The 56,806-nt window shown below is 67.5% G+C and carries 54 protein-coding genes (2 of these 54 running past the window's edge); 37 read left to right on the forward strand and 17 right to left on the reverse strand.

Annotated elements, in window-relative coordinates; all coding sequences use genetic code 11:
- The 3 genes in view from IEX50_RS15690 to IEX50_RS15700 are tightly spaced (at most 40 nt apart) and all read left to right on the forward strand, a layout consistent with a single transcriptional unit that may run on beyond the window.
- Window positions 1-1,115 carry the 3' portion of a Gfo/Idh/MocA family protein gene (locus tag IEX50_RS15690; RefSeq protein ID WP_157177741.1) on the forward strand. 25 nt of this gene lie to the left of the window's left edge, so the window shows 1,115 of its 1,140 coding nt (coding positions 26-1,140); the start codon falls outside the window, past its left edge; the stop codon is at window positions 1,113-1,115.
- 40 nt (window positions 1,116-1,155) lie between these two features.
- Window positions 1,156-1,485, forward strand: a complete 330-nt coding sequence (locus IEX50_RS15695; RefSeq protein WP_157177740.1) for a hypothetical protein — start codon at window positions 1,156-1,158, stop codon at window positions 1,483-1,485.
- Window positions 1,485-1,721: a hypothetical protein gene (locus IEX50_RS15700; RefSeq protein WP_157177739.1), complete on the forward strand. Its 237-nt coding sequence runs from the start codon at window positions 1,485-1,487 to the stop codon at window positions 1,719-1,721. Before IEX50_RS15695 ends, IEX50_RS15700 begins: the two co-directional genes overlap by 1 nt.
- Window positions 1,722-2,141: 420 nt before the next feature.
- Here the strand turns inward: IEX50_RS15700 and IEX50_RS15705 are convergent, their stop codons facing one another.
- Window positions 2,142-2,684: a hypothetical protein gene (locus IEX50_RS15705; RefSeq protein WP_157177738.1), complete on the reverse strand. Its 543-nt coding sequence runs from the start codon at window positions 2,682-2,684 to the stop codon at window positions 2,142-2,144.
- Window positions 2,685-2,753: 69 nt separating this feature from the next.
- Entirely contained in the window at window positions 2,754-3,995 is a 1,242-nt protein-coding gene (locus IEX50_RS15710; RefSeq protein ID WP_157177737.1) for a threonine synthase, read from the reverse strand.
- 299 nt (window positions 3,996-4,294) lie between these two features.
- Here IEX50_RS15710 and IEX50_RS15715 point away from each other — a divergent pair, with 299 nt between their 5' ends.
- The 3 genes from IEX50_RS15715 (at window position 4,295) to IEX50_RS15725 (ending at window position 9,020) form a co-directional block, all read left to right on the forward strand.
- Window positions 4,295-5,638 carry an APC family permease gene (locus tag IEX50_RS15715; RefSeq protein WP_157177736.1) on the forward strand — a complete coding sequence of 448 codons (1,344 nt, stop codon included), beginning with the start codon at window positions 4,295-4,297 and terminating at the stop codon, window positions 5,636-5,638.
- Window positions 5,639-5,647: 9 nt separating this feature from the next.
- Window positions 5,648-6,433, forward strand: coding sequence for a hypothetical protein (locus IEX50_RS15720; protein WP_157177735.1), 786 nt, complete (start codon window positions 5,648-5,650; stop codon window positions 6,431-6,433).
- A gap of 100 nt (window positions 6,434-6,533) precedes the next feature.
- Window positions 6,534-9,020 (forward strand): PhoX family protein, encoded by a 2,487-nt coding sequence (locus IEX50_RS15725; protein ID WP_157177734.1) that lies wholly within the window; start codon window positions 6,534-6,536, stop codon window positions 9,018-9,020.
- 270 nt (window positions 9,021-9,290) lie between these two features.
- On the opposite strand, the gene IEX50_RS15730 is transcribed toward IEX50_RS15725, so the two are convergent.
- Window positions 9,291-10,289, reverse strand: coding sequence for an SDR family oxidoreductase (locus IEX50_RS15730; protein ID WP_157177733.1), 999 nt, complete (start codon window positions 10,287-10,289; stop codon window positions 9,291-9,293).
- A 203-nt stretch (window positions 10,290-10,492) separates the two neighbouring features.
- On the opposite strand from IEX50_RS15730, the gene purB reads away from it, so the two are divergent.
- Window positions 10,493-11,797, forward strand: a complete 1,305-nt coding sequence (purB, locus tag IEX50_RS15735; RefSeq protein WP_157177732.1) for an adenylosuccinate lyase — start codon at window positions 10,493-10,495, stop codon at window positions 11,795-11,797.
- Between the two features lie 778 nt (window positions 11,798-12,575).
- On the opposite strand, the gene dnaJ is transcribed toward purB, so the two are convergent.
- Window positions 12,576-13,700, reverse strand: coding sequence for a molecular chaperone DnaJ (dnaJ, locus tag IEX50_RS15740; protein ID WP_157177731.1), 1,125 nt, complete (start codon window positions 13,698-13,700; stop codon window positions 12,576-12,578).
- Between the two features lie 133 nt (window positions 13,701-13,833).
- Window positions 13,834-15,747 (reverse strand): molecular chaperone DnaK, encoded by a 1,914-nt coding sequence (gene dnaK / locus IEX50_RS15745; protein WP_157177730.1) that lies wholly within the window; start codon window positions 15,745-15,747, stop codon window positions 13,834-13,836.
- A gap of 269 nt (window positions 15,748-16,016) precedes the next feature.
- Here dnaK and IEX50_RS15750 point away from each other — a divergent pair, with 269 nt between their 5' ends.
- The 4 genes from IEX50_RS15750 (at window position 16,017) to IEX50_RS15765 (ending at window position 18,503) form a co-directional block, all read left to right on the forward strand.
- Complete coding sequence (locus IEX50_RS15750) at window positions 16,017-16,457, forward strand: copper chaperone PCu(A)C (RefSeq protein ID WP_157177729.1); 441 nt, start codon at window positions 16,017-16,019, stop codon at window positions 16,455-16,457.
- A 171-nt stretch (window positions 16,458-16,628) separates the two neighbouring features.
- The gene (locus tag IEX50_RS15755) at window positions 16,629-17,081 is read left to right on the forward strand and encodes a vgr related protein (protein ID WP_157177728.1); all 453 of its coding nucleotides are present in this window, start codon (window positions 16,629-16,631) and stop codon (window positions 17,079-17,081) included.
- 160 nt (window positions 17,082-17,241) lie between these two features.
- On the forward strand, window positions 17,242-17,433 hold the full coding sequence (locus IEX50_RS15760) for a hypothetical protein (RefSeq protein WP_184075332.1): 192 nt from the start codon (window positions 17,242-17,244) through the stop codon (window positions 17,431-17,433).
- Window positions 17,434-18,095: 662 nt separating this feature from the next.
- Window positions 18,096-18,503 (forward strand): hypothetical protein, encoded by a 408-nt coding sequence (locus IEX50_RS15765; protein ID WP_157177727.1) that lies wholly within the window; start codon window positions 18,096-18,098, stop codon window positions 18,501-18,503.
- A gap of 264 nt (window positions 18,504-18,767) precedes the next feature.
- Here IEX50_RS15765 and grpE read toward each other — a convergent pair whose 3' ends face one another.
- Window positions 18,768-19,319, reverse strand: a complete 552-nt coding sequence (grpE, locus tag IEX50_RS15770; protein ID WP_157177795.1) for a nucleotide exchange factor GrpE — start codon at window positions 19,317-19,319, stop codon at window positions 18,768-18,770.
- A gap of 5 nt (window positions 19,320-19,324) precedes the next feature.
- Entirely contained in the window at window positions 19,325-20,368 is a 1,044-nt protein-coding gene (hrcA, locus tag IEX50_RS15775) for a heat-inducible transcriptional repressor HrcA (protein WP_157177726.1), read from the reverse strand.
- A gap of 294 nt (window positions 20,369-20,662) precedes the next feature.
- Here hrcA and IEX50_RS15780 point away from each other — a divergent pair, with 294 nt between their 5' ends.
- Complete coding sequence (locus IEX50_RS15780; protein WP_157177725.1) at window positions 20,663-21,757, forward strand: glycosyltransferase family 2 protein; 1,095 nt, start codon at window positions 20,663-20,665, stop codon at window positions 21,755-21,757.
- An 11-nt stretch (window positions 21,758-21,768) separates the two neighbouring features.
- Here the strand turns inward: IEX50_RS15780 and IEX50_RS15785 are convergent, their stop codons facing one another.
- Window positions 21,769-21,963, reverse strand: a complete 195-nt coding sequence (locus tag IEX50_RS15785) for a hypothetical protein (RefSeq protein WP_157177724.1) — start codon at window positions 21,961-21,963, stop codon at window positions 21,769-21,771.
- 94 nt (window positions 21,964-22,057) lie between these two features.
- On the opposite strand from IEX50_RS15785, the gene rph reads away from it, so the two are divergent.
- The 3 genes from rph (at window position 22,058) to hemW (ending at window position 24,674) form a co-directional block, all read left to right on the forward strand.
- On the forward strand, window positions 22,058-22,774 hold the full coding sequence (rph, locus tag IEX50_RS15790; protein WP_157177723.1) for a ribonuclease PH: 717 nt from the start codon (window positions 22,058-22,060) through the stop codon (window positions 22,772-22,774).
- Window positions 22,771-23,409, forward strand: coding sequence for an RdgB/HAM1 family non-canonical purine NTP pyrophosphatase (gene rdgB / locus IEX50_RS15795; RefSeq protein WP_157177722.1), 639 nt, complete (start codon window positions 22,771-22,773; stop codon window positions 23,407-23,409). The genes rph and rdgB overlap by 4 nt, the downstream gene beginning before the upstream one ends.
- Before the next feature lie 137 nt (window positions 23,410-23,546).
- The gene (gene hemW / locus IEX50_RS15800) at window positions 23,547-24,674 is read left to right on the forward strand and encodes a radical SAM family heme chaperone HemW (protein ID WP_221237659.1); all 1,128 of its coding nucleotides are present in this window, start codon (window positions 23,547-23,549) and stop codon (window positions 24,672-24,674) included.
- Between the two features lie 92 nt (window positions 24,675-24,766).
- On the opposite strand, the gene IEX50_RS15805 is transcribed toward hemW, so the two are convergent.
- Entirely contained in the window at window positions 24,767-25,978 is a 1,212-nt protein-coding gene (locus tag IEX50_RS15805) for a penicillin-binding protein activator (protein WP_157177721.1), read from the reverse strand.
- 10 nt (window positions 25,979-25,988) lie between these two features.
- Here IEX50_RS15805 and rsmI point away from each other — a divergent pair, with 10 nt between their 5' ends.
- From rsmI to IEX50_RS15830, 5 genes are all read left to right on the forward strand, one after another.
- The gene (rsmI, locus tag IEX50_RS15810) at window positions 25,989-26,834 is read left to right on the forward strand and encodes a 16S rRNA (cytidine(1402)-2'-O)-methyltransferase (protein WP_157177720.1); all 846 of its coding nucleotides are present in this window, start codon (window positions 25,989-25,991) and stop codon (window positions 26,832-26,834) included.
- Complete coding sequence (locus IEX50_RS15815) at window positions 26,831-27,451, forward strand: hypothetical protein (RefSeq protein ID WP_157177719.1); 621 nt, start codon at window positions 26,831-26,833, stop codon at window positions 27,449-27,451. The genes rsmI and IEX50_RS15815 overlap by 4 nt, the downstream gene beginning before the upstream one ends.
- Before the next feature lie 89 nt (window positions 27,452-27,540).
- The gene (locus IEX50_RS15820) at window positions 27,541-27,921 is read left to right on the forward strand and encodes a YraN family protein (protein WP_157177718.1); all 381 of its coding nucleotides are present in this window, start codon (window positions 27,541-27,543) and stop codon (window positions 27,919-27,921) included.
- A gap of 193 nt (window positions 27,922-28,114) precedes the next feature.
- Window positions 28,115-29,068, forward strand: coding sequence for a glutathione synthase (gene gshB / locus IEX50_RS15825; RefSeq protein WP_157177717.1), 954 nt, complete (start codon window positions 28,115-28,117; stop codon window positions 29,066-29,068).
- Complete coding sequence (locus tag IEX50_RS15830) at window positions 29,061-29,663, forward strand: DedA family protein (protein ID WP_198350720.1); 603 nt, start codon at window positions 29,061-29,063, stop codon at window positions 29,661-29,663. The genes gshB and IEX50_RS15830 overlap by 8 nt, the downstream gene beginning before the upstream one ends.
- A 137-nt stretch (window positions 29,664-29,800) precedes the next feature.
- Here the strand turns inward: IEX50_RS15830 and IEX50_RS15835 are convergent, their stop codons facing one another.
- The 4 genes from IEX50_RS15835 to IEX50_RS15850 all read right to left on the reverse strand — a co-directional run bounded on the left by IEX50_RS15835 (window position 29,801) and on the right by IEX50_RS15850 (window position 33,189).
- A complete protein-coding gene (locus IEX50_RS15835) occupies window positions 29,801-30,667 on the reverse strand; it encodes a tyrosine-type recombinase/integrase (protein WP_260161361.1) in 867 nt (288 codons plus the stop codon).
- Window positions 30,668-31,010: 343 nt separating this feature from the next.
- A complete protein-coding gene (locus IEX50_RS15840) occupies window positions 31,011-31,490 on the reverse strand; it encodes a nuclear transport factor 2 family protein (protein ID WP_157177715.1) in 480 nt (159 codons plus the stop codon).
- 103 nt (window positions 31,491-31,593) lie between these two features.
- Window positions 31,594-32,247: a fructose-6-phosphate aldolase gene (fsa, locus tag IEX50_RS15845; RefSeq protein ID WP_157177714.1), complete on the reverse strand. Its 654-nt coding sequence runs from the start codon at window positions 32,245-32,247 to the stop codon at window positions 31,594-31,596.
- A gap of 264 nt (window positions 32,248-32,511) precedes the next feature.
- Entirely contained in the window at window positions 32,512-33,189 is a 678-nt protein-coding gene (locus IEX50_RS15850; protein ID WP_157177713.1) for a DUF4197 domain-containing protein, read from the reverse strand.
- A 54-nt stretch (window positions 33,190-33,243) separates the two neighbouring features.
- On the opposite strand from IEX50_RS15850, the gene IEX50_RS15855 reads away from it, so the two are divergent.
- The 8 genes from IEX50_RS15855 (at window position 33,244) to IEX50_RS15890 (ending at window position 44,237) form a co-directional block, all read left to right on the forward strand.
- Window positions 33,244-35,415, forward strand: a complete 2,172-nt coding sequence (locus IEX50_RS15855; RefSeq protein WP_157177712.1) for a primosomal protein N' — start codon at window positions 33,244-33,246, stop codon at window positions 35,413-35,415.
- 406 nt (window positions 35,416-35,821) lie between these two features.
- Window positions 35,822-37,375 carry a cryptochrome/photolyase family protein gene (locus tag IEX50_RS15860; RefSeq protein ID WP_157177711.1) on the forward strand — a complete coding sequence of 518 codons (1,554 nt, stop codon included), beginning with the start codon at window positions 35,822-35,824 and terminating at the stop codon, window positions 37,373-37,375.
- A gap of 88 nt (window positions 37,376-37,463) precedes the next feature.
- Window positions 37,464-39,035, forward strand: coding sequence for a hypothetical protein (locus IEX50_RS15865; RefSeq protein ID WP_157177710.1), 1,572 nt, complete (start codon window positions 37,464-37,466; stop codon window positions 39,033-39,035).
- Window positions 39,036-39,228: 193 nt separating this feature from the next.
- Complete coding sequence (locus IEX50_RS15870; RefSeq protein WP_157177709.1) at window positions 39,229-39,783, forward strand: F0F1 ATP synthase subunit delta; 555 nt, start codon at window positions 39,229-39,231, stop codon at window positions 39,781-39,783.
- A gap of 2 nt (window positions 39,784-39,785) precedes the next feature.
- On the forward strand, window positions 39,786-41,315 hold the full coding sequence (gene atpA, locus IEX50_RS15875) for a F0F1 ATP synthase subunit alpha (protein WP_076068614.1): 1,530 nt from the start codon (window positions 39,786-39,788) through the stop codon (window positions 41,313-41,315).
- Between the two features lie 89 nt (window positions 41,316-41,404).
- Window positions 41,405-42,286, forward strand: a complete 882-nt coding sequence (locus tag IEX50_RS15880; RefSeq protein WP_157177708.1) for a F0F1 ATP synthase subunit gamma — start codon at window positions 41,405-41,407, stop codon at window positions 42,284-42,286.
- A gap of 85 nt (window positions 42,287-42,371) precedes the next feature.
- Window positions 42,372-43,844, forward strand: coding sequence for a F0F1 ATP synthase subunit beta (gene atpD / locus IEX50_RS15885; protein WP_076068616.1), 1,473 nt, complete (start codon window positions 42,372-42,374; stop codon window positions 43,842-43,844).
- A 126-nt stretch (window positions 43,845-43,970) separates the two neighbouring features.
- Window positions 43,971-44,237, forward strand: coding sequence for an ATP synthase F1 subunit epsilon (locus IEX50_RS15890; protein WP_157177707.1), 267 nt, complete (start codon window positions 43,971-43,973; stop codon window positions 44,235-44,237).
- A gap of 294 nt (window positions 44,238-44,531) precedes the next feature.
- Here the strand turns inward: IEX50_RS15890 and IEX50_RS15895 are convergent, their stop codons facing one another.
- On the reverse strand, window positions 44,532-45,044 hold the full coding sequence (locus tag IEX50_RS15895; protein ID WP_229674111.1) for a GNAT family N-acetyltransferase: 513 nt from the start codon (window positions 45,042-45,044) through the stop codon (window positions 44,532-44,534).
- A 113-nt stretch (window positions 45,045-45,157) separates the two neighbouring features.
- Between IEX50_RS15895 and IEX50_RS15900 the strand changes: the two genes are divergently transcribed.
- Window positions 45,158-46,657 (forward strand): TadA family conjugal transfer-associated ATPase, encoded by a 1,500-nt coding sequence (locus IEX50_RS15900; protein WP_157177705.1) that lies wholly within the window; start codon window positions 45,158-45,160, stop codon window positions 46,655-46,657.
- Window positions 46,658-46,770: 113 nt separating this feature from the next.
- Here IEX50_RS15900 and IEX50_RS15905 read toward each other — a convergent pair whose 3' ends face one another.
- On the reverse strand, window positions 46,771-46,956 hold the full coding sequence (locus IEX50_RS15905; protein ID WP_157177704.1) for a hypothetical protein: 186 nt from the start codon (window positions 46,954-46,956) through the stop codon (window positions 46,771-46,773).
- A 58-nt stretch (window positions 46,957-47,014) separates the two neighbouring features.
- Here IEX50_RS15905 and IEX50_RS15910 point away from each other — a divergent pair, with 58 nt between their 5' ends.
- The 5 genes from IEX50_RS15910 (at window position 47,015) to IEX50_RS15930 (ending at window position 51,434) form a co-directional block, all read left to right on the forward strand.
- On the forward strand, window positions 47,015-47,818 hold the full coding sequence (locus tag IEX50_RS15910; RefSeq protein ID WP_157177703.1) for a class I SAM-dependent methyltransferase: 804 nt from the start codon (window positions 47,015-47,017) through the stop codon (window positions 47,816-47,818).
- Window positions 47,819-47,945: 127 nt separating this feature from the next.
- Window positions 47,946-48,452 (forward strand): protein-export chaperone SecB, encoded by a 507-nt coding sequence (gene secB / locus IEX50_RS15915; RefSeq protein ID WP_157177702.1) that lies wholly within the window; start codon window positions 47,946-47,948, stop codon window positions 48,450-48,452.
- 409 nt (window positions 48,453-48,861) lie between these two features.
- Complete coding sequence (gene murJ / locus IEX50_RS15920; RefSeq protein WP_157177701.1) at window positions 48,862-50,460, forward strand: murein biosynthesis integral membrane protein MurJ; 1,599 nt, start codon at window positions 48,862-48,864, stop codon at window positions 50,458-50,460.
- 174 nt (window positions 50,461-50,634) lie between these two features.
- On the forward strand, window positions 50,635-51,054 hold the full coding sequence (locus tag IEX50_RS15925; protein ID WP_157177700.1) for a hypothetical protein: 420 nt from the start codon (window positions 50,635-50,637) through the stop codon (window positions 51,052-51,054).
- Window positions 51,055-51,257: 203 nt separating this feature from the next.
- Window positions 51,258-51,434, forward strand: a complete 177-nt coding sequence (locus tag IEX50_RS15930; RefSeq protein WP_157177699.1) for a hypothetical protein — start codon at window positions 51,258-51,260, stop codon at window positions 51,432-51,434.
- A gap of 36 nt (window positions 51,435-51,470) precedes the next feature.
- On the opposite strand, the gene IEX50_RS15935 is transcribed toward IEX50_RS15930, so the two are convergent.
- Window positions 51,471-52,622, reverse strand: a complete 1,152-nt coding sequence (locus tag IEX50_RS15935; RefSeq protein ID WP_157177698.1) for a tetratricopeptide repeat protein — start codon at window positions 52,620-52,622, stop codon at window positions 51,471-51,473.
- Window positions 52,623-52,946: 324 nt separating this feature from the next.
- On the opposite strand from IEX50_RS15935, the gene trpS reads away from it, so the two are divergent.
- The 3 genes from trpS (at window position 52,947) to IEX50_RS15950 (ending at window position 55,865) form a co-directional block, all read left to right on the forward strand.
- Window positions 52,947-53,945, forward strand: coding sequence for a tryptophan--tRNA ligase (gene trpS / locus IEX50_RS15940; RefSeq protein WP_157177792.1), 999 nt, complete (start codon window positions 52,947-52,949; stop codon window positions 53,943-53,945).
- A 350-nt stretch (window positions 53,946-54,295) separates the two neighbouring features.
- Window positions 54,296-55,009, forward strand: coding sequence for a DUF4136 domain-containing protein (locus tag IEX50_RS15945; protein ID WP_157177697.1), 714 nt, complete (start codon window positions 54,296-54,298; stop codon window positions 55,007-55,009).
- Between the two features lie 256 nt (window positions 55,010-55,265).
- Window positions 55,266-55,865 carry an energy transducer TonB gene (locus IEX50_RS15950; protein WP_229674112.1) on the forward strand — a complete coding sequence of 200 codons (600 nt, stop codon included), beginning with the start codon at window positions 55,266-55,268 and terminating at the stop codon, window positions 55,863-55,865.
- Window positions 55,866-56,090: 225 nt separating this feature from the next.
- Here the strand turns inward: IEX50_RS15950 and dnaA are convergent, their stop codons facing one another.
- A protein-coding gene (dnaA, locus tag IEX50_RS15955; protein WP_157177791.1) for a chromosomal replication initiator protein DnaA crosses the window boundary here: on the reverse strand, window positions 56,091-56,806 show its 3' portion. The gene runs 691 nt beyond the window's last position; the window shows 716 of its 1,407 coding nt (coding positions 692-1,407); its start codon lies beyond the right edge, outside the window; its stop codon occupies window positions 56,091-56,093.

The following is a 56,806-nucleotide window of genomic DNA, read 5'->3' on the forward strand; positions in this document are numbered from 1 at the left end:
TGACCGTCGACAAGGTCCGCTACGCCGTCGTCGGCGCGGGCGACATCAGCCAGGCGTCGCTGATGCCCGGCATCGCCCACACCGGCAATTCGGTCCTCGCCGCGATCGTCACCGACGATCCCGTGAAGGCGGAGGCGCTCGCCAAGTCCTACGGGCTCGACCAGGTCACCAACTACGCCGGCTACGCGGACCTGCTCGCCTCGGGCAAGATCGACGCGGTCTATATCGCCACCCCCAACTGGCGCCACGCCGAATTCGCGGTCCCCGCGCTCGCCGCCGGCATCCACGTGCTCTGCGAAAAACCGCTCGAAATCTCGGTCGACCGCGCGCACGAGATCGAGGACGCCGCGAACCGCTCCGCCGCGAAGCTCATGGTCGCCTACCGCCTCCACTTCGAACCGGCCACGCTCGACGCCATCGCCCGCATCCGCGCCGGCGAGCTTGGCGACCTGATCACCTTCACCTCCTGCTTCGCGCAGATGGTCGATCCGGCCAACCACCGCGCGCAGAACGGCCTGCTCGCCGGCCCGCTGTTCGACATGGGCCCCTACCCGATCAACGCGATCCGCTACCTGTTCGGCGCGGAACCCGTCGCGGTCGAATCCGCCGTCGGAACGCGCCAGCCGGGCAACGACTTGGGCGATCTCGACGATACCGTCGCGGTCGTGCTGCGCATGCCCGGCGACCGCCTGGCCAGCTTCACCGTCTCCTACTACGCCAACCGCACCGACAGCTTCACCATTGCGGGGACGAAGGGCAGCATCCACATGAGCCCCGCCTACGGTTTCGGCCAGGGCCTCGCGCAGACCCGTACGATCGGCGAGGACCAGTCGCACGAGACGTTCAAGGCCACCGACCAGTTCGGCGGCGAACTGCGCTACTTCTCCGACTGCATCCTGAACGACCGCGACCCCGAACCCGACGCGGAGGAAGGCATCGCCGACCTGCGCGTGGTCGAGGGAATCGTCGAGGCGCTCAAGACCGGCCGGCGTGTCGATCTACCGCCCTTCACCCGCACCCGCCGCATCGATCCGGACGCGCAGGTCCAGACGCTGTCCGCGGTGAAGACGCCCGAAACCGTCCACGCCTCCAACCCCGCCCGCGGCAAGGACTGACCTTGCCCGCCGCCCGCCCAGCCACCCTATGGAGAGCCCGATGACCGAACCCGAATGGACCAAGATGGACCTAGATCTGGCGCACAGCATGCTCGAAGGCGGCGCCACCCTGGAACAGATCGCCCGCCGCCTCGGCCGAACCGAAGACGACATCGCCGCCATCCTGCCGACCGCGCTCGCGCACGACAGCGCGGTGCCCGTCCAGGACGCGAACCACGGTGCCAACGCCTGGTTCGGCGCGGACGAGGAAGGCGACGTCCCGCCCCCCACCGGCCGCCCGCTCGACGACCCCGCCGCCTGGGTCCACACCGACGACGACGACGACGCGGCCCCGACGATGCCCGCCGACCCCACGCCAAAGGACCTCTGATGACCGACAAGACCCAGCCCACCGACCCCGCCGTCACCGCCCGCCGCCGCGAAATCGCGACCGAACATGTCGTCTTCAAACTGCTCCAACACGTCGAATCCGCCCACCCCGGCCTCCTCGACAGCATCGAAGCCAGCCTCGACCACCTCGGCGACAACGCCCACGACGACACCAAGGATGACGCCGCCGTCCGCCAGATCGCCCAACGCATGATCGACAGCGCAAGGTCGTCGTAGGGGGCGACGCCTCCGACGGCTTAGCCTACGTAAACCCCTACGCCACCCCCCACCTCCGTTCGGTTCGAGCCTGTCGAGAACGTCGCGCGACGTTCTCGACAGGCTCGCACCAAACCCGAATTGCGCAGAGCATGACGCGGATGCGTCCGCGACCTCCAGCAGCCCGCTCCCCAAACCCGCCCATCCCGAGCGAAGTCGAGAGACCCTTCGAGCGAAGCCGAGAAGCCAACAGATCCTCACACGCTCGGCAGGTCGGAAACCCTTCTAGACCTTCCCCAAAACTCCGTTCGGTTCGAGCCTGTCGAGAACCCAGCGCAACGTTCTCGACAAGCTCGAACCAAACGGGTTGAGGAATACCCGAACAACTGGGCAACCGCTCGACCGCCTCCGCCTATTACCCAGCGCCCAACCCGCGAACCCTCACTCCGAAGCCGCCGCGACCGCCTCCCTATACGCCGCATCCGCCGCCCGCCGCGCCTCTTCCAGCTCACCAACCCGCGCCGCCTGAACCTTCCGCAACGCGCGATACTCGGTCTCCAGCTTCCGGATCCGCGCCTGCAACGCATCCGCCTCCGCGGCATGTGCCACCTCCGCCGCCTCCAGCGCAGCCTCCGCTTTGTCCAGAGCTCCGCGATCCGGCTTCGGCACGACCTTCCGCACCACCCGCTTCGCCGCCCGCGGCGCAGGCTCGTCGTCCTCCTCAACCACCCGAGCCCGCTTCGCGGCAGCCTTCGGCAACGCCGCGATCTGCTCGTCCCGCGTCCCCCGCGACAACCGCACCACCTCACCCGGCGCAGCAAGCGGCGCGGCGGACAAAGCGGGATCCTCCACCAGTTCCGCCATCCCGCGCGCGAACAGGTCGGCCTTACTCCCCCACGCTGCCAGCGCCGCCTTCTTGCTCGGCGCCGCGACATAGGCGTCGTGAAACCCGATCGCGGTGCGATACACCTTCAGCTTCGCCACCCGCACACCCCCAAAGTTCCCCGACGCAGGCCGGGGCCTAGGCGAAACAGCTCCCCGCGACCGAAGACCTTACAGGGAAGCCCAATCCACCGGCTCATCCTTCGCGATCGTCCGCGAATGATCCGCCATCGGATACTTCAACCCCGTCGCGCAATTGAACAGCATCACCCGCTCGTCCGCACGCACCCGGCCGTCGGCCCGCGCCTTGGCATAGGCCGCGAACGTCGCGCCGCCCTCGGGGCACAGCAGCAGACCCTCCTCACGCCCAACGCGGTCGACAGCCGCCAGGATCTCCTCGTCCGACACGGTGATGCCGAACCCGTCGCTCGCCCGCACCGCGTCCAGGATCAGGAAATCGCCCACCGCCTGCGGCACGCGGATCCCCATCGCGATCGTGTGCGACCCTTCCCAGCGCGTCGCATGGCGCGCGCCTTCCTCCCACGCGCGCACGATCGGCGCGCAGCCCTCGGCCTGCACCGCCACCATCCGCGGCCGCTCCGGCCCGATGAAACCGATCGCCTCCAGCTCGTCGAACGCCTTCCACATGCCGATCAACCCGGTCCCGCCGCCGGTCGGGTAGAAGATGACGTCGGGCAGTTTCCAGTCGAGCTGTTCCGCCAGCTCCAGCCCCATCGTCTTCTTGCCCTCGATCCGGTACGGCTCCTTCAGCGTCGACAGGTCGAACCAGCCGCGCTCCTTCGCCCCCTGCCCGACCAGCTTGCCGCAATCGTCGATCAGCCCGTCGACGCGGTACACCCGCGCGCCCTGCGCCGCGATCTCGCGCACGTTGATCTCGGGCGTATCGGCGGGGCAGAAAATCACCGCCTCCATCCCGATCCGCGACGCATAGGCCGCCGCCGCCGCCCCCGCATTGCCGTTGGTCGGCATCGCGATCGTCTTGACGCCCAATGCCTTGGCCATGCTGATCGCCATCACCAGCCCGCGCGCCTTGAACGACCCGGTCGGCAACCGCCCCTCGTCCTTCACCAGCAGTTCCGTGGCACCCATCGCCGCCCCGATCCGCGGCAACGGCACGATCGGCGTCGCCGTCTCGCCCAGGCTCACGATATCGGCACAGTCCCGCACCGGCAGCAGCTCGCGGTACCGCCACAGATCCGCCGGCCGCCCCGCCAGCGCGTCCTTCGTCATCTCCCCCCGCACGCCGTCCAGATCGTATCGCACCAGCAACGGCCGCCCGACATTGGACAGTCCGTGCAGCCGGTCCGCCTCGAACCGCTCGCCCGTCATCGAACATTCCAGATGCGTCACGAACGTCGGCCGCTCGGTCGTCAGATTGTCGTCGTGCCGCATGGTGATATCCTCGTGCTGCCGTCGTTCGGGTGTTGCCGGCGACCCTAGGCCAGAAGCCAGTCCGCCACCAACACAACAGAATGAGTTCCGCGGCGCAGGCCGGCGCCTGGGTGAACCACCGGCACACACCAGCAACGCAATCGCACCAAGCACCTCTCGAACCCAGCAAAGCAGCCCCACCTAAGGCCCCGGCCGAAGCCGGGGCACAACCGAGCCCAATTCCAAGCCTGTCAACCGCCCCCCAAACCCTTCAGCAAACCCATCGACCCACCACCAAAACCGCCCTATCAACCCCCGCAATGCCCGCGCCCCAGTCCCCTCCCGGCCACGGCACCGGTCTCGGCCTCTGGACGCTCGTCGCGCTCGTCGTCGGGGACATGATCGGCGCGGGGGTCTACACCACCTCCGGCCTCTCGCTCGGCGCGCTCGGGTCGCGCGGCGTGGTCATGGCCGGCTGGGCGGTCGCCGGCCTGCTCGCGCTCACCGGCGCCGCAAGTTACGCGATGCTCGCCCGCCGCCTGACCCAATCGGGCGGCGAGTATCTGTATCTGCGGCAGGAGATTCACCCCGTCGCGGGCAGCATCGCGGGCTATGTCTCGCTGCTCGCCGGCTTCACCGGGGCGATCGCCTTCGCCGCCGCCACCTTCGGCCTCTACGCCCGCGCCGCGCTGCCGGGCCTCGCCGTCCTGCCGCCGCAGGCGATCGGCGCCGCGCTGATCCTGCTCGCCGGCCTCGTCCACCTCGCGCGCACCGGCGCGGGCGCGGCGCTCAACACCGCCATGGTGATCCTAAAGCTCGTCGGCCTCGTCGCCTTCTGCATCGCCGCCGCCGCCCTCATCGCCACCCGCGCCGTCCCGATCCCGTCCGCGCCCGCCGCGCAGCCGTTCCACCTACCCGCGTTCGGCGACGCGCTCGTCTGGATCTCGCTCAGCTATTCCGGGTTCAACGCCGCCATCTATGTCGCGGGCGAGGCGCGCGATCCCGCCCGCTCCGTGCCCCGCGCCATCCTGATCGGCACCGCGCTCACCCTGCTGCTCTACCTCGCGGTCAACTTCGCCTTCCTCTACGCCGCGCCCTACGCCAGCATCGTGGGCCAGCCCGACATTGCCGGCCTTGCCGCACAGGCGCTCGCCGGCACCCCCGCCCGCCACGCGATGGAGGCGCTGATCCTCGTCTCGCTCGCCACCGCGATCCTGTCGATGCTGCTCGCCGGCCCGCGCGTCTATGCCCGCATGGCGCGCGACGGCGTCCTGCCACGCTGGCTGGCCGGCGTCGATGCCGCCCCGCCGCGCGCCGCCATCTTGTTCCAGGTCGTGCTCGCGATCGTCGCGACCAGCATCGCCTCGCTGCGCGATCTGCTCTCCTATCTCGGCTTCGCGCTCTCGCTCAGCGCCGCCTTCGCCGTCTCGACCTTGTTCGTCCGCCACCTCCGCACGGGGCAGCGTCCGGCCAGCCGCGCCTATCCGCTTGCACCCGCCATCTTCGTCGCAGGCACGCTGCTCTGCGGTTTCCTCGCCGCGCTCAACGCGCCGCTACAATTCGCGGCCACGGCAGTCACCATCCTGATCGGCGTTACCGCGCATCTGTTGCGCCGCATGGCCGGCGCGCGTTCGACGGTTGCCGCCGGCGACGACACCCGCTAGGCGCGCGCCATGGCCTCGGCGCAATCCCCCTTCGCGTCGCTGCACCTCATCTCGCGGCGGCGACGTGCGGTGGCGCTGGTGCTGGCCTGCGCGATCCCCGCGCTCATCATCTTCATGTTCCTGCGGCTCGCGATCTTCTCAACCCCGCCGCCGCCCCCCGTCTCGCGCCCGCCGATGATGTTCGATCTCGCTCCGGATCCAGAACCCACGCGCACCCCGGTAAAGGCCGCGCCCGCCGGCGGCGGCGCACCCGATCGCCAGCCGACAGCGCCGGTCGTCCGCAAGACGCCGTCGGCCCCGCCGCTGATCGCCCCCACGACGATCCCCACGCCCGCCCCGCCACTCGACATCATCCCGCTTACCCGCGAGGACTTTGCCGCCGCCGACATCGCCGCCATGCCGCGCCAGGGCCCACCCGCGCCCGGCGGCGGGGGCAGCGGCATTGCCGGCTCGGGCACCGGCCGCGGGTCCAGCCAGGGTGCCGGCACCGGTCCCGGCGGCGAACCGCTCTACAAGGCCGAATGGGTGCGCGAACCCACGCATGCCGAATTGGCCTTCTACCTGCCGCGCGGCGCGCCGGAGGGGGCATGGGCCGAAATCGCCTGCCACACGCTGCCCGGCTTCCGCGTCGACCAATGCCAGGAACTGGGGCAGTCCCCCCCTGGCCTCGGCCTCGGCGGCGCGATCCGCCAGGCCGCGTGGCAATTCCGCGTCCGCCCGCCGCGCGTCGGCGGCAAGACGCTCGTCGGCTCCTGGGTCCGGATCCGCATTTCGTTCAACGGCGGCGAAGGCTGACGGATCGTTACGATTGTAACGAAACGGTAAACAGAATCGCACGGCACCGCCGCATATGAACTTTAGGCAACGTCGGAACAAATCTCCGGGGGCCTGAAACATGCATGATCTTCTGTCGTTCGACGACGCCTACACCGATGGCGATATCGACACGAACCGCTCCGATGGCCCCACGCTCGGCGCCATCGTCGACCAGCGTTATTCGCGGCGCCAGACCATGGTCGGCGGCGTCTCCGCCATGACGCTCGCGGCGTTCGGAACCACGTTGCTCAGCGGCTGTGGTTCGGATGCGGAGGATAACACGCCCCCGACGGTCACCGCTGGCCAGAACGCGGCCACCACGTCGGGCAAGCTGGTCAGCATGACCGCCACCGCCACCGACGCCGGCGGCAGCATCGCCGGCACCGTCTGGACGCAGGTTTCGGGGCCCACGGTCACGCTCACCAACGCCGGCACGCTCAACGCCAGCTTCATCGCGCCGGCCGTCGCCACCGCGACGCCTCTGGTGTTCCGCATGACCGCGACCGACAATTTCGGCGCGACCGCCACCGCGGACAGCACGATCACCGTCGCGCCTGCCACGCTCGATTTCACTGCCGTCCCGAAATCGCTCGCCGATGTCGTCGCCGTCCCGGCCGGTTACACCGTCACCGTGCTTTATCGTCTCGGCGATCCGATCAACGCGGCGACCGGCGCCTATGCCAATGACGGCACGGACAGCACCTTCTCCGCCCGCGCCGGCGATCATCATGACGGCATGTCCTATTTCGGCCTGCTGACCGGCGCCAGCACGCCCGACGCCGCGAACAGCGCGCGCGGCCTGCTGGTCATGAACCACGAGAACATCAGCGCCGCCTATCTGCACCCGACCGGCCAGACTCTGGTCAACAACGCCCGTCCTGAAGCCGAAGCGCTGAAGGAAATCGAATGCCACGGCGTCAGCGTGATCGAGGTCACGCGCGGTGCCACCGGCGGCTGGAGCTATGTCCAGAACTCCACGCTCAACCGTCGCATCACGCCGAACACGCCGATGCAGTTCAACGGTCCGCTGCGCGGCTCCGCGCTGATCCGCACGCGCTATTCGACCGACGGCACGATGGGTCGCGGCACGATCAACAACTGCGCCAACGGCCTGATGCCGTGGAACACCTACACGACGTGCGAAGAGAATTGGGCCGGCTATTTCCGCCGCGACACCACCGACAACGCGGCCCGCACGGCCAAGGACGTCACCTCGCTGAACCGCTACGGCATCACCGTCACCACCAACCGCACCGGTAACAACCGCTGGAGCACCGTGACCCCGTCGGACAGCAGCAGCACGCTCTATTCGCGCTGGAACATCAACGTCCAGGCCGGCACCGCCGCCGACGGCACGGGCGATTTCCGCAACGAAGCCAATCAGTTCGGCTGGGTCGTCGAAATCGATCCCTACCTGCCGACCTCCGTGCCGCGGAAGCGCACCGCGCTCGGCCGCATGAACCATGAGGGTTGCTGGCCGTCGGTTCCGGTCGCCGGCCGCAAGCTCGCCTTCTACATGGGCGACGATGCGCAGAACGAATATCTCTACAAGTTCGTGTCGAACACCCCCTGGGCGGCCGCCGATGCGACCGCGACCGACCGCCTGGCGATCGGTGACAAGTATCTCGACTCCGGCACGCTCTACGTCGCGCGCTTTGACGCGACCGGCGCAGGCGTCTGGCTCCCGCTGCGCTTCAACGAGAACGGCCTGAACGCGTCGAACGCGACCTATCCCTTCGCGGATCAGGCCGACGTCCTCGCCAACGTCCGCCTCGCCGGTGACTCGCTTGGCGCGACCAAGATGGACCGTCCCGAATGGACCGCGGTCAACCCGGCGACGGGCGAGATGTACCTGACGCTGACCAACAACAGCTCGCGCACGCTCGCCAACACCGACGCCGCCAACCCGCGCTACTATAACGATCCGAAGGGCACGGCCGCTCAGCGCGGTAACCCCAACGGCCACATCATCCGCCTGCGCGAGGACGGCGACACGTCGGAAGCCACCTCGTTCCGCTGGGACATCTACGTGTTCGGCGCGGGTTCGGATCTCAACCCCACCAACATCAACCTGTCGGGCCTCGACGCCACCAACGACCTGTCCAGCCCGGACGGCCTGTGGTTCTCGCGCAGCACCAACCCGACCGGCCAGGTCAATCCGCTCCTCTGGATCCAGACCGACGACGGCGCCTTCACCGATCAGACGAACTGCATGATGCTCGCCGCGCTCCCCGGCACGGTCGGCGACGGTGCCGCGCGCACCATCGTCAACCTCGCCGCCACCGACACCGGCACGCGCAGCCAGTCTACCTTCGTCGGCAAGGCACCCGGCGGTTCGCTCCGTCGCTTCCTGGTCGGCCCGAAGGAATGCGAGATCACCGGCGTCGACAGCACGCCCGACGGCCGCGCGCTGTTCGTCAACATCCAGCATCCCGGCGAAGGCGGCACCGGCGCCGCCCCCACCAGCGCCTGGCCCGCCTCGCAGGCCGGCACGACGGGCACCTCGCGCCCGCGCTCGGCCACCATCGTCATTACCAAGAACGACGGCGGCCTGGTCGGCCTGTAAACGCAGACCGACACTTCTCCCTCCCCCCACCGGGGGGAGGGCCGGGGTGGGGGGCTTAGGCTGGAGGAGCCAAGCCATAGGTGCCTACCTAGAACCTCAGTTCCCCGGCGCAGACCGGAGCTCAGGTGAAACGGCAGCGTCCAGGCCCCGGCCTCCGCCGGGAAACGGTCGAAGCACCATCCCCTCGACCATCCCGAGACCAAACCAGACACAAAGAAGCGGGAGCGCACACCGTGCACCCCCGCACAAAACCTCAGCACTCAAGCGAAATCAGGCAGGCTGCCCGTTTCCGCCCGTCGAGCCGAAGATCTGGCCCGTAGAATAGCTCAACAACGGATCGGCCGCCGCCACATACAGCCCAGCGATCTCTGCCGGCTGCCCCGGCCGCGCCAGCGGCGCCGTGCTGCCGAAGCTCTGCAGCTTCTCCATCGTCGCCCCGCCGCTGACCTGCAGCGGGGTCCAGAACGGGCCCGGTGCCACCGCGTTCACGCGGATGCCCTTCGGCGCCAGCTGCTTGGCCATCGACTTGGTGAAGTTCAGCACCGCGGCCCGCGTCAGCGCATAATCGACCAGATCCGCCGACGGATCACCCGCCTGCTCCGACGACGTGTTTACGATCACGCCGCCCGCGCCCATCCGCGCGACCGCCGCCTTGGTCAACCAGAACGGCGCATACACGTTGGTTTTCATCGTCGCGTCGAAATCGGCGCTGCTGATGTCGCCGATCGCCGGCTTCGTCTGCTGCCGCGCCGCATTGTTCACCAGGATGTCGAGCCCGCCCAGCTCCTGCGCCGCACGCGCCACCAGCTTCTGGCAGAACGCCTCGTCGCGCAGATCGCCCGGGATCGCGACCGCCTTGCGCCCGGCCGCCCGGATCAGCGCCACCACTTCGCGTGCATCCGGCTCCTCGGCGGGCAGATAGTTGATCGCGACATCCGCGCCCTCGCGCGCATAGGCGATTGCCGCCGCCCGCCCAATGCCGCTGTCGCCACCGGTGATCAGCGCGCGCTTGCCGGCCAGCCGACCCGAACCCTTGTAGCTCTGCTCGCCGTGGTCCGGCCGCGGGTTCATCTTGGACGCGAGGCCCGGCCACGGCTGCGACTGCGCCTGGAACGGCGGCTTGGGATAGGCGGCGGCGGCCGGTGTCGTCGCGGCCTCGACCGGCTTCGGCGTCTGGGCCTGCGCCAGCACGGGTGCGACCGCAGCGGCGGCAGCCACCACGCCGGCACCGGTCACGAAATTACGGCGGCTTGCGTCTGTATCGGTCATACTGAATTCCTGTCGACATTTGGTCGTTTACTGTAGAACACCCGCCACGGACTTGCGTTCCGCTGCACCGCCGCATCAAAATCTATCGAAGATCAAAGCTAACGCCCTTGATTTACCCACATCAAGAACCATGCCCCCACGTGGACGCCCCCGCCCGCCTCTGCTACCCGCCCGCCAGACATCATCAGCCAGGACCGCCGCACATGATCCCCCGCTATTCGCGCCCCGACATGGTCGCCATCTGGACCCCGGAACAGCGTTTCCGCATCTGGTTCGAAATCGAGGCGCACGCCACCGATGCACTCGCCGAACTCGGCGTCGTGCCGCGCGAGGCCGCCGCTGCGATCTGGGCCAAGGGCGCGTTCGAGGTCGACCGCATCGACGAGATCGAGCGCGAGACCAAGCACGACGTCATCGCCTTCCTCACCAACGTCGCCGAACATGTCGGGCCGGAGGCGCGCTTCATGCATCAGGGCATGACCTCGTCCGACGTGCTCGACACCTGCCTGTCGGTCCAGCTCGCGCGCGCCAGCGACATCCTGCTCGCCGACCTCGATGCGCTGCTCGCCGCGCTCAAGACGCGCGCGTTCGAACACAAGCTCACTCCCACGATCGGGCGCAGCCACGGCATCCACGCCGAACCGGTCACCTTCGGCCTGAAACTGGCGCTCGCTTATGCCGAGTTCGCCCGCTGCCGCGCGCGGCTCGTCGCGGCCCGGGCCGAGATCGCGACCTGCGCAATCTCCGGCGCGGTCGGCACCTTCGCCAACATCGATCCGTTCGTCGAATCCTACGTCGCGGAAAAGCTCGGCCTCACCGTCGAACCAATCTCGACACAGGTCATCCCGCGCGATCGCCACGCCATGTATTTCGCGACGCTTGGCGTCATCGCCTCCTCGATCGAACGGCTCGCGACCGAGATCCGCCATCTCCAGCGCACCGAGGTTCTGGAGGCGGAGGAGTATTTCTCCCCCGGCCAGAAGGGTTCGTCGGCCATGCCGCACAAGCGCAACCCGGTGTTGACCGAGAACCTGACGGGCCTCGCCCGCATGGTCCGCGGCTACGTCACCCCCGCGCTCGAGAACGTCGCGCTCTGGCACGAACGCGACATCAGCCACTCGTCGGTCGAGCGCTATATCGGCCCCGACGCCACCATCACGCTCGACTTCGCGCTCGCCCGCCTCACCGGCGTTATCGACAAGCTCGTCGTCTACCCCGCCCGCATGCAGAAGAACCTCGATCGCATGGGCGGCCTCGTCCACTCGCAACGCGTCCTGCTCGCGCTCACCCAGGCCGGCGTCAGCCGCGAGGACGCCTACACTCTGGTCCAGCGCAACGCGATGAAGGTCTGGGAATCGGACGGCGAACTGTCGCTCAAGGAGCTGCTCCTCGCCGACCCGCAGGTCACCGCCGCGCTCACGCCCGAGGAGATCGAAAGCCGCTTCGACCTCGCCTACCACCTCCGCCACGTCGACACGATCTTCACGCGCGTGTTCGGCGAAGCCTGACCTCGCCGCACGCGGCCTGGAAAAGCCCTCTCCCACTTCCGGGAGAGGGTTGGGAGAGGTCACCTCTTCTCGTCCGCAATGCCGCGCTCCTCGAGCAGACCAGCTCATGCAGCCACAACAACCTAACAAGTGCAAGAAACACAACCGCACACCCACGCATTAAAATTGCGCGGGCCGACAATAATCCCATATGTCTACCCAGACGCTAGAGAGCGTCGGCTGCGACATCCCGCCGCGGCCAAGGAGCATGACATGACCTACCTCGAAACCGCCACGACCGCCGTCCTCGCGATCGCCGCACAGGCCCTCGCCGTCGCAGTCGTCGTCTCGCTCTAAAGCGCAGACGCACTCACCGGGGCAACCCACCCAAGAGCGCCGCTTCCGCGGCGCTTTTTTGTATGTGAAGTCGGTCCGAGTTGAAGACACTAATTCGGTCGTCGCAATCCAACTTATGCGGACCTGAGCCGAGAGCATCGGAACCGCAGCGACCAATAGCAGGACCAGAGAGCAAGGTTCTCAAGTGGAGACATCCACCAAGAAGCGTCATCATGGCGAAAGCCGGAATCTCGCGCCGGTCGCAGGCGAAGAAAACTTCGGCACCCCACGCCCCAACACCCCACCCCGTTTGGTTCGAGCCTGTCAAGAACTCAGCGCTGAGTTCTCGACAGGCTCGAACCAAACGGGGCAGCACGAGATCGGAGCACCGAAGTAGTTTCGAAGACAAGCCGGGATGCAGGCCGGGCTACTAGTTCAGCCCAACCCGACCTTCAGCCCCAACTCACTCCCCGAAGATATGCTTGATCTTCCCGAAGAACCCGTCGCTCGCGGGAGACTCCGCCCCCGTCTCGGTCGCACGGAACTGCTCCAGCAATTCCTTCTGCTTCGACGTCAGCTTAGTCGGCGTCTCGACCTCGATCTCGACGACCATGTCGCCGAACCCGCGGCCGTTCAGCACCGGCATCCCCGCCGCGCGCTGCTTGATCTGCTTGCCCGACTGGATGCCCGCCGGAATGCGAATCTCGTGCGCGACCTTGTCGAGCCCCGGCACCGTGATCGTCCCGCCCAACGCCGCGGTCGTGAAAGAGATCGGGCACCGCGCGAACAGCGTATTGCCCTCGCGCTGGAACAACGCATGCCGCGCCAGATGGATGAAGATGTACAGGTCGCCCGGCGGCGACCCGCGCGATCCGGCCTCGCCCTCGCCGGTCAGGCGGATGCGCGTACCCTCGTCCACCCCCGGCGGGATCTTGACGGAGATCGTCTTCTGCTTGTCGACCCGGCCCTCGCCGCGGCAATGCTCGCACGGCGCTTCGATCACCTGGCCCGCGCCGTGGCAGGTTGGGCACACCCGCTCCACCACGAAGAAGCCCTGCTGTGCGCGCACCTTGCCGTGGCCGGCGCAGGTCGGGCAACCGCGCGCCTTCGTGCCGGGCTTCGCGCCCGTCCCGTCGCAGGGTTCGCACAACGTCGCGACCTCGATCGTGACCGACGCGTCCTTGCCGTGATACGCGTCCTCGAACGCGATCTCCATGTCGTAGCGCAGGTCGGCGCCGCGGCTGTGCTGGCGCTGCCCGCCGCGCCCCTGGCCACCGCCCATAAATTCGCCGAAGATATTCTCGAAGATGTCGGAGAAGCCACCGCCGCCGAAATCCTGCCCACCGGCACCCGGCCCGCCATTCTGGAACGCCGCCTTGCCGAACCGGTCGTACGCCGCGCGCTTCTGCGGGTCCTTCAGGCAGTCATAGGCCTCGGAAATCGCCTTGAACTTCGCCTCGCTCTTGGCGCAACCCGGGTTCTTGTCCGGGTGGCAGATCATCGCCAGTCGCCGGTAAGACGTCTTGATCGTCTTGTTGTCGGCGGTCCGGTCGACCTCCAGCAGCTCGTAATATTCGGTATCGGGCATGGCGTTTACTCGGCAGCAGGCAAGCGGGTTAGAATGACCCGACGTCCGTCACCCCGGCGAACACCGGGATCTCGTTGTGACCAGGGGCGCCCCCGCCCCATGATGGGACGAGGGCACCACGGCCGGTCGGCGCTTACGCCTTCTTGTCGTCCACCTCGGAGAATTCGGCGTCGACGACATCGTCGTCCTTCGCCGCCGTCTCCGCGCCGCCTTCGCCACCGGGCGATGCGGCCGCGGCCTGGTCCTTCTCGTAGATCGCCTGACCCATCTTCATGGCGACCTGCGCCAGAGCCTGCGCCTCGGTCGACATCGCGTCGGCATCGCCGCCTTCGACCGCAGTCTTGGCCTTGGCTACTGCCGCCTCGATCTCGGACTTCAGCCCGGCGTCGATCTTGTCGCCATGCTCGCGCAGCTGCTGCTCCGTCGAATGGATCAGCCCCTCGGCGTTGTTCTTCGCCTCGGCCGCCGCACGACGCTTCTTGTCGTCCTCGGCGAACTGCTCGGCATCCTTCACCATCTGGTCGATGTCGCCATCGCTCAGACCGCCCGAAGCCTGGATCTTGATCTGCTGCTCCTTGCCGGTGCCGCGATCCTTGGCGCTCACGTTCACGATGCCGTTGGCGTCGATGTCGAACGTGACCTCGATCTGCGGCACGCCGCGCGGTGCTGGCGGGATGCCGACCAGGTCGAACTGGCCGAGCATCTTGTTGTCCGCCGCCATCTCGCGCTCACCCTGGAAGACCCGGATGGTGACCGCGTTCTGGTTGTCGTCCGCCGTCGAATAGGTCTGCGACTTCTTCGTCGGGATCGTCGTGTTGCGGTCGATCATGCGCGTGAACACGCCACCCAGCGTCTCGATGCCCAGCGACAGCGGCGTCACGTCGAGCAGCAGCACGTCCTTGACGTCACCCTGCAGCACGCCGGCCTGGATCGCGGCACCCATCGCCACGACTTCGTCCGGGTTCACGCCGACATGCGGCTCCTTCCCGCCGAAGAACGCCTTCACGGCCTCGCGCACCTTCGGCATGCGCGTCATGCCGCCGACCATCACGACCTCGTCGATGTCGTCCGGCTTCAGGCCCGCATCGGCCAGCGCCTTGCGGAGCGGCTCGATCGTGCGCTTCACCAGCCCGTCGACGAGCCGCTCCAGGTCGGAGCGCGTGATCGTCTTGACCAGATGCTTCGGGCCCGTCGCATCGGCGGTGATGAACGGCAGGTTGACCTCGGTCGTCGCGGTGGACGACAGTTCGATCTTCGCCTTCTCGGCCGCTTCCTTCAGGCGCTGCAGGGCCAGCCGATCCTTGGTCAGGTCGATGCCTTCGGCCTTCTTGAATTCCTCCGCCAGATATTCGACGACCTTGCTGTCGAAATCCTCACCGCCCAGGAACGTGTCGCCGTTGGTGGCCTTCACCTCGAACACGCCGTCGCCGATTTCCAGCACGGAGATGTCGAACGTGCCGCCGCCCAGATCGTAGACCGCGATCGTCTTGCCGTCGTTCTTCTCGAGGCCGTACGCCAGCGCCGCCGCCGTCGGCTCGTTGATGATGCGCAGCACTTCCAGGCCCGCGATGCGGCCTGCATCCTTGGTCGCCTGGCGCTGCGCGTCGTTGAAGTACGCCGGCACGGTGATCACCGCCTGCGTCACCGTCTCGCCCAGATAGGACTCGGCGGTCTCCTTCATCTTCTGCAGCGTGAACGCGCTGATCTGCGACGGGCTATACTCTTCCGTGCCGGCCTTGACCCATGCATCGCCGTTGGTGCCCTTGACGATGTGGTACGGGACCAGCTCGGTGTCCTTCTTGGTCACCGGGTCGTCGAACCGGCGGCCGATCAGGCGCTTCACGGCGAAAATCGTGTTGTCGGGGTTGGTGACCGCCTGGCGCTTGGCCGGCTGGCCGATCAGCCGCTCGCCGTCCTTGGCGAATGCGACGATCGACGGCGTGGTGCGCGCGCCTTCCGAATTCTCGATGACCTTCGGCTTGCCGCCTTCCATCACGGCGACGCAGCTGTTGGTGGTACCCAGATCGATCCCGATGACTTTTGCCATAATGCTCTCTTCTGCCCCTCGAAAATGAACCGGCCGGGTCGCGCCCGTTCCCGGTCGGCGACCCTGCTCGAAACTCCGGTCGAAACCGCGGTGCAAACCGCGGACCAAACCAGTGTGATCCGGGATATAGGGGGGTGGCGCTGCCCTTCAAGCATGGGACGATTTGTCGGCGGACCCCTTTTCCGGCTTGCGCGTTGCCCGGCGCCGACCACAGATGTCGCCATCGGCACGCGGCGAACCCCCGTCGCCGCCACCCGGAAAGAACCGCCATGCGCCGCCATCCGATCCTCTTCGCCGCGCTGCTGCCCGTCCTGCTGTCGGCGTGCCAGGCGCGCTCGGTGACGGTGGACGACGCCTATGTCCGCCTCCCCGCGGTCCCCGGCCGTCCCGCCGCGGCCTACTTCAGGGTGTCCGGCGGCGGCCTGCCGGACCGGCTGGTCGGTATCACCGCCACGGGTGCCGCCCGCGCCGAACTGCACGCGTCCGGCATGCACGCCGGCATGGCCACCATGACCCCGCTGGAAGACGTCGACATACCGGCCGATGGGGTCGTGGCCTTCTCCCCGGCCGGGAACCACGTCATGCTGTTCGGCCTGTCGCAGAACGTCACGCCCGGTACCCCCGTCCCGCTCACGCTGCGCTTCCGGTCCGGCACCACCCTCACCACCGAAGCCCGGACCATCGCCGCCGGCGACGACGCGCCCTACTGATCCCCTTCTGAAGCCCATCTCCTTCAGGAGTTTCAATTCCTGGCGGGTCGGGATTGCCCCTGGCAATCCCTGAAACAGGCCGGGGGCCTGTTTCACCCGCGAGGAATTGGAACTGGGTTGGGGTGGGGGCAACCTCTCCCCAAACGCAAAGGCAGCGTTTACACCGATGAAATGCGCCGCCCCCTCACCCCGAACGAAACGGACCTCGTCCGCACCATCTTCGGCGCCACGATCGACACCGCCCCGGTCACCATCAACCGCGCCAAGTGGTTTCCCTTCCAGCCGCGCAACGTCGCCATGTCGCCCGACGGCCATATCTGGCTCCACCCGCAGGGCGACCTCTACGCGGACGACTACACGCTCGCTCCACTCGGCTTGCGCGGGCTGTTCGTCCACGAAATGACCCATGTCTGGCAGCATCAGCGCGGCATCTGGCTGCCGCTCGCCCGCCACCCCTTCTGCCGCTACCATTACCGCCTCACCCCCGGCTGGCCGCTCGCGCGCTACGGACTGGAGCAACAGGCCGAAATCGTCCGCCACGCCTGGCTGCTGCGTCAGGGCCGCACCGTCCCGGGCGCCCCGCCGCTCGCGCAATATGACAGCCTGCTTCCGTTTCACGGCTGATCTTCGGCTTACTTGCAAATGATTATCGTTACCCGAGATAATGCGATCCATTATCAGTATCTGTGAGAATGAATCGCATTGAATAGTTTGACTTCACAAGCAACTTTTCGCGGCGTAGAGGATTTCATCAGCAAGACGATCCCAGTCACGGAGAAACATCATGGTCATCACCACCGCCGGAGCCGCCGCCTGCGCCAAGTGCAAGTTCTTCGACAACGCCGAAGCGTCCGCCGACCTCGGCCTCTGCCGCTACAACCCGCCGATCAGCCAGCCGAGCGGCGAAGCCGCCGGCATCTGGCCCAAGGTCGAGGCCTCCGACTGGTGCGGCCACTTCGAACCTGTCGCCGCCTAACCGGCCGACCGTGCGAACAGAAAAGGGCGCGGGCTAAGGTCCGCGCCCTTTTTCGTATGCGTGGAACATCGCGCCTTCCGCTTACGCCAAACCGCCCTCGCCCAGCCCAACACCGCCCGTCCCCTTCGAAACGCCTTGTGTTCCCCGGCGCAGGCCGGGGCCTAGGTGAAGCGATTGCGTCTAGGCCCCGGCCTGCGCTGGGGAACGCGCAAAACTTGGTGCAGGCTGAACCGCTACCGGAACTCAAGCCGAAGCCGTTCGCGCCGCACCACCTCCGTTTGGTTCGAGCCTGTCGAGAACCCCGCACCACGCACTCCACGGCGTGATACGAGACGAAGTCCCGTGCCGTCGGGTCAACCGCGCTGCTTTCCAGCCTGCCGCCTTAAACCCACCCGTCCATCCCGAGCGCAATCGAGGGACCCGTCGAGCAGCCGAGACGGCCCACGTCCACCCGAAGGTGACCGCGAGAAACGGCCCCGAGTTCTGCCGGGCATCGCCAACGGCAAAGCCGCACGCCACCTCCCGCCGATCCAGCCGCCCCACGCCATCCGCACCTACCCCCAAGCCCCACGAAGTTCGGAATGACAATCATTCGCATCTTGACACACGATGTCAGTAAGCTAGGAATGACAATCATTTGCAACTGACCCGTCCGGAGCGCCATGTACGCCTATCTCGACCGTCCTGTCGCCGCGCTGCCGACCGCCGACCGTGTCCTGCTCGACGCGATGCGCAACTGGGCGCTCGCCGCCACGCTCGGCCGCGACCGTGCCGCCAATGCCGCCGCCCGCCTGCCCGAATCGGCCCGTGTCGGCGCCACCGACGCGCTCCACGCCGCGATGACGCTGCTCGACAGCGCCGACGCCGCCCCGATCGCGTTCCCGCGCCCCTGCCACGCCCGCGTGGAGGAAGACGAAGCCGTCCTGCTCGGCATCGCCGCGCTGGTCCCGGAAAACCCCGCCGCCGCCACCGCCGCGCTTGCGCTCCTCGTCCCCCGCGCCACCGCGACCCTCGCGATCCGCCACCTCGCCACTTTCCACCGCCGCCTGACGCCAGCGTTGCAGGGCTGAGTCCGAACGAGGTCGTGGAACCTCCCCAAGCCCAACCGATGGGTGCAGTTCCGGAAGCATCGCACGTCCCGTCACCGCTCGCCGCATCGATCGAATTGCGCACTTACTACGCCAATCGCGTCCCCGCGGACGCGGGGACAGCTACGGTGGCTGAGTAAGCTAAAAATTGAAGCCCGTCGCCAGTGACCAAGCTGGATCCCGGGATCCGCCAGGATACGAAAGCCGGGACGTCAAACTGACGCCCCGGCCCGCAGCCTCAAAAAATTACCCGGCAGCCCCATCCGGCGCCCGAGCAACCCCCACCATCGCCGGCCGCAGCAACCGGTCGCGCAGCATGTAGCCCGCCTGCATCTCCTGGATCACCGTGCCCGGCGCCTTGTCCGACGGCATCTCGATCATCGCCTGATGCTTGTTCGGGTCCAGCTTCTCGCCCATCGACTCGATCTTCACCACGCCGTGGCGCTTCAGCACCGACTCCAGCTCGCGACCGGTCGCCTCGATGCCGACCAGCAAGCCCTTCAGCCGCTCGTCGCCGCGCATCTCGTCGGGGATCACCGACAGCGCACGGCTCATATTGTCCGCAACCGACAGCATGTCGCGCGCAAAGCTCGTCGCGGCATAGGCGGTCGCATCCGCCTTGTCCTTTTCCAGCCGGCGGCGGACATTCTGCGTATCGGCCTGTGCGTACAGCACCTCGTTCTTCAACCGCGCCACTTCCTCTTCCAGCGCGGCATACCGGTCATGCTCCGCCAGTTCCGGCGCATCGCCCGCCGTCTCGGCGCGCAGGTCCTCGGTGTTCGTGTCGTCGTTCGTCATATCGATCATGCCATCAATCTCGTCAGTGCTTGAGCCGTGAAATCCACCATGGGGACCACCCGCGCATAGTTCAACCGAGTTGGCCCGATCACCCCCACTACGCCGACCACTTGGCCGTCGCCTCCGCGATAGGGCGCGGCGATCACCGACGAGCCAGACAGCGAGAACAGCTTGTTCTCCGATCCGATGAAGATCTTCATCCCCTGCGCGCCGCGCGCCATGTCGAGCAGCCGGGCGATCTCCTCCTTGCCCTCGATCTCGTCGAGCAGCTGCCGCACCCGCTCCAGATCCGCCGACGCGGTGGCATCGATCAGGTTCGCCGCACCCCGCACGATCAGCACTGGCCGCGCCGCGCCGTCCTCGGACCACACCGCCAGCCCGCGCGCCACCAGGTCCGCCGAGGCCAGGTCCAGCGCCGCGCGCCCGCGCCCGATCTCCTCGTCCATCCGCCCGCGAGCCTCGGACAGATTGAGCCCGGCCAGCCGCGTCGACATGTAGTTCCCCGCCTCAACCAGGGCGGACGGCGGCATGCCGGGCGGCAGGTCGACGACCCGGTTCTCGACTGTCCCGTCCGTGCCCACCAGCACCGCGATCGCCTGCATCGCGTTCAGCGGCACGAACGAAAATTGCCGCAACACCGGCTCCCGCCGCGGCACCAGCACGATCCCCGCACAGGCCGACAGCCCGGACAACGCCATCGACGTCGCGACCAGCGCTTCCTCGATCGTGCCGCCGCCACGTGCGCGTCCTTCGATCGCGGCCTGCTCCTCTGCCGAAGGCAGTGCCGCCTGCATCATCCCGTCGACGAACAGCCGAAGCCCGCTCTCGGTCGGCATCCGCCCCGCGCTGGTGTGCGGTGCCGCCAGCAGCCCCGCCTCCTCCAGATCCTGCATCACGTTGCGGATCGACGCCGGCGACAGGTTCAGCGAAGCTAGCTTCGAAATCGTCCGCGACCCGACCGGCGCTCCGGTGCCAAGGTACGACTCCACCACCACTCGGAAAACCTCGCGCGCCCGCGCCGACAATTCGGTGATGGGTGTCCCGTTCATGGTCCCCATGTAATCACAAACCGCGGCGGCACCAAACCCTCGGACGGCCGACGCACTACGGCCAGCGCCCACGTCCCTCGGCAGACGCGTGATCCGACACGGTATTCCGACGGAGCGAAATCCTGTCCGCCGAACCTCCGCGCCCGGACACGGGTCACCAGTCCGCAAACCGACCACCTGCAAAAGCCGCACGTAAGAGACATGGTAAACAAACCGCGGGAACAGGCGCAACGCTGACAGATGCTGTCCCGCGGGGCCGCCAAACCAGAACACGCCCGGGAGAGTGCTACCTCTATGTCGATCTATCCCGCGGTTAGTATCTGCATCCCGACCTACCGGCGGCCCGCGACCCTGATCAGGGCCGTCGCCAGTGCGCTGGACCAGGATTACCCGAACATCACCGTGGTCGTCAGTGATGACGAGCCGGCCCCCAACCCGTCCACCCGTCTGCTCGAAGCGCATTTCGGCGGCGACCGGCGGCTGCGCATCATGCGCAGCGCTGGCGAGGCGGGCTTCGTCGCGAACACCAACCGCGCGCTGCGCGGCGCACCGGGCGAGTGGCTGAAACTGCTCCACGACGACGACGTGCTGGAACGCGATTGCGTGACGACGCTGATGGCCGGCGCCCGTGCCTGTCCGGAGGCCCGGCTGCTGCGCTGCGGCGTCGACCGCTATATCGGCAACAATCTCGTGACGCCGTTCCGCCCCGGCAACCGTCCGTTGTTCGCCTCCATCCCGCAATCGCAGGCCGCCGCCGCCGCCTACATGTTGCAGGATGTTGGCGAGGCGATCCCCACCGCCCAATGCGTCCATCGCAGCGCGATCGAGGCCGGCATCCTGTTCGAAATGGTCGACGGGATGCCGACGATGGCCGAATCCTGCTGGAACGCCCGCCTTTACGATTTCGCGCCCGTCCTGATCGTGAACCGCGCGCTGGCGCAGTGGCGGCAGGGCGAACAGGAAACGATGTCGTCCGCCATTGTGCTCGACGATCTGGACCGCGAATTCATCGCCTATCGCGCCTATGCGTATCATTATGTCCGCGACAAGGCGTCCGTGCCGCCGCTCGGCGTGGCGGAGGATTTCATCCGGCTGCTGCGCGCGCTCGCGCGGCTGAAGCGCGGTCATCTCGCGGCGTTCGCACGGCATCTTCTCGCCACGCGCCACCCCGGTGCGGTTCCGATGGTCCTGCGCCATCTGCTCGGCGTACCATCGCGGAAATATCGGTGCACCGCCCTGCCCGTATCGGCAGAACCCATTGAGGTTGAGGTGACGCGGCTCGGACCGCTTCAGACAGCATACTCCGCGAACGACCGGGAACCGCGCCACGGCCCGCTCGACGGCATCCGGCTCGATCCGGAAACCGTCGCGCCGCTCCTCTTCGGTTAGACGGGCGCACGCTATCCCCGCGCCCGCGCCCCCATCCACAACGCCACACAGCCCATCGCCATCATCACCGCCCCGCGCACCGCCCACGGCCGCGCGTCCAGCATGAAGCTCGACGCCGGCCACCGCACCACGCCCAGCCCCTGCAGGATCCAAAGCGCCCCGATCAGCACCGCCGCCACCCCCACGATCCGCCACGCCGTCTTCATCGCATCATCTCCGTAACCCACGCGGCCGCCGGGGCTGGCGGCAATCCCGTCGCGCCGCTACATCGCGCGGATCACAGCGACAGGACAAGACGATATGCGCCCCTCCGGCCGAGCCCCTGACCAGATGCGGGCGATCACCATCGAAACCGGCTATTCCGCCCATGCCGAGGGGTCCTGCCTGATCGGCTTCGGCGACACGCGCGTGCTCGTCACCGCCTCGCTCGAAGAACGGCTCCCGCCCTGGCTGCGCGGCAAGGGCAAGGGCTGGGTCACCGCCGAATATGGCATGCTCCCCCGCGCCACCCACACCCGCGGCAACCGCGAGGCCGCCAAGGGCAAGCAGTCCGGCCGTACGCAGGAAATCCAGCGCCTCATCGGCCGCTCGCTCCGCACCGTCGTCGACATGGACGTGCTCGGCGAACGCCAGTTCACGCTCGACTGCGACGTGTTGCAGGCCGACGGCGGCACCCGCACAGCGGCGATCTCCGGCGCCTGGGTGGCACTCCGCCTCGCGGTCGACAAGCTCCTCGCCGACGGAAAGCTCACCGCCGATCCGATCAAGTCGCAGGTCGCCGCCGTCTCGGCCGGCATCCACGAAGGCACGCCGGTTCTCGACCTCGACTATATCGAGGACTCGAACGCGCATGCCGACGCCAACTTCGTCCTGATCGGCGACGGCAAGATCGCCGAGGTCCAGGCGACCGCGGAAGGCGCCACCTTCGACGAGGAGGAACTGCTCCGTCTGCTCCGCCTCGCCCGCATCGGCTGCACAGACATCTTCGCCGCCCAGCGCAAGGCCACCGGCCGATGATCGCGCTTTCGGACGACGCGGCCCCGCCCGTCCCGCACCGCAAGCTCGGCCCCGGCCGGCTCGTCATCGCCAGCCACAATCAGGGCAAGGTGCGCGAGATCGGCGACCTGCTGCGCCCCTACGGCATCGAAACCGTCTCCGCGGCCGAACTCGACCTGCCCGAACCGGAGGAAACCGGCACCACCTTCGCCGCCAATGCCGAACTGAAGGCCCGCGCCGCCGCCGACCTGTCCGGCCTCCCGGCGCTCGCCGACGACAGCGGCCTGTGCGTTGAGGCGCTCGGCGGCGATCCCGGCATATTCTCCGCACGCTGGGCCGGCCCGTCGAAGGACTTCGCCGTCGCGATGGAAAAGGTCCACGACGCGATCCTCGCCACCGGCCCCGACGCCGGCCGCGACGCCCACTTCGTCTGCGCGCTGTCGCTCTGCTGGCCCGACGGCCACATCGAAACCTTCGAAGGCCGCGCCGACGGCACCCTCGTCTGGCCCCCGCGCGGCGAACACGGCTTCGGCTACGACGCCATGTTTCTCCCCCTAGGCGCCACCGAAACCTACGGCGAGATCGACCCGGACGCCAAACACGCCATCAGCCACCGCGCCGCCGCTTTCAACCTCCTCACCGCAGCGGTGTTTTGAACGACGACGTCCTCCTTCCCCCCTCCCTTTCAAGGGAGGGGCCGGGGGTGGGTGACCCGGGCGCAGACAAAGCGCAGCCGATAATCCACACCCGTACTACCCACCCCCCAACCCCCTCCCTTGAGGAGGGGGAGCAGTTGGCCCTCTACATCCACTGGCCGTTCTGCGTCTCCAAATGCCCGTACTGCGACTTCAACAGCCACGTCCGCGACAGCGTCGACCAGGCCGCCTGGCGCACCGCGCTCCTCTCAGACCTAGCCCATGAAGCCGCGCTCACCCCCGGCCGCAAGCTGCAATCCATCTTCTTCGGCGGCGGCACTCCCTCGCTCATGCCCCCCGAAACCGTCGCCGCACTCCTGACCGCGGCCGAACGCCACTGGGGCTTCGCGCCGGATATCGAGATCACGCTGGAGGCCAACCCCTCCTCGGTCGAGGCCGCGCGCTTCGCGGACATCGCCGCGGCCGGCGTCAACCGCGTCTCGCTCGGCCTGCAAGCCCTCGACGACAGCGCGCTCCGCTTCCTCGAACGCGCCCACGACGTCCGCGAAGGGCTGGGCGCGCTCGCCGTCGCGCAAAGCGTGTTCGACCGCGTCACGTTCGACCTGATCTACGCCCGCCCCGACCAGTCGCCCGAGGCGTGGGACCGCGAACTGCAACAAGCCATCGCGCTCGGCACCGGCCACCTCTCGCTCTACCAGCTCACGATCGAGGACGGCACGCGCTTCGCCACCGACGCGCTCAAGGGCAGCCTGATCGAGCTCGACCCCGACCGCGCCGCCGACCTGTTCGAGGCCACCCGCGCCCGCACCGCTGCCGCCGGCCTCCCCGCCTACGAGGTCTCGAACCACGCAAAACCCGGCCAGCAGAGCCGCCATAACCTCGCCTACTGGCGCTACCAGGACTATCTCGGCATCGGCCCCGGCGCGCACGGCCGCCGGCTTGGTGCCGCCACCGTTCGCCACAAGAAACCCGAAAACTGGCTCAAACGCGTCGCCGCCACCGGCCACGGCATCCAGGTCGAAGACCCCCTCGCCCCCCGCGAACGCGCCACCGAAGCCCTCCTCATGGGCCTCCGCCTCGACGAAGGCGTCGACCTCGCGCATCTGTCGCGCCGCACCGGCATCGCAAACCTGATCGACCCTCGGGCCGAACGCCGCCTTACCGAACTAGGGATGCTGACCCGCGAGGGACAACGCATCCGCGTAACACCCGCCGGTATGCTCCTCCTGAACGCAGTCCTGGCCGACCTCGTCATCACCACCTGACCGCGAAAGTTCCCCGGCGAAGGCCGGGGCCTAGGTGAACCGGTTGCGTCCAGGCCCCGGCCCGCGCCGGGGAACTAAAGCTGCGGCAAACCCTACTCGAACCCCTTCGGCGCCACCGAAACCACCACCGGCGTCCCCGACGCGACCTGGTTCACCTCCAGCGTCCGCTGTGCGATGCCGTCGCGGTTGAAGCGAAACGCGCCGTCCACGCCGCCGAACCCGCCGCGGTCGATCAGCATCCGTTCCGGAAACGCCGTCCCCACGCGCCAGTTCGCCGCGATCCGCACGGTCAGCAGCACCGCGTCATACCCCAGGCTCGCCAACCGGTACGGCGCCCGCCCGTAGCGCGCCTGATACCGCCGCCCCAGCTGGCGGTACATCGCGTCCGGCACGCTCGCATACCAAGCGCCGTTCAGCGCCCCGCCGGTCCGGATCGCATTGTCCGTCGCCCACAATTCGGTGCCGAGGATCTTCGCTCCCGGCGACGCGGTCCGCTTCAGCAACGGCACCGCCTGCAACGCGATCCGCCCGCCGTCGGCGATCAGCACCGCGTCATATTGCTGGTCGCGTCCGAACCGCGCCACCGCCGCCTTCAACGACTCCGCCGACCGGTCGAACGTCTGCATCGCGACCACGCTCCCGCCCGACGCCTCCGCCGCACGGATCAGCATCGCCGACGCCGTCCGGCCATAAGCCCCGGTCGGCACCAGCCCGGCAAAGCGCGTCATCCCCTTCGACCGCGCATAGTCCACCACCCGCGCGATCGACTGCGCCGGGGAAAAGCCCATCAGATACGTGCCGTTGCCCGCCACCGTCGCATCGTTCGAAAACGCGATCACCGGCACCTTCGCTGCGCGCGCCATGGGCGACACCGCACGCACGTCGTCGCCCAGCAACGGCCCCAGGAACAACCGGTTGCCGTCGGCCAGCGCGCGATCCGCCGCCGCCGCCGCGCCCGTCGCGGTGTCGTATGTCGTGATCCGCACCTTGGCGGTCCCGGTATCGATCAGCGCCAGGTTCGCCGCATTGGCGATCGCATTGCCAACCGCCGCGTTCGGGCCGGTCATCGGCACCAGCAACGCGACACGGTTGCGCTCCGCATCGACGGGCAACGCACCCTGCGGCGCGGTCGGCGCGGTCTCGGCGCCGCGCGGCGGACGCGACGGCGCCGGCCGATCGTCCACGCCGCGCGGCACGATCGTCTGACACCCGGCCAGCAGCATCGCCGCCAGCAGCCCCGCACCGACGCGCCGGCGACCCATTGTCTGCCGCAAAGGTTGCGGGCGGTCCTGCGCCTCTGCCATGAACATCTTTATGAACCCCACCCCAGAACGACTTGATCCCGGCCTTTACATTGTCGCCACCCCGATAGGCAATCTGGGCGACCTGTCCCCCCGCGCCGCATCGATCCTGGCCCGTGCCGACGCCATCGCGGTGGAGGACAGCCGCGTCACCGCAAAGCTGCTCAACCACATCGGCACCAAGCGCCGCATGATCCCCTATCACGATCACAGCGCCGATCATGTCCGCACCGACCTCGTCGCGCGGCTCGCAACCGAATCGATCGCGCTGGTGTCGGACGCCGGAACGCCGCTGATCTCGGATCCGGGCTACAAGCTCGTCCGCGCCGCGCGCGCCGCCGGCCACGCGATCGTCACCATCCCCGGCCCCTGCGCCGCGATCGCCGCGCTGACGCTCGCCGGCCTGCCCACCGATCGCTTCCTGTTCGCCGGCTTCCTGCCCGTGAAGGAGAAAGCGAAAGCCGACACCATCCTCGAACTCGGCGCCGTCCGCGCCACCCTCGTCCTCTACGAAAGCGGCCCCCGCCTCCACGCGACGCTCACCGCACTCCACACCCACCTCGGCGATCGCGACGCCGCCGTCACCCGCGAGATCAGCAAGGCCTACGAAGAAGCGGTGACAGGCACGCTTAGCGTGCTGATCGATCGCTATGCCGAAGGCGGCCCGCGCGGCGAAATCGTTATCGTCGTCGCCCCACCCGGCGAGGCCCCACCCCCCGAACCCGACGCCGTCGACGCCCTCCTCCGCGACGCCCTCACCCGCCTCCCCATGGCCAAAGCCGCCGCCGAAGTCGCCAAGGCCACCGGCCTGGACAAGCGCGACCTGTACGCCCGTGCGCTCGCGATGCGGGACGAATGAGCGACGATATTCTCGCCGCTCGAACGCGGCCCGATGTCCGCTTGTGGCGGAAAGCGGACATTGACCCATGGCGCGGTGTGTCCGATGCTCTCATCATGAGACGTCTGATCCTTTGCCTCTTGGTCATCTGCACTGCCTGTAGCGTTGCCGAGCAGCCAAAGTGGGCGAAAACAGTCGCTGCATACGAAGTGCCGCTACCAACAGACACGGACAAGGCACGCTTCATTCAGCTTCTGCGCGAGGTAGGTAAGGCGCGAGGCTTTCATGTCGATGCGGCCACCCGAGACGAGTTGTTGATCCAGTCTGAGGTGTCCCCGATGACGTTCAACGCGTCGGTCTGGCGAGGAGATGACGAGGAGTCGATGGCTTCAGCTATGGACTTCCGAGATCGGATCGGACGCGTATGGATTGCATTTCCGCTTGGCCAAGACTCGGTACGTTCCGCTCGCTTCCGGGAAGAACTTGTTCCTAAGATCAAGGAACTTTGGCCAGCGACGGCGTCGCTTCCGATTATGCCCAGTGGAGCCATCCCGCTAACAAAAGACTTGGTGCGCACGCCTGCCGGATATTCGGTCAAGCCGTCCGCAGCGGCGAGATACAAGGACGCGGATCGGTAGCATCAGGCGAATGTCCGCAATTCGGCGAAAGCGGACCACAGCCACTTCGCGGGCTTGCCCTCCTCGTCACCATCCCGCACGCCTCGATCATGCAGCGCCCGCGCCCCGTAAGAAGCACAGACTCGCGCCGCGCAGCCGATGCGGCGGGGCGTCGCGCGGAGCGGCTGGCGGCGTGGTGGTTGCGGCTCAAGGGCTGGCGCATCCTCGACAAGCGCGTCCGCACCCCGCGGGGCGAGGTCGACATCGTCGCGCGCCGCGGATCGTTGGTCGCGTTCGTCGAGGTCAAAGGCCGGGCCACCGCGCTCGAACTCGACCACGCCATCGACGCCCACCGCCTCGCCCGCGTGGCCGCCGCCGCCGAAATCCTTATGCCCCGCTACGCCGGCCCGGGCGACGACATCCGAATCGACGTCATCCTGATCGCGCGCGGAACCCCCGTCCGCCATATCGAGAATGCGTGGATGGGCTGAGCCCACCGCCCCGTTCGGTTCGAGCCTGTCGAGAACCCTGCGCTTCCCCCGTTCGGTTCGAGCCTGTCGAGAACTCACGCAAGTTCTCGATAGGCTCGAACCAAACGGATCGGGCACGCCACAAACACCACGGGATGACAGCCGCCCCGCCCCCCTCTAGACAGCGCCAGCACCCATGCCGGAGACCGATCCCATGAGCCTGAAAGTCGCGGTCCAGATGGATCCGCTCGAAACGATCAAGATCGCGGGCGATTCGACCTTCGCGCTCATGATGGCCGCGCAATCCCGCGGCCACACGCTCTACGAATATGGCCCCGGCGACCTCAGCTACGACCGCGGCCAGGTCCGCGCGCTCGCCCGCCCGGTCACCGTCCGCGCCACGCAGGACGACCATTTCACCGCGGGCGAGCAGGAGGTCATCGACCTCGGCGACGATATCGACGTCGTGCTGATGCGCCAGGATCCGCCGTTCGACCTCGCCTACATCACCGCCACCCACCTGCTCGAACGGATCGCCCACCGCACGCTGGTGGTGAACGACCCGGCGTCGGTCCGCAACGCGCCGGAAAAGCTGTTCGTGCTCGACTATGCGCAGTTCATGCCGGCCACGCTCATCACGCGGAAGCTGGACGAGGTCCGCGCCTTCCACGCCGAACATGGCGAAATCGTCGTGAAGCCGCTCTACGGCAATGCCGGTTCCGCGGTGTTCCACGTCGGCCGCGCGGACAAGAATCTCGCCGCACTGATCGAACTGTTCGGTGAGGTCTGGCGCGAACCGTTCATGGTCCAGGCGTTCCTCCCCGACGTGTCGGAAGGCGACAAGCGCATCGTGCTGGTCGACGGCGTGCCCACCGGCGCGATCAACCGCCTGCCCAAATCGGGCGAGATCCGCTCCAACCTCGCCGCCGGCGGCGCCGCCCACGCGACCGAGCTGACGCCGAAGGAGCGCGAGATCTGCGACGTGCTCGGCCCCGAACTCGCCGCCCGCGGGCTGATCTTCGTTGGGATCGACGTCATCGCCGGCCACCTGACCGAAATCAACGTGACCAGCCCGACCGGTATCGTCGCGATCGACAAGTTCAACGGCACCGACACGCCCGGCCTGATCTGGGACGCCATCGAACGCCGAGTGTCCGCCCGTGGGTGACATCGTCCGCCACTGGATCGAGGTCGGCGGCTATGCCGGCGTCGCGTTCCTCATGTTCCTCGAAACCGTGTTCCCGCCGATCCCGTCGGAGGTGATCATGTCGCTCGCCGGGCTCCAGGCCGAACGCGGCACCATGACGCTCTGGGGCGCGATCCTCTCCGGCACGGCGGGCGCGATGGCCGGCAACCTCATCTGGTATTATGTCGCGCGCTGGCTCGGCATCGACCGGTTCCGGCCGCTGGTCGCGCGGTTCGGCCGCTTCCTGACGCTCGACTGGCAGGAGGTCGAGCGCGCCGACCATTTCTTCGATCGCTTCGACCGGCTGTTCGTCTGTCTTGGGCGCATGGTGCCGACGATCCGCTCGCTCGTCTCGATCCCGGCCGGGCTGTTCGGCATGCCGCTCGTGCCGTTCCTGATCTGGTCGACGATCGGCACCGCCGGCTGGACCAGCGCGCTCGCCATCGCCGGCTACGTGCTCGGCCAGAACTACACGCAGGTCGACAAATATCTCGGCCCCGCCGGCACCGCCGTCATCGCCATCCTCCTCCTCTGGTACGTCTTCCGCGTCATCACCTGGAAGCCAAAGAAGAGCTGAGCGGGTTTGACTTAAGCCCCTCTCCTTCAGGGGAGGGGTTTGGGGTTGGGGCAACAGCGCCTACCCTGCAACGTATCGACGACGATGAGGTCAGCCCCACCCCAGCCCCTCCCCTGAAGGAGAGGGGCTAAGCCAACTCAAGCCCGCGGATGCGCGTTCCGATAAACATCCAGCAGATGCGCCGCATCCACCGCGGTATAAACCTGCGTCGAAGACAAGCTCGCATGCCCCAGCAGCTCCTGCAGCGAGCGCAGGTCCGCCCCCCGCCCCAGCAGATGCGTCGCGAAACTGTGCCGCAAAGCATGCGGCGTCGTCCGCTCCGACAACCCCAGCCGCCCGCGCGCCCCGCGCACCGCACGCCGCACGATATCGGCAGACAACGCCCCGCCCTTCGCCCCGCGAAACAGCGGCTCGTCGCGCACCAGCGGCCACGGGCACGCCTCGACATAGGCCATCACCGCCTCGCGCACCGGCGCCAGCACCGGCACCAGCCGCGTCTTGGCGCGCTTGCCGGTCACCAGCATCGCATCGCCGATCGGCAGGGTCGCGGGCGTCAGCGCCATCGCCTCCCCCACGCGCAGCCCGCATCCGTACAGCAGCAGCAACACCGCGACATCGCGCAGCCCCACCCACTCGGCATCGGCCACGCTGACATCCTCGACCATCGCATCGATATCGCCCGGCGCCACCGGCCGCGGCACCCCCCGCTTCACCCGCGCCCCCTGCATCCGCGGCAGATCAACGCCCGCAAAACCCAGAAACCCGCGCACCGCCGACAACTCCCGCGCCGCCCCCGCATTGCCCAGCCCGTCGCTCCGCCGCTTGGCGAGAAACGCCCGCAAATCCCCCGACGTCAGCCTTCCTAGCGTGGACAGATCCACCGCCCCCCCAAGATGCTCGCCCAGAAACCCAATCAGCCGATGCGCCCCCGCAACATAAGCCCGCGCCGTATGCGCAGACATCCGCCGATCAACGACCAGATGCCGCTCCCAATCCGCCGCCAGAAGGCGAGCCGGATGATCGTCAAGAAAACTCCCTCCCCCCACCGGGGGGAGGGTCGGGGTGGGGGGCGTCACCGGACGCAACGCAGAAGGGGAAGCACAACACGCCCCCTCTCCCCTCCGGGGAGAGGGTTGGGGAGAGGGGCGTCACTGGACGCAACATCAAAAAATTTCATCCGGCCAACCTCCCTCCGACGCTTCGCCGGCGCACGATGGCACTCCGCCAGACCATGCACCAGCACGTTCGGTCCCGAACCATCGGTAGCTCCAGCGAAGTTCTCGACAGGCTCGAACCGAACGGAAGAAGGAAAAATTAGTCGTACCAAAAGCCCAGCCCAGCCAACCCTCACCGCATCGGCGTAGCCTGCGCAGAGGCAATCAACCAACGCCCACCTTCACGCCGCAGCGCATACCCGACGCGCATCGACCGATCCCGCATCGCTCCATCCGGCCCCGCCATTCGGTAGGTGACCTTGCTCAGCACGATCGCCGTGTCGCCACGCCGCCGCACGCTCAACTCGCTCGTCGTCATCGCCGGCACGGGCTGCCGCTTGTCCGGCGCATAGAAGCCCAGCATCTTCTCCCGCGGGTCGACCTCGCCAACCGGCGAAACCTCGACATAGTCCGCGGTGATCGTCGCTGCGATCGCAGCCGCGTCGAACCCCAGCCGCGCCTTCTCGAACGCGTCGACCACCATCAGCAAAGCGGTATCCGCCGGCGCAACCGCAGCCACCGGCGCGACTGGCGCGACCGCAGCAACCCCCGCCCCGCCGGTCACCAGCAACGCCGCCACAACCGCAGCCCGCAACTTCGTCCAGCTCGCCATCACACCACCCCCCGGCCCCGATGGCCGCAAGGTAAAGCTAACCGAACCGGACGAACCCACGCGACCCCGTTGGTCGCATCTTCGTCGCAAGCCGCAGGCGCGATCAGCCGATCGACTGCCCCGTCTTCGCCCAATCCTTCAGGAAACCTTCGATCCCCTTGTCGGTCAGCGGGTGGTTGACCAGCATCTTGATGATCGCGGGCGGCGCGGTCATCACGTCGGCGCCGATCTTGGCGGCTTCGAGCACATGGATCGGGTGCCGCACACTGGCGACCAGGATCTCCGTCCCGAAATCATAATTGTCGTAGATCTGCCGGATGTCGGCGATCAGCGCCATCCCGTCGAACCCGATATCGTCATGCCGCCCGACGAACGGCGACACGAACGTCGCCCCCGCCTTGCCCGCCAGCAGCGCCTGGTTGGCCGAGAAGCACAGCGTCACGTTCACCATCGTGCCGTCGTCGGTCAGCTTCTTGCAGGTCTTAAGGCCGTCAAGCGTCAGCGGCACCTTCACCGCGATATTGTCGGCGATCTTCCGCACGATCTCCGCCTCGCGCATCATGCCCTCATGGTCGAGCGCGACTACCTCGGCCGACACCGGCCCGGGCACGATCTTCGCTATCTCGGCCACCACTTCCAGGAAATCCCGCCCCGACTTGGCGATCAGCGACGGATTGGTCGTCACCCCGTCCAGCAACCCCGTCGCGGCCAGCTCCGTGATGTCGGCGATATCGGCGGTGTCAGCGAAAAATTTCATGGTGGCTCCGAGGGTTGTTTCGCCCACGGGTATAGGACCGACCGCGACGCGGGAGCAATAGAAGCGCTGCGTGCCGCGGGTGGAAGGGAAGTACTAGCCCTCCCCCCATCGGGGTCGTGCGCAACCCAAAGGCCAAAACAAAGCCTTCTCCCTTTTAAGGGAGGGGGTTGGGGGTGGGTGCCACCTCTTCTCCAGAGAACCAGCGAAGGCGCGCAGGTACCACCCACCCCCAGCCCCTCCCTTGAAAGGGAGGGGGGCAAAAGATCACCCCCGCCCGGCCCCCAACAAGGCAATCAACACCGGATCCCGCGTCGCCCGAGGATCAGCCCGAATCGCCGCCTCCTCCCGCCCGATCGCGCGGAAGATCCCGTCCGACGCCTGCCCCGCCACGGTCTGGCCAAGCTCCGCATAATCCACGCCGGTCTTCTCCGCGATCGCCGCACTCAGCGTGCGGATCACATCCGACCGCAACCCGCGCGACACCTCCGGCAGCATCACGTCGAGTACCGCCCCACCCGCATCCTGCTGCAGCAACGTCGTCGCCGCCGTCGGCCCACCACGCAGCACCGCCACCGCATCGCGCAACGACATCCGCCGCACATGATCCAGCACCACCGGCGTCGCCCGCCGCGCCGCATCCTGCGCCACCTGGTTCAGCACGATGCCCATCTGGTTCCGCACCAGGCTGCTGTTCAGCAACGACGCCAGCACGCCGCCATTCCCGGCCAGCGCCTGCGGCACCGCGATCCGCGCGACCTGACTGTCGTAGAACCCGTTCGGCTCCATCAGCCGGTCGAACGCCCGCTCGGTCGACAGCGTCAGCAAGCGCCGCACACCCTCCTCAACCGTGCTCGCCCCGGGCCCGGTCGCACACCCGACCACCGCCACCAGCGGCACCAGCGCGGCCATGCCCAGCAACGCGCGCCTGTTCATCGCTTCCATCACCCACTCCTTCAAAACTCGACGCACCCGTCCGCCATCCCTACTTGATGCAGCATGAACCCCCGTGCGCGCGTCCTGCTCCTCAATGCCGCGATCGGCCCGCTCGATTATCGGGTCGATCCGCATAACCCGGTCGAACCCGGCTCGATCGTGCTCGCGCCGCTCGGGCCGCGCCAGCTGACCGGCGTGGTGTGGGAGCCCGATCATATGCCGTCCGAGATGGAGGTCGGCGACAACCGCCTGCGCCCGCTCGCCGCCGTCTACGACCTGCCACCGCTCAAGGCCTCGCTCCGCCGGCTGATCGAGTGGACCGCGGCCTACTACATGGCCTCCCCCGCCGCCGTGCTGCGCATGACGCTCGCGTCCGCCAGCGCGCTCGACGGCAGCCCGGTGATCGTCGAATATCGCGCGACCGGCCATGTGCCGGACCGCATGACGCCACAACGCACGCAGGCGCTCGACCGGATCGGCACGCGACAGGGCCTCATCCGCGAACTTGCCGGACGTGCCGACGTCACCGACGCCGTCGTCCGCGGCCTCGTCAAGGCCGGCGCACTGGAGGCCGTCACCGTCCAGGCCGACGCCCCCTATCCCGTCCCCGACCCCGCCCACGGCCCGCCCACGCTGTCCGAAGACCAGCGCGCCGCCGCGACGGTGCTTTCGGACGCGGTCACCGCCCACACCGCGCAACCTTTCCTGCTCGACGGCGTCACCGGCTCCGGCAAGACGGAGGTCTATTTCGAGGCCGTCGCCCGCGCCATCGCGGAGGGCCGCCAGACGCTCGTCCTGCTCCCCGAAATCGCGCTGACCGAACCCTTCCTCAAACGGTTCGAGGCGCGGTTCGGCTGCCTCCCCGTCGCCTGGCATTCCGACCTGCGCCAGTCGCAACGCCGCCGCGCCTGGCGCGCGATCGCCAGCGGCGAGGCCAGCGTCGTGGTCGGCGCGCGCTCGGCCCTGTTCCTGCCCTACCCGAACCTCGGCCTGATCGTCGTGGACGAGGCGCACGAAACCAGCTTCAAGCAGGAAGAGGGCGTGATGTACCACGCCCGCGACGTCGCCGTGATGCGCGGCCGGTTCGAGGATTTTCCCGTCATCCTCGCGTCGGCCACCCCCGCGATCGAAACACGGCAACAGGTCGCGCTCGGCCATTACGCCGAACTCAAGCTCCCCGGCCGCTACGGCGCGGCGCAGATGCCGACGATCGCTGCGCTGGATCTCACCGCCGATCCGCCCGCCCGCGGCCGCTGGCTCGCCCCCGTGCTGGTGGCGGCGATGGAGGAGACGCTGGCGAAGAAGGAGCAGGTCCTGCTCTTCCTCAACCGCCGCGGCTACGCCCCGCTCACGCTCTGCCGCACCTGCGGCCACCGGTTCCAGTGTCCGAACTGCACCGCCTGGATGGTCGAACACCGGCTTTCCGCGCGGCTGGCGTGTCACCACTGCGGCCACACCATGCCGCCGCCCGCCGCCTGCCCCGAATGCAAGGCGGAGGACAGCCTCGTCGCTTGCGGCCCCGGCGTCGAACGCATCGCGGACGAGGTCGCCGTGCTGTTCCCCACCGCGCGGACCGCGGTCGTCACGTCGGACACCATCTGGTCCCCCGCCCGCGCCGCGGAATTCGTCAACCGGATGGAGTCCGGCGACATCGACATCGTCGTCGGCACGCAGCTGGTGACCAAGGGCTATCATTTCCCCAACCTCACGCTCGTCGGCGTGATCGACGCGGATCTGGGGCTGCAGGGCGGCGACCTGCGCGCCGCAGAACGCAGTTTCCAGCAGATCGCGCAGGTCTCCGGCCGCGCCGGCCGCGGGACCAAGCCCGGCCGCGTCTTCGTCCAGACCCACGAACCGCAGGCCCCCGTCATCCAGGCGCTCGTCTCGGGCGATGCCGACAGCTTCTACGCCGCCGAAACCGACAGCCGGCGCAGCGCAGGCGCACCCCCCTTCGGCCGCTTCGCCGGCATCGTCGTGTCGTCCGAAATCCAGTCCGCCGCGCTCGACACCGCCCGCCTGATCGGCCGCACCGCCCCGCGCGTCCCCGGCATGGAGGTCTACGGCCCCGCCCCCGCGCCGCTCTCCATGCTCCGCGGCCGCCACCGCCACCGCCTCCTCGTCCACGCCGCCCGCACCTTCGACATGCAGGACGCGATCCGCACGTGGCTCGGCGCGCTGGAATGGCCGAAGACGGTGCGGGTGAACGTGGATGTCGACCCGTACAGCTTCCTCTAGTCTAAAGCCCTCCCCCCACCGGGGGGAGGGTTGGGTGGGGGGCTTAGACTGGAAAAGCCCTCACCCCCAGCCAAGCCCCCCACCCCGACCCTCCCTCCCGATGGGTGGAGGGAGAAGAAGACAGAGAAGCAAGCAAAGCCCCCTCCCTTTCAAGAGTTTCACCGGCCAGCAGGTCGGGAGTGCCACTGGCACTCCCTAAAACATGCCGGGGGCATGTTTTACCTGCTGGACGGTGAAACTGGGGTTGGGGGTGGGTGCAACAGCTCCCCAAATCCAACGTCGCGACGACGAACAGGTACCACCCACCCCCAGCCCCTCCCTTGAAAGGGAGGGGGGCAAGAAGAAGCCCACCCAATAAGACAAAAAGTCCCCTCGCATCCCCGCACGCTCCCCCTACAACCCGGGAATGACCACCCTCATCCCAGTCCTCGGCGACCAGCTCTCCGGCACCCTCGCCTCGCTCCGCGACCAGGACCGCGCCACCAGCGTGATCCTGCTGGTCGAAGTCAGAGCCGAGACCCAGTACGTCAAACACCACAAGAAGAAGATCGCGCTCATCTTCTCCGCGATGCGCCACTTCGCCGCGGCGCTCGAAAAGTCCGGCTGGACCGTCGACTATGTCCGCCTGACCGACCCCGCCAACACGCACAACTTCACCAGCGAAGTCACCCGCGCCGCCGCCCGCCACGCCGCCACCGCGATCCGCACGGTCGAGGGCGCCGAATATCGCGTGCGCCAGATGCAGGACGACTGGTCGAAGGCCACCGGCCTCCCCGTCGACATCCTCCACGACGACCGTTTCATCTGCTCGATCCCCGAATTCATGACCTGGGCGCAGGGCCGCAAGGAACATCGGATGGAGTTCTTCTACCGCGACATGCGGCGCAAGACCGGCCTCCTGATGGACCCGAACGGCAAGCCGACCGGCGGCGACTGGAACTACGACAAGGAAAACCGCCAGACCCCGCCGCGCGGGCTCAACTACCCCGCCCCGCTCCGCTTCGAACCGGACGAGATCACGCAGGACGTCCTGACCCTCGTCGCCGCCGAGTTCGCCGACCATTTCGGCGACCTGGAACCCTTCGCGCTCCCCGTCACCCGCGCCCACGCGAAGCAGGCGCTGAAGCACTTCATCGACACCGCGCTTCCCGATTTCGGGCGCTACCAGGACGCGATGATCGCGGGGCAGGACTATCTCTACCACAGCGTGCTGTCGCTCTGCCTGAACACCGGCCTGCTCGAACCGCTGGAGGTGTGCGAGGCCGCCGCCGCCGCCTACGACGCCGGCCTCGCGCCGCTGCCGGCGACGGAGGGCTTCATCCGCCAGATCGCCGGCTGGCGCGAATATATGCGCGGCATGTACTGGTGGGACATGCCGGAATTCGCGACGCGCAATGCGCTCGACGCCCACCGCCCGCTCCCCGACTTCTACTGGACCGGCGACACCGACATGCGCTGCCTTGCGCAAAGCATCGACCAGACGAAGCGCGAAGCCTACGCCCACCATATCCAGCGCCTCATGGTGCTCGGCAACTTCGCGATGCTCGCCGGCGTCGAGCCGGGCGAGATCAGCGACTGGTTCCTCGTCGTCTATTTCGACGCCTATGAATGGGTCGAGATGCCCAACGTCATCGGCATGAGCCAGTTCGCCGACGGCGGCATGATCGCGTCGAAGCCGTACGCGGGCGGCGGCGCCTATATCGACCGCATGTCCGATTATTGCGGCCGCTGCCGCTACGACGTGAAGCAGAAGACCGGCCCCGACGCCTGCCCGTTCAACGCGCTCTACTGGGATTTCCTCGCCCGCCACGAAGACAAGCTCAAGACCAACATGCGCCTGCGCACCGTCTACGCCAGCTGGAACCGCATGACCGATGAACGCCGCGCCGAATACCGCACCAGCGCCGCCACCTTCCTCCACACCCTCGAACCCGCCAGACCCGGCTACGCCAGGGACTGAGCCGCCGAAGACAACGAAAAATACAGCTTTCGCGGATACTTCGATCCGTCATAGCATCCTGACAAAGATGTTCGGGGGGACGAGGACGATGACGAAACGATTCTGGCAAGCGGCGATCGCGGCGGCATTGGCAGGCGCGCTCGCCACGCCGGCCACAGCTGCCTGGTTCGAGGCGCGCAGCGACCATTTCGTCATCTACGCCCCGGGCAGCGCGGACACCGCACGCGACTACGCCACCCGCCTCGAACGGTTCGACAAGGGGTTGCGCGTCATGCGCGGCTTGCCCGAACGGCCGTCCGATCGCGCCAATCCGCTACTCGTCTATGTGCTGCCCGATGCCGCCTCGATCGAACGGCTTTGCAGTAGCGGCGGCAATCGCAAGGAAAGCACCTGCCGCAACGTCGCCGGTTTTTATCAGCCGCGCGCCGGCGGCTCGGTCGCCTTCACGCCGCGGCGCTCGGGCAATGGCGGGCCGTTCGAAATCTCCGCACAGACCGTGCTGTTCCACGAATACACCCACCATTTCATGTATGCCAACTACACCGCCGCCTATCCCGGCTGGTTCACGGAGGGGTTCGCCGAATTCAACGGCACCGCGCGCAGCGAACGCGACGGCGGGCTCGGCTTCGGCGTCCCGGCCATGCACCGCGGCTACGGGCTGATGAACGGCGGCAAACCGCTGACGCTGGAAGAATTGCTGACCGCCGACAACCGCAAGCTGAACCAGGACGAGCGCGAGGCGCTCTATGGCCGCGGCTGGTTGCTCACCCATTATCTCACGTTCGAACGCAAGCGCGACGGGCAGCTCAGCACCTATCTGCGCGAACTGAACCGCGGCAAGCCCAGCCTCGAGGCCGCCAAGATCGCGTTCGGCGATCTGAAGATCCTCGATCGCGATGTCGAACGCTATCTCGTATCGCGCAAGATGCCCTATCTGCCGATCCCCAAGGACAAACTGCCGATCGGCGAGATCAGCGTGCGGCCATTGTCCCCCGGCGAAACCGCGATGATCCCGGTGCGGATGCGGTCCGAACGCGGCGTCAACGGCACTACCGCACCCGCGGTCGTGGCGCAGGCCCGCACACTCGCCGCACCCTACGCCGCCGATCCCGTTGTCCAGGCCTGGCTTGCCGAGGCGGAATATGACGCGCGGCAGGACGACCGGGCGGAGGCAGCTGCCGATCGCGCGCTCGCGGTCGATCCGAAATCGCGGGAGGCATTGCTCTACAAGGGCCGCGTCCACATGCGCCGCGCGGTCCAGGCCAAGGCGACCGACCAGGCCGTCTGGCGCGAGGCACGCAGCTGGTTCGTCAAGGCAAACCGCCTCGAACCCGACGACGCCGAACCGTTGATGCTGTTTTACGACAGCTTCCGCCCATCGGGCCAGCGCCCAACCGCCAACGCGATCGTCGGCTTGAACCAGGCCTTTGCGTTGGCCCCCCAGGACGCCGGCCTTCGCTTCCGCGTCGCGCGCGAATATGTCCGCGATGGCAAGCGCAAGGAGGCGAAACTCGTCCTGGCCCCGCTCGCCTATGATCCGCACCGCGGCGCCGACAGCCCCGCCGCCAAACTCATCGCCAGCATCGACTCCGCGGATGAAGCCGCCATCCGCACCGCCAGCGACGCGGCCGAAGCCGAAGACGACAACGATTCGGAATAAGACCGGCCCGCACGCGTCCCCCGCCCTCCGCGGCATGACGCGTGCGGCAGCGTCTGCCCCTGCAACCGAACCCCGCCCGCCACCAACCTTGCATCCGCGGGGGTCCGATGCTAACCGCCCCCCACCATGCAGAGGGACGCGATCGCGCCCCCTTTTTCGCATGGGCGAACAGCATCACGGGGCGGGAACGGGCGTGGAGACTTCCGGCGGTATTCAGGCAAGTCTTGGCGGGCGTTACGCCATGGCGCTGTTCGAACTCGCGCGCGACGAGCGGCAGATCGATGTCGTGTCGGCCTCGCTGTCCACGCTGAACCAGGCTGTTGCCGGCTCCGACGACTTCCGTCGGCTCGTCACCAGCCCGCTCGTCAACCGCACCGATGCCGCCCATGCCGTCGCCGCCGTGGCGCCGGAACTCGGCCTCGATCCGCTGACGACGAAGTTCCTCGGCGTGCTGGCGTCCAACCGTCGCCTGCGCGATCTGCCTGCCATCATGCGGGCCTACCGCATGCTCGCGGCCGACTATCGCGGCGAAACCACGGCGGAGGTCGTCTCGGCGCACCCGCTCGACGCGGACCAGCTCGAAGCGCTCAAGACCAAGCTGAAGGCGCAGACCGGCAAGGACGTCACCATCGAGGCGACGGTCGACAAATCCATTCTCGGCGGCCTCATCGTCAAACTCGGCTCGCGCCAGGTCGATGGGTCGATCCGCACCAAATTGAACATGCTCGCGCAGGCGATGAAAGGCTGAACATGGATATCCGCGCCGCAGAAATCTCGAAGGTCATCCGCGACCAGATCGCCAGCTTCGGCACCGAAGCTCAGGTGTCCGAAGTCGGCACCGTCCTGTCGGTGGGTGACGGCATCGCCCGCATCCACGGCCTCGACAATGTCCAGGCCGGCGAGATGATCGAATTCTCGAACGGCGTGCAGGGTATGGCGCTGAACCTCGAAGCCGACAATGTCGGCGCCGTGATCTTCGGCTCCGACGCCGAAATCGGCGAGGGCGACATCGTCCGCCGCACCGGCACCATCGTCGACGTCCCCGTCGGCAAGGGCCTGCTCGGCCGCGTGGTCGATGGCCTCGGCAACCCGATCGACGGTAAGGGCCCGATCGTCGCCGAAAAGCGCATGCGCGTCGAGGTGAAGGCCCCCGGCATCATCCCGCGCAAGTCGGTGCACGAACCCGTCCAGACCGGCCTCAAGGCGCTTGACGCGCTCGTCCCCGTCGGCCGCGGCCAGCGCGAACTGATCATCGGCGATCGCCAGACCGGCAAGACCGCCGTCGCGATCGACACGTTCATCAACCAGAAGCAGGGCCATCAGGGCGACGACGAGAGCAAGAAGCTCTATTGCATCTACGTCGCCGTGGGCCAGAAGCGCTCCACCGTGGCGCAGATCGTCCGCGCGCTGGAGGAGAATGGCGCGATGGAATATTCCATCGTCGTCGCCGCCACCGCTTCCGAGCCGGCCCCGCTGCAGTTCCTCGCACCCTATACCGGCTGCGCGATGGGCGAATATTTCCGCGATAACGGCATGCACGCCGTCATCGTTTATGACGATCTGTCGAAGCAGGCCGTCGCCTACCGCCAGATGTCGCTGCTGCTGCGCCGTCCGCCGGGCCGCGAAGCCTATCCGGGCGACGTGTTCTACCTGCACAGCCGCCTGCTCGAGCGTGCGGCCAAGATGAACGACGACAACGGCAACGGTTCGCTGACGGCGCTGCCGATCATCGAGACGCAGGCCGGCGACGTGTCCGCCTATATCCCGACCAACGTGATCTCGATCACCGACGGCCAGATCTTCCTGGAAACCGAGCTGTTCTACCAGGGCGTCCGCCCGGCGATCAACGTCGGTCTTTCGGTCAGCCGCGTCGGTTCCGCCGCGCAGACCAAGGCGATGAAGAAGGTCGCCGGCTCGATCAAGCTGGAGCTGGCGCAGTACCGCGAAATGGCCGCCTTCGCGCAGTTCGGCTCCGATCTCGACGCCTCGACGCAGCGCCTGCTGAACCGCGGCGCGCGCCTGACGGAACTGCTCAAGCAGGGCCAGTATCAGCCGCTGCCGTTCGAGGAACAGGTCGTGTCGATCTTCGCCGGCGTGAACGGTTTCCTCGATACCGTCCCCGTCGCCGACGTGACGCGTTACGAGGCTGCGCTGCTGACCCATATCCGGTCGCACGACACCGCGATCCTGACGACGATCCGCGACAGCAAGGACCTCTCGAAAGAGACGACCGAAGCGCTCAAGGAAGCCATCGGCCACTTCGCCAAGACGTTCGCGTAAACACGATATAGCCCTCCCCCCGCCGGGGGAGGCTATGGTGGGGGGCGTCACTGGACGCACCCTCTTCGACAGGGAAGACACAGCCTAGGATGGCCAGCCTCAAGAGCCTCAAGGTCCGCATCACCTCGGTGAAGTCGACTCAGAAGATCACCAAGGCCATGAAGATGGTGGCCGCCGCAAAGCTGCGCCGGGCGCAGATGGCGGCCGAGGCCGGCCGTCCCTACGCCGAACGGCTGACCGCCGTGATGGCGAGCCTGGCCGGCAAGGTCCAGGTCGGCCCGAACAGCCCCAAGCTGCTCGCCGGCACCGGATCCGACCAGCGCCACCTGATCGTCGTCGCCACGTCCGAGCGTGGCCTCGCGGGTGCGTTCAACAGCAACATCGTCCGCGCCGCGCGCAAGAAGGCCGACGCGCTGATCGCCGATGGCAAGGACGTGAAGTTCTACCTGATCGGCAAGAAGGGCCGCGCGGTCCTAAACCGGCTGTTCCCCGGCCGCATCGTCCATCAGGTCGATCAGACGCACATCAAGAACGTCGCCTTTACCGACGCGCTCGAGGTCGCCCGCGACCTGATCGCCCGGTTCGAAGCTGGCGAATATGACGTCGCCGAACTGTTCTACGCGCGCTTCCAGTCCGCACTGGTCCAGGTGCCGACCGAACAGCAGATCATCCCCGTCTCGATCCCCAAGGTCGAAGGCACGGTCGAGCCGGTCGCCGCCGCGACCGAGTACGAGCCCGACGAGGAGACGATCCTGGCCGAACTGCTGCCGCGCAACGTCGCGATCCAGCTGTTCCGCGCGATGCTGGAAAATGCCGCATCCGAACAGGGCAGCCGCATGAACGCGATGGACAACGCCACCCGCAACGCGGGCGACATGATCAACCGCCTCACCATCCAGTACAACCGCAGCCGCCAGGCCGCGATCACCACCGAACTCATCGAAATCATCGCGGGCGCGGAAGCGCTCTAAACACTATACATCTGCCGTATCGCACCTCCGCCCCGGCGGGGGACCGCCGCGACGGTAGACTTTTGGAAGGCAAGGGACGAACCCGATGGCAACCGCACCAGCACTCACCACGCCCACACTGGCGACCAACAATGTCGGCCGCGTGTCGCAGATCATCGGCGCCGTCGTCGACGTGACGTTCGAGGACAAGCTCCCCGCGATCCTCTCCGCGCTGGAGACGACGAACCAGGGCAACCGCCTCGTGCTCGAAGTCGCCCAGCATCTCGGCGAGAACACCGTCCGCACGATCGCGATGGACTCGACCGAGGGCCTGACCCGCGGCCAGCCCGTGACCGACACCGGCACGCAGATCCTCGTCCCCGTCGGCCCCGCCACGCTCGGCCGCATCCTGAACGTCGTCGGCGATCCGATCGACGAGCGCGGTCCGGTCAATGCCGCAACCCGCATGCCGATCCACGCCAAGGCCCCGGAATTCATTGATCAGTCGACCGAGTCCGCGATCCTCGTCACCGGCATCAAGGTCATCGATCTGCTTGCGCCCTATGCAAAGGGCGGCAAGATCGGCCTGTTCGGCGGCGCCGGCGTCGGCAAGACCGTGCTGATCCAGGAGCTGATCAACAACATCGCAAAGGGCCATGGCGGCACCTCGGTGTTCGCCGGCGTGGGTGAGCGCACCCGCGAGGGCAACGATCTCTACCACGAATTCCTCGACGCGGGCGTCATCGCCAAGGATGCCGACGGCAATCCGCAGTCGGAAGGCTCCAAGGTCGCGCTCGTGTTCGGCCAGATGAACGAGCCGCCGGGCGCCCGTGCCCGCGTCGCGCTGTCGGGTCTGACGAACGCGGAATATTTCCGCGACGTCGAGGGCCAGGACGTGCTGTTCTTCGTCGACAACATCTTCCGCTTCACGCAGGCCGGGTCCGAAGTGTCCGCACTGCTCGGCCGCATCCCGTCGGCCGTGGGCTACCAGCCGACGCTGTCGACCGACATGGGCCAGCTGCAGGAGCGCATCACCTCGACCAACAAGGGGTCGATCACCTCGGTGCAGGCGATCTACGTCCCCGCCGACGATCTCACCGATCCCGCGCCCGCCACGTCGTTCGCGCATCTCGATGCGACGACCAACCTCAACCGGGCGATCTCGGAACTCGGCATCTACCCCGCGGTCGATCCGCTCGACTCGACGTCGCGCATGCTGTCGCCCCGCATCGTCGGTCAGGAGCATTACGACACGGCCCGCGCCGTCCAGTCGCTGCTCCAGCGCTACAAGTCGCTCCAGGACATCATCGCCATCCTCGGCATGGACGAGCTGTCCGAAGAGGATAAGCTGACCGTCCAGCGCGCCCGCAAGATCCAGCGCTTCCTCTCCCAGCCGTTCCACGTCGCCGAGGTCTTCACCGGCATCAGCGGCAAGTTCGTCCAGGTCGAAGACACGGTCCGCAGCTTCAAGGCGATCGTCGCCGGCGAATATGACCACCTGCCGGAAGCGGCCTTCTACATGGTCGGCGGCATCGAAGAAGCCGTCGCCAAGGCCGAAAAGATGGCCCAGGAAGCCTGATCAAGGCTTAGCAAGAAAGCCCCCTCCCGTTCAGGGGAGGGGGTTTGGGGGCGGGGGCGACAGCTCCGCAAGAACACCAACGGTGGCTGGGCCGTGCGATCCCGCCCCGATCCGTAGGAAAACCCGATGCCCAACCTCCACTTCGAACTCGTCACCCCGGAAAAGCTGCTCCGTTCGGAGGACGTCCACATGGTCGTCGTCCCCGGCATCGAAGGCGACTTCGCGGTCCTCGAGGGCCACGCACCGTTCATGACCGTCATCCGCCCCGGCGAGATCGCGATCTACAGCTCGGCTACGACGGTCACCGGCCGCATTGCCATCGAAGGCGGCTTCGCCGAAGTGAACGACAAGGGCCTCACGATCCTGGCCGAGGCGGCGACCGAGGTCGCATAACGGCTTCCAAGCCAGCGACTCCCGGCGTAACCCTACCTCACCCTAACCCGTCCATCCCGAGCGAAGTCGAGGGCCCCGTCGAGCGCAGCCAAGACGGCCAACAGAAACCCTCCGCTACGCCCCGGGGAAGCGTGCCTCGACTGCGCTCGGCATAGACGGTTCTTGAGCGGTTCTCCCGGGCCACGGTTATGCTGGGCCGACCCCACTCCCAACCCCGTTCGGTTCGAGCCTGTCGAGAACGCCGCGTAGTTCCCGACAAGCCCGAACCAAACGGAGGTGAGGCGCAGGAGGCCCTCAAACCCCCCGCCCCATCACCAGATCATCATAGACCTGCTCCCCGACCGTAAACGTCCGCCCCCCGATCGGGGCGAACCCCATCCGCCCGTAAAACCCGATCGCCCGCGCATTGCCGCCGTGTACGCCCAGCGTCACCCGCGCCGCCCCCATATCGCGGGCGCCGTCGAGCACCGCCGCCATCAGCGCAGCCCCCGATCCCCGCCCCTGCGCGATCCCCATCAGGTAGATCCGCCGCAACTCCACATCGCCGTCGAGAACACAGTCCGCCGGCAAGGCCGGCGCCGTCAGCACCGCATAGCCCATCACCGCCCCCAGCGGCGCCGTCGCCGCGAACACCCGCGACCCCGCATCCGCTAGCCAGGCGGCATACACCCCCGCCGCATGCCGTGCGGCCACATGCGCCTGCAGGTCCGCCGCCGGGATCATCCAAGCATAGCTTTCCAGGAACGTCGCGCCCCCGACCAGCGCCAGCGCATCCGCATCGCCCGCCCCCGCGGCCCGTATCGTCACGTCCATCCTCATCCTTTCGCCTGCACGGTTAGCGAATTGTAAAACCTCGCCCGCTAACCCTGCCGCCATAGCAGGCACGGCGTGTATGTCCGTGCTCGACGAGGACGATCGGCATGAGTGCATTCGGACGGCGCAGCGGATCGGGCGGCGCAGGCTCACGCCCCGCCTTCGGGGTGGCGCGTCCCATGCAATCCGTCGGCACGCCGATCGACGCCGGCACGCAATTCCCCTCGCTCGACACGCTCCCCGGCGCGGAGCCCGGCAGCGAGATCCCGCTGTCCGACGCGATGACCCGCCTCGCCGATCGTCAGGCGGCGTCGGGCGAGGCCGGGAGCAACAAGCCCGAGGGGTTTGAGGCGTCGGTCCACAAGATCAAGGAACAGGTCCTCCCCCGCCTGCTCGAACGCGTCGACCCGGAGGCCGCCGCGACGCTGACCAAGGACGAGCTTGCCGAAGAATTCCGCCCGATCATCGGCGAGGTGCTGGCCGATCTCAAGATCACGCTCAACCGCCGCGAACAGTTCGCGCTGGAGAAAGTGCTCGTCGACGAACTGCTCGGCCTCGGGCCGCTCGAGGAACTGCTCGCTGATCCGCTTATCACCGACATCATGGTGAACGGCCCGAACCAGGTCTATATCGAAAAGAAGGGCCGGCTCACCATCGCCCCCGTCGTGTTCCGCGACGAGGAACATCTGTTCCAGATCGCGCAGCGCATCGTGTCGAAGGTCGGCCGCCGCGTCGACCAGACCACGCCGCTCGCCGACGCCCGCCTCGCCGACGGCTCGCGCGTCAACGTCATCGTGCCGCCGCTGTCGCTCCGCGGCACCGCCATCTCGATCCGTAAATTCTCCGCCAAGCCGATCACGCTCGACATGATGGCCAGCGGCGGATCGATGTCGACCAAGATGGCCACCGCGCTCAAGATCGCGGGCGCATCGCGGTTCAACATCATCATCTCGGGCGGCACCGGCTCGGGCAAGACGACGATGCTGAACGCGCTGTCCAAGATGATCGACCCCGGCGAACGCGTCATCACGATCGAGGACGCCGCCGAACTCCGGCTGCAGCAGCCGCACTGGCTCCCGCTCGAAACCCGCCCGCCGAACCTGGAGGGCAAGGGCGCGATCACGATCCGCGACCTCGTCGTCAACGCGCTCCGCATGCGGCCCGACCGCATCATCCTGGGCGAAATCCGCGGGCCGGAATGTTTCGACATGCTGGCCGCCATGAACACCGGCCATGACGGCTCGATGTGCACGCTCCACAGCAACAGCCCGCGCGAGGCGCTCGCCCGCATGGAGAACATGGTGCTGATGTCCGACATCAAGGTGCCCAAGGAAGCGATCAGCCGCCAGATCGCCGATTCGGTCGACCTCATCATCCAGGTGAAGCGCCTCCGCGACGGCTCGCGCCGCATCACCAACATCACCGAGGTCATCGGCATGGAAGGCCCGGTCATCGTCACGCAGGAACTGTTCAAGTTCGAATTCATGGACGAAGGCAGCGACGGCATGATCCAGGGCGAATACCGCGCCATGGGCCTCCGCCCCTACACGCTCGACAAGGCCCGCCAGTTCGGCTTCGACCAGCCATATCTCGAGAGTTGCCTGTAAAGTACCGGCTCTTCAGCCGTCGCCCCGGACTTGATCCGGGGCCCCGCTAACCTTCACGCGCGGCGCCGAGAAGCGGGATCCCGGATCAAGTCCGGGATGACGACCAGTTCCACCTACCCCCTCAACCCCACCCCCAGACACATCGCCGCCACGAACAGCGCAGCCACCGTCACACCGCTCCACGGCATCCAGCCGACCCCCGCGACATGCCGCCGCCGCTGCCGCACCCGTTCCATCACGCCCGCCGCCACCGCGACCAGTACGGCCGCCCCCGCCGCCCATAGAAGCAAGTCTTGCAACCCCGTCTCCCCGCCGCAATAGTCGCGCCCTAAGAAGAACTAGAACCGGAGAGCCGTCTTGCGCCACCATTTCCTCTGCCTCGCCGCCGCCACCGCGCTCGTCGCCCCCGCGGCGCTCCCGGCGCAGGCGCCCTCCGCCGCGATCAAGGCCGCCGTCGCCGCCCCCACCCGAAGCCCCGCCAACCTCGCGCGCGACCGCTACCGCCACCCGGCGCAGACGCTCGCCTTCTTCGGCGTGAAACCGACCGACACGATCGTCGAATTCTCACCCGCCGGTGGCTGGTACACCGAAATCCTGGGGCCCCTCGTCAACGGCAAGGGTCGCTACATCGCGCTCGTCGGCTCCGCCAAGGGCGCCGACTCCGCCACCAAGATGCTCACCGCCAAACGCGCTGCGGTCGGCCCGGCCGCCACGGTGGCGACGATGGACGCCGCCGCCGGCACCTCCACCGTCCCCGCCAACAGCGCCGACGTCGTGCTCACCTTCCGCAACATCCACAACCTGACGATGGGCGGCGGGGCCAACGCCGCGGGTGCGTTCAAGGCCTGGTTCGCCATGCTCAAGCCCGGCGGCACGCTCGGCATCGTCGAACATCGCCTGCCCGCCGCCCGCCCCGCCACCGACGAGAAGACCAGCGGCTACCTGAAGCGCACCACCGTCGTGGCCCTCGCCCAGGCCGCCGGCTTCCGCCTGGCCGGCGAAAGCGAGGTCAACGCGAACCCGAAGGACAAGGCCGACTATCCAAAGGGCGTCTGGACCCTGCCACCCAACTATGCCGAGGGTGACACCGACCGCGCGAAATATGCCGCGATCGCTGAAAGCGACCGCATGACGCTCAAATTCGTCAAGCCCCGCCGCTGATCCGCGCCGCCCGTCGCCGGCCCGGACGCCCCACGCTTCCGGGCGCGTCCGGGCCGGCGACAGGCTTGCTCCCCTCGCGCCGGACCGCTATCGCCCGGCCTTTCCCCTCCCCGATCAGGAACATGACATGGCCGAGAACGAAGGCATGACCGACGCCGACACCCCAATGTTCGCCGGGGACGACACCGCGCCGCAGGTCGGCGTGATCGCGCAATATGTGAAGGACTTCTCGTTCGAGAACCCGAACGCGCCGATGATCTACCAGCAGCAGGCCCAGCCGCGGATCGACGTACAGTTCAACATCGGCTCCAACACCGTCGGCGAAGACATCTACGAGGTCATCCTCAAGATCGAGGCCAAGGCATCGGTCGAGGACCAGACCGCGTTCGCGATCGAGCTGAGCTATGCCGGCCTGTTCGGCATCCGCAACGTCCCCGACGACCAGATGCAGCCCTTCCTGCTCGCCGAGGCCCCGCGCCTCCTCTTCCCCTTCGCGCGCCGCATCGTCGCCGACGCCACCCGCGACGGCAACTTCCCCCCGCTGATGCTCGAGCCGATCGACTTCGCGGCGCTCTACCTCTCGCAGCAGCAGGGCGCCACCGACGGCCAGGGCCAGCCCATCGGCCACGCCTGAGGGTTTGCGGGCGCCTAACGCGCTGCCCGCGAACCAAAGCAAGCCCCCTCTCCTTCAGGGGAGGGGGTTGGGGGTGGGGGTGGGGGCAACAGCCCCGCACCCTTGACGTCACGACGATGACGAGGTCAGCCCCACCCCAACCCAGTGTCAGGTCGGTCAGGCCCCCGGCCTGACCTGAACCGCAAAGCGGTTCACCTGACACTCCTGAAGGGGAGGTGCTAAGGAGAAGAAGCCCGTCATCCCGGACCTGATCCGGGATCCCGCTTCTCCCCCGCCCCGGTGTCATCGCACATGAGCCACGCGCGGCCCTGCGAACCGGTTGACCGAGCGCGGCAACCAATCGAGACACGCTGCCGACCACCTCGCAGCGCGACACACCGCCCCACCGCCCGGAAATGAGGAACCCCGCATGAGCCTCGTCCGCAACACCGCGACCATCGGCGGCTTCACGCTGATCAGCCGGATCCTCGGCCTCGTGCGCGATGTGCTGATGGCAAGGTTCGTCGGTGCGGGCTTCGCGTCGGATGCGTTCCTCGTCGCGTGGCGGCTCCCCAACCTGTTCCGCGCGCTGTTTGCGGAGGGCGCGTTCGCCTCCGCCTTCGTCCCCATGTTCAACCGCACCATCGCGGAAGCAGAACGGGGTGCAGAGGGCGAAACGAACGGCCAGGACGGCCTTCCCGCCGGCCGCCGCTTTGCCGAGGACGTGCTGTCCGTCCTGTTCCCGTTCCTCGCGGTGTTCACCACGCTCGTCATGCTCGTCCCCGGCCCCGTCGTCTGGGCGATCACCTTCGGGTTTCGCGAAAGCGGCGGCGCGGAGAAGCTCGCGCTCGCCACCGAGCTCACGCGCATCACCTTTCCCTACCTCATGCTCATCTCGCTCGTGTCGCTGCTCGGCGGCATCCTCAATTCGCTCGGCCGCTTCTGGGTCAATGCCGCCGCGCCCGTCCTGCTCAACCTCTGCATGATCGCCGGGCTCATCTTCTTCCGCGGCGCGACCGGCATCGACACCGCACGGACGCAGGCGATCGCCGTCAACGTCTCCGGCGTGGCACAACTCGCCTGGCTCATCTGGTCCTGCCGCCGCGCCGGCATCGTGCTCCGCCTCAAGCGTCCGCAGCTCACCCCCCAGGTCCGCAAGCTCCTCGTCATCATCTGGCCCGCCGCGATCGGCGCCGGCGCGGTCCAGTTCAACCTCATGATCTCGACGATGCTTGCCTCCGGCTTCCTCGGCGAAGGCGCGGTCTCCTACCTTTACTACGCCGACCGCCTGAACCAGCTCCCGCTCGGCCTGATCGGCATCGGCGTCGGCACCGCCATCCTCCCCGCGCTCTCGCGCCAGATCGGCTCGGGCAACGACGGCGCCGCCGTCCACACCCAGAACCGCGCGATTGAGCTCTCGCTGCTCCTGACGCTCCCCGCCACCGTCGCGCTCATGCTGTCCGCCACCCCGCTCGTCCGCGGCCTGTTCCAGGGGCTGCGCTTCACCGCGGAGGCGACCGAAGGCTGCGCGGCCGCGCTCACCGCCTTCTCGTTCGGCCTGCCCGCCTACATCCTCATCAAGGTCCTCACCCCCGGCTTCTACGCCCGGTCGGACACGCGCACCCCCGTGCGGATCGCGATGATCGCGATGGTCGCCAACCTCGCGCTCAACCTCGGCTTCGTGTTCCTGACGCCGCTCGGCTATGTCGGCTTGGCCTTCTCGACCGCCGCCGCCGCGTGGCTGAACGTCGCGATGCTCTACATCACGCTCCGCCGCCGCAATCACTTCGCGGTCGACGCGCAGCTCGCCCGTCGCACCGTGCGCCTCGGCGCCGCCAGCGTCGCGATGGGCGCCGTCCTGCTCCTCCTCAACCCGCTGATCGACCCCTACACCGCCGGCCCCATCCCAATCCGCGCCGCCGCCCTCACTGCCCTCATCGCCGCCGGCACGCTCACCTACGCCGCCGCCGCCTTCCTCTTCCGCGCTTTCTCGCTCGCGGAGCTGAAGGGATTGCGGAAACGGGGTTGATCGCGCCATTCCACCGGTCGAGCCGAGCGCGAACGTCTGGACTTCGCCATCGCAAGTCGCCGGAAATAAGCAAGCGGGCTCGCCAATTCCCTAGCAGGACACGATAAGAATAACGTCACAAAACTATGTCAGCTATCGTCATATTCGATGGGCCACGCCACATAGGAAATCGTCATGATCATTTTGACTGCTTTGGCCCTTGCTGCGACAAGCGTCCCGCAGGACATGGTGCCGAAGTCTCCCGCAGAGGCCATCGCGATCGCCAACGCGCATCCGGAACGCGGCACGACCGGCGTATTCGCCATGAACGTCGCCGCGGCGGAACGTCGACCCAACGCCCTCTATCTCAACTCGACCTCGGACTATCGGTCGCCCGATAACGTGACATTCCACCTGACGCCCGCCGCTGCCAAAAGCCTGGAGAAGCGCCTTGGTGCCAAACCGGAAACGATGCTGATCGGAAAGCGCGTCACGGTTCGCGGCCAGATCCGGAACGTCCCGATCGCGAACACCGTCAGCGGCCGTCCGCACAGCATGAACCGCTACCAGCACTCGGTCCTGGTGCGCGAGGCAAGCCAGGTCACCGTCCAGTAGGTCAGTTGCGGAGTGCGGTGGGGTAACACCGCCCGCACGCCGATCTTCGATCGATTGCTATCGAACCCGCGGCTGATCCGCCGGTCCACCACAGATGCGTCGGGACATGGCGCACCTCGACGCACCAGGGCAGCCATCCGATCGACAGGGCGGTTCTAGACGCTGCCCCCCCCCCCCCCGCTCTCGGCGCCGCCAGTGTCGCGATGGGCGCTGCGCTGCTCCTCCTCAACCCGTTGATCGATCCCTATACTGTCGGCCCCATCCCGATCCGCGCCGCCGCCCTTACCGTCCTTATCGCCGCCGGCACGCTCACCTACGCCGCCGCCGCCTTCCTCTTCCGCGCCTTCTCGCTCGCGGAGCTGAAGCGATTGCGAAAGTAGCTGCTGCCATGAATTGGCAGGACTTGGTACCAGATCCTAAGGCGCGGGCTTTCCCTCGCTCGCGGGTGGCGGGGTGTCGGAGAGATCGAGCACGGTCATGTCCGCCGCCCCCCAGCGCCGCCGAATGCGGCTGTTGATCGGCACTCGGTAGGTTCCGCGATAGGTGTAGCGCTCCAGACGATTGGCATTCGCTCCAGCCGTGTCTGTGCTGCTCGCGGCATAGCGGCGGGCGGCAATCTTGGCGACGATATCGCGCGTCAGGGATGTTGGCAGCGTGCCTCGCAACACGGCAATCTGGTCCGTCTTGCCATCTGGCCTGACCCGAAAACCAACATCGACCCACTCAATACCCGAGGGAATGTCGTCGCCGGGCGTTCGGGTCAGGAACCGCCGTGCCGTTTCCTTTGCGTGATCCGCTGCCGACTCGGACAGGGCGGGCGCCTGGACGAGCACCGGTTCTCCGTCTGCCGCCGGCGCGATGCCGTTCACCAGGCTATCGACGTTGCCACCATTCCCGCGTTTCATGCCAAGCCTTGCGCGGGCGACTTGCACGCCGGTTCGGATGGCGGGCTCATTCGCCTGCGGATCCTGCTCGACCGCGGCTAGCAACGTCTCGGCCTGTTCCATGCGGCCTGTCGCTGTCATCAACGACACGCGCCGCAGCGATGCCGCCAGTGCCGCGACACCCTGCCCCTGTTCCCGGGCCTCCTTCTCGGCTGCGGCGTAGCTGGTCTCCGCCGAGCGGGCACGCTTCAGCTTGACCCACATGTCACCTACCTGGATGGTCGCGTAGACGACGGAGGGATCGGTCCGCGGAAGGTTGCGACGGAGCACCCCCACCTGGCGTGATGTCGCACGCTGGAACTGCTCGGTGTCTCCCTCGTGAAACGCAACGGTTCCGTAGGCATTGTACAGCGCTGCCAGCGATCGGGGGAACGTCTTCTCGAACTTCCGGTTTCGCGCGACCGACTTTGCCAGCATCTCCTTGGCCAATACATACTTGCCCTCACGTAATCGCTGCTCTGCAACCGCGATCATCACCTGGGCATCCTGGACCGGCGTACATTGGCGATTCAGGCACTTGGCATAAGTCTCGTTCAAAAGCTTGGCGGTAACCAAGATATCGGCCTGTGGCTCCACACCTGTCGTCAAACCCGGGACCAGTTGCAAGATCAACAATGCGATCATCGGTCTCTCCCTGCCGACAACTGTATCGGGAATCCGGTTCAACACCAACATCTTCGGCCGCTGGGCCGATTATACTTCGACGCGGGCATTTTGTGAAAGCCCATTTCAACACTGTTGCGCACAGATGCCGACAGGGGACAGATCACGTCTGACGAACGGATGCCCCGAAGGACCAGAATTCTGCATTCGAACGTCGCTATCTAGTCGCTATCTAGAGGTCAGCCACCATTTGCGACGTGACCGGAGTCGCAGCCGAGCGTCCCCCGCCCCCCAACCCCACGCTTGACGCCGCCCCCGCCCTCGGCGAAGGCCCGCCGCATGGCCATGCGTATCGTCTCGGGCATCCAGCCCACCGGAAACCTCCACCTCGGCAACTATCTGGGGGCGATCCGCAACTGGGTGCGGATGCAGGACGAGATGCCGGCGGACGGCGAATGCCTGTTCTTCCTGGCCGATCTCCACGCGATCACCGTGCACAACGATCCGGCCATGCTCGCCGCCAACATCCGCGAGATGGCCGCCACGATCATCGCCTGCGGCATCGACCCCGCGCGCGCGATCCTGTTCCGCCAGCGCCATGTCCCCGCCCATGCCGAGCTGTCCTGGCTGCTCAACGGCACCGCGCGGATCGGCTGGCTGAACCGCATGACGCAGTTCAAGGAAAAGTCCGGCAAGAACCGCGAGGGCGCCTCGGTCGGGCTGTTCGCCTACCCCGTGCTCCAGGCCGCCGATGTCCTGCTGTACCAGGCGACGCACGTCCCCGTCGGCGACGACCAGAAACAGCATCTCGAACTGGCGCGCGACATCGCGACGAAGTTCAACGCCGACACCGGCACCGACCTGTTCACGCTGCCCGACCCGATCATCCCGCCCGCCGCCGCGCGCATCATGTCGTTGCGCGACGGGACCGCAAAGATGTCGAAGTCCGACCCGTCCGACGCCAGCCGCATCGCGCTGACCGACGATGCCGACACGATCGCCGCAAAGATCCGCAAGGCAAAGTCCGACGCCGACGCGCTCCCCGCGACCGCCGCCGAACTCGCCGACCGGCCCGAGGCGCGCAACCTCGTCGGCATCTACGCCGCGCTCGCCGGCGTCACCCCCGACCAGGTCCTTGCTACCCACGCCGGCCAGGGCTTCGGCAGCTTCAAGCCCGCGCTCGCCGATCTCGCCGTCGAAACGCTGTCGCCGATCCGCGACCGCCTGCTCACCTTCCGCGCCGACCCCGCCGAACTCGACCGCCTCCTCGCCGACGGCGCAGCCCGCGCCCGCACGCTGGCCGCCCCGACCCTAGCCGCCGCGTACAGCGCACTGGGCCTTTAAAAAGCAACGAAACCGTCCATCCCGAACGAAGTCGAGGGACCCCGTCGCGCGCAGCCGAGACGGCCAACCGCTGCTCCAACCTGCCAGGCGTGTCGCGGCCCTCATCGCGGCCGATCTGCAGGCAAAGTTGATTCGTCCGCTGGGAAACGCGAAACGACCCCCCATATCGTTGAAAGTAGATGCAAACCCCGGCCCAGCGCCGGGTTTGCGCCCCGAACCGCGTCCCCCACGGGCGCACATCAAGCCTAGGCAACGAATCCGCGGATCGGATCGTTCAATCCCCGTTCAGGCAAAACGCCCTATATTGCGGGCCAACTGCCTAGAAGTCCGCCCGCCAGAAGGTCACACCCATGTCGCTTCGCCGCACCGTCCTTACCCTCGCCGCCCCGCTCTCGCTGCTCGCGCTCAGTGCCTGCGCCACGCCGTTCGCGGCGGACGTCTCGCGCTACCAGCGGATGCCCGCCCCGGCCGGGCAGAGCTTCTACGTCCAGGCGCTCGACCCCAACAAGCGCGGCGGTCTCGAATTCGCGCAATATGCCGGCTACGTGACGCAGGAACTCGGCCGGCAGGGGTATCGCCCGGCCGCCAGCCCGGCGGCTGCGACGCTCGTCGTCTCGCTCGACTACGGCGTCGACAACGGCAATGAGAAGGTCGTGTCCACCCCCGGTTTCGGCGGTGGCTTCGGCGGTGGCGGGTTCGGTTATGGCGGCCTCGGCTATGGCGGCTTCGGCCGGTTCGGCTACGGCCGCTACGGCTTTGGTTCGCCTTTCTTCTATGGCTATGGCGATCCGTTCTTCGGCGGCGGCTTCAACAACGTCCAGAGCTACACCTACTTCACCAGCTTCCTCGACATGCAGATCAGCCGCACCGCCGATGGAGAGCGTCTGTTCGAGGGCAAGGCCCGCGCCCGTTCGCGCACTGACAGCCTGCCCGCGATCGTCCCGAACCTTGTCGAAGCGATGTTCACCGCCTTCCCCGGCCGCTCGGGCGAGGAAGTCCGCATCACCATCCCCGAGGACAACCGCCCGGCCACCATCCGCGACCGCAACCGCAACCGCCGCTAAGGCCCAAGCGCAGCGCGACAGACAAAGCCCCGACCGCAAGGCCGGGGCTTTTCTGTATGCGCGCGAAAGCGGCGGGACCAGAACGGCTGTCATCCCGGCGAAGGCCGTGATCGACTTTCGCTAAAGAACGATCCGCAACAACGCCCCAAATCCCAGCCTTGCCCTGGCATGGCCGCCTCGACACGGGCCCGGTCACCGGCCATGACGGCAAGGGGCAATCAAGGGGGACTAATCGATGCAAACGGCGATATTGGCGATGCTCGCGGCGCTCCCGTCACCCGTCAATCTCTCGGTCGCTGTCGCGCAGCCCATCGATCCCGCCGCCTGGGTACAGACCGCCGACTATCCCCCGATCGCCGTCCAGCAGGCGCAGGAAGGCGCCGCGCTGGTACGGCTGCACATCACCGGGGAAGGCCGCGTCGACGACTGCGCGGTCGTTGAATCGAGCGGATCGCCGCTGCTCGATCTCACCACCTGCACGCTGGTCCGCCACCGTGCACGGTATCGCCCCGCGGCCGATAGCAAGGGCCGCCCGGTCGCAACCACCGACAGGCGCCGCATCGCGTGGAAGCTGCCGCAGGACGGGACGCCCGGCGCCGACTGGGTGCCGCGCGCGATGTCGGTTGCGGTGAAGATCGACGTCGACATGGACGACAAGGGTGCCGTCGCCGCCTGCCGATCCACCAAGACTAAGTCGAATGCTGCCGAACTCGTCGCCATCCTCGACGAGATGGGAAAGAACCTCTGCGCTGAGATCGGCGGCAACGAAGACGGCAATCCGATGCGGGACACTCGAGGCAAGGCCGTGCCGTCACGCCTCACCTTTGTCATCAGCGCGGACCTGCGTCAGCGTTGAACGACCGCTCGTGGCTTGATCGGATCATCCCGCCTGGCCCGCTGACACCTGACACATCCGGTCAACCATCGTTCTCCGTCGCCCACCCGTCCAGTCCGAGCGCCGTCAAGCAGAGCCAAGGCGCCCACATCATATCGAAACCGATCGGAACGCAGTCCGCAGCGGTCCAGGACCCAGATCGGTCCACTCTCGACGCCGGCCAATCCCGACGCCGGCCCCCCGGTCTCAGCCCTCCAGCTGCCGGATCAGCAGCCGCACGTCGGCATCAAGTTCCGCATCCTGCGCGCGCAGCTTCTCGATCTGCTTGACCGCGTGGATCACCGTCGTGTGATCGCGCCCGCCGAACCGCCGGCCGATCTCGGGCAGCGAGCGCGGCGTCAGCTGCTTCGACAGGTACATCGCCACCTGCCGCGGCCGCGCCACTTCACGCGCGCGCCGCGCACTCGACATCTCGGTCTGACGGATGCGGTAATGGTCCGACACGCGACGCTGGATCTCCTCGATGGTGATCCGCCGCTGGTTGGCGCGCAGCAGGTCGGCCAGCGTCTCCTGCGCGAAATCCATGTCGATCGTCCGGCCGAGCAATGTCGCATAGGCGACCACGCGGTTCAGCGCGCCTTCCAGCTCGCGGACGTTCGCGCTGATCCGCTTGGCCAGGAACATCGCGACGTCGGCCGGCACGGTGGCACCGGTCATGCCCTCCAGCTTCTTGTCGATGATGTTCAGCCGCAGCTCGAAATCGGCCGGGTTCACGTCGGCGACCAGGCCCCAGCCCAGCCGCGACAGGATCCGGCTCTCGATCCCTTCCAGGTCCTGCGGGCTACGATCCGCGGTGATGATCAACCGGCGCCCGGCCGAGATGATCTCGTTCATCGTGTGGAAGAATTCTTCCTGCGTCGAATCCTTGCCGGCGATGAACTGCACGTCGTCGATCATCAGCA

Source organism: Sphingomonas prati, assembly GCF_014643515.1.
Taxonomy (GTDB): Bacteria; Pseudomonadota; Alphaproteobacteria; order Sphingomonadales; family Sphingomonadaceae; genus Sphingomonas_R; species Sphingomonas_R prati.

Bases quoted from the DNA above. Each gene is read 5' to 3' on its own strand.
- atpD (WP_076068616.1), top strand. From the start codon at position 42,372: ATGGCAACCGCACCAGCACTCACCACGCCCACACTGGCGACCAACAAT.
- IEX50_RS15840 (WP_157177715.1), bottom strand. From the start codon at position 31,490: ATGGCGAGCTGGACGAAGTTGCGGGCTGCGGTTGTGGCGGCGTTGCTG.
- trpS (WP_157177792.1), top strand. From the start codon at position 52,947: ATGCGTATCGTCTCGGGCATCCAGCCCACCGGAAACCTCCACCTCGGC.
- IEX50_RS15865 (WP_157177710.1), top strand. From the start codon at position 37,464: ATGACGAAACGATTCTGGCAAGCGGCGATCGCGGCGGCATTGGCAGGC.
- IEX50_RS15930 (WP_157177699.1), top strand. From the start codon at position 51,258: ATGGGCGCTGCGCTGCTCCTCCTCAACCCGTTGATCGATCCCTATACT.
- purB (WP_157177732.1), top strand. From the start codon at position 10,493: ATGATCCCCCGCTATTCGCGCCCCGACATGGTCGCCATCTGGACCCCG.
- IEX50_RS15945 (WP_157177697.1), top strand. From the start codon at position 54,296: ATGTCGCTTCGCCGCACCGTCCTTACCCTCGCCGCCCCGCTCTCGCTG.
- hrcA (WP_157177726.1), bottom strand. From the start codon at position 20,368: ATGAACGGGACACCCATCACCGAATTGTCGGCGCGGGCGCGCGAGGTT.
- IEX50_RS15780 (WP_157177725.1), top strand. From the start codon at position 20,663: ATGTCGATCTATCCCGCGGTTAGTATCTGCATCCCGACCTACCGGCGG.
- IEX50_RS15925 (WP_157177700.1), top strand. From the start codon at position 50,635: ATGATCATTTTGACTGCTTTGGCCCTTGCTGCGACAAGCGTCCCGCAG.
- IEX50_RS15815 (WP_157177719.1), top strand. From the start codon at position 26,831: ATGAGCGACGATATTCTCGCCGCTCGAACGCGGCCCGATGTCCGCTTG.
- rph (WP_157177723.1), top strand. From the start codon at position 22,058: ATGCGCCCCTCCGGCCGAGCCCCTGACCAGATGCGGGCGATCACCATC.
- IEX50_RS15890 (WP_157177707.1), top strand. From the start codon at position 43,971: ATGCCCAACCTCCACTTCGAACTCGTCACCCCGGAAAAGCTGCTCCGT.
- IEX50_RS15715 (WP_157177736.1), top strand. From the start codon at position 4,295: ATGCCCGCGCCCCAGTCCCCTCCCGGCCACGGCACCGGTCTCGGCCTC.
- IEX50_RS15880 (WP_157177708.1), top strand. From the start codon at position 41,405: ATGGCCAGCCTCAAGAGCCTCAAGGTCCGCATCACCTCGGTGAAGTCG.
- gshB (WP_157177717.1), top strand. From the start codon at position 28,115: ATGAGCCTGAAAGTCGCGGTCCAGATGGATCCGCTCGAAACGATCAAG.
- IEX50_RS15730 (WP_157177733.1), bottom strand. From the start codon at position 10,289: ATGACCGATACAGACGCAAGCCGCCGTAATTTCGTGACCGGTGCCGGC.
- rsmI (WP_157177720.1), top strand. From the start codon at position 25,989: ATGAACCCCACCCCAGAACGACTTGATCCCGGCCTTTACATTGTCGCC.
- dnaK (WP_157177730.1), bottom strand. From the start codon at position 15,747: ATGGCAAAAGTCATCGGGATCGATCTGGGTACCACCAACAGCTGCGTC.
- IEX50_RS15860 (WP_157177711.1), top strand. From the start codon at position 35,822: ATGACCACCCTCATCCCAGTCCTCGGCGACCAGCTCTCCGGCACCCTC.
- IEX50_RS15755 (WP_157177728.1), top strand. From the start codon at position 16,629: ATGCGCCGCCCCCTCACCCCGAACGAAACGGACCTCGTCCGCACCATC.
- IEX50_RS15935 (WP_157177698.1), bottom strand. From the start codon at position 52,622: ATGATCGCATTGTTGATCTTGCAACTGGTCCCGGGTTTGACGACAGGT.
- IEX50_RS15850 (WP_157177713.1), bottom strand. From the start codon at position 33,189: ATGGAAGCGATGAACAGGCGCGCGTTGCTGGGCATGGCCGCGCTGGTG.
- atpA (WP_076068614.1), top strand. From the start codon at position 39,786: ATGGATATCCGCGCCGCAGAAATCTCGAAGGTCATCCGCGACCAGATC.
- secB (WP_157177702.1), top strand. From the start codon at position 47,946: ATGGCCGAGAACGAAGGCATGACCGACGCCGACACCCCAATGTTCGCC.
- IEX50_RS15820 (WP_157177718.1), top strand. From the start codon at position 27,541: ATGCAGCGCCCGCGCCCCGTAAGAAGCACAGACTCGCGCCGCGCAGCC.
- IEX50_RS15710 (WP_157177737.1), bottom strand. From the start codon at position 3,995: ATGCGGCACGACGACAATCTGACGACCGAGCGGCCGACGTTCGTGACG.
- IEX50_RS15695 (WP_157177740.1), top strand. From the start codon at position 1,156: ATGACCGAACCCGAATGGACCAAGATGGACCTAGATCTGGCGCACAGC.
- IEX50_RS15720 (WP_157177735.1), top strand. From the start codon at position 5,648: ATGGCCTCGGCGCAATCCCCCTTCGCGTCGCTGCACCTCATCTCGCGG.
- IEX50_RS15900 (WP_157177705.1), top strand. From the start codon at position 45,158: ATGAGTGCATTCGGACGGCGCAGCGGATCGGGCGGCGCAGGCTCACGC.
- IEX50_RS15855 (WP_157177712.1), top strand. From the start codon at position 33,244: ATGAACCCCCGTGCGCGCGTCCTGCTCCTCAATGCCGCGATCGGCCCG.
- IEX50_RS15765 (WP_157177727.1), top strand. From the start codon at position 18,096: ATGTACGCCTATCTCGACCGTCCTGTCGCCGCGCTGCCGACCGCCGAC.
- rdgB (WP_157177722.1), top strand. From the start codon at position 22,771: ATGATCGCGCTTTCGGACGACGCGGCCCCGCCCGTCCCGCACCGCAAG.
- murJ (WP_157177701.1), top strand. From the start codon at position 48,862: ATGAGCCTCGTCCGCAACACCGCGACCATCGGCGGCTTCACGCTGATC.
- IEX50_RS15750 (WP_157177729.1), top strand. From the start codon at position 16,017: ATGCGCCGCCATCCGATCCTCTTCGCCGCGCTGCTGCCCGTCCTGCTG.
- IEX50_RS15725 (WP_157177734.1), top strand. From the start codon at position 6,534: ATGCATGATCTTCTGTCGTTCGACGACGCCTACACCGATGGCGATATC.
- IEX50_RS15950 (WP_229674112.1), top strand. From the start codon at position 55,266: ATGCTCGCGGCGCTCCCGTCACCCGTCAATCTCTCGGTCGCTGTCGCG.
- IEX50_RS15805 (WP_157177721.1), bottom strand. From the start codon at position 25,978: ATGGCAGAGGCGCAGGACCGCCCGCAACCTTTGCGGCAGACAATGGGT.
- IEX50_RS15760 (WP_184075332.1), top strand. From the start codon at position 17,242: ATGGTCATCACCACCGCCGGAGCCGCCGCCTGCGCCAAGTGCAAGTTC.
- fsa (WP_157177714.1), bottom strand. From the start codon at position 32,247: ATGAAATTTTTCGCTGACACCGCCGATATCGCCGACATCACGGAGCTG.
- dnaJ (WP_157177731.1), bottom strand. From the start codon at position 13,700: ATGCCCGATACCGAATATTACGAGCTGCTGGAGGTCGACCGGACCGCC.
- grpE (WP_157177795.1), bottom strand. From the start codon at position 19,319: ATGACGAACGACGACACGAACACCGAGGACCTGCGCGCCGAGACGGCG.
- IEX50_RS15700 (WP_157177739.1), top strand. From the start codon at position 1,485: ATGACCGACAAGACCCAGCCCACCGACCCCGCCGTCACCGCCCGCCGC.
- IEX50_RS15785 (WP_157177724.1), bottom strand. From the start codon at position 21,963: ATGAAGACGGCGTGGCGGATCGTGGGGGTGGCGGCGGTGCTGATCGGG.